The following is a 57,671-nucleotide window of genomic DNA, read 5'->3' as shown; positions in this document are numbered from 1 at the left end:
ACAACGAGGTGTCCTACTGGACCCAGAAGCACTTCGAGGTCGCGCCGTACTGGTCCTACACCAACCACCTGGTCGGCCTGGACTACCTGATCATCAACAGCGACGTGCTCGCCTCCATGTCCGAGGAGGACCGGGCCGCCTTCGACGAGGAGTGGACCGCCGCCTACGAGGAGCACACCCAGCTGTGGGACGAGGCCACGCAGGACGCCATCGAGCAGGCCACGGCCGGTGGCGCCACCTTCAGCGAGGTCGACGAGGAGGCCTTCGCCGAGCCGCTGCTCGCCCTGGCCGACCAGTTCATCAACAATGACGTCCAGCAGGCGCTCTACGACGCCGCACGGGCAGCCGCTGAGTGATCCGCTGCGGCCGGGGAGGTGCACCGAGCTCTGCACGGTGCGCCTCCCCGGCCGCGCTGCGCCCGGCCGTCGCGCCGGCAGCCGGCGAACGGCCCGCAACACAAATCGTCGGCGAAACCCTACGCTGTGCCCCACGCGGCGCACACCGTCGCCCCTGAGCGGAGGAACACATGAGTAACAAGGACGTGGGAGGCTCGGGCGGCGACCCGTCTGCCCCCGAGCAGGGGGCCACCGGCAACGGCGGTCGCCCCACAGGAGGGCCGATCGTCGCCGGCCTCGAGGCTGTCCGGAGGTTCATCGACAAGGTCCTCATCATCATCTGCGTGGTCCTCTTCACGGCGCTCGTCGTCGTGGTGTCCTGGCAGGTCTTCTCCCGGCTGGTCCTGCCGACGCCCGCCACGTGGACGGTGGAGGTCGCGCGCTACACCTTCGTGGTGCTCGCACTCCTGAGTGCGGCACTGGTGTTCTCCCAGCGCGGGCACATCGCCGTCGAGGTCCTCGTCAACAAGTTCAACGAGAAGCTGCAGCTCGTCGTCGGCGTCTTCGTCGAGGCGACGATCATGTTCTTCGCCGTGTACGTCCTGATCTACGGCGGCTACGAGGTCGCGACGACCGCGTGGAACCTCGACGTGTCGACCATGCCGGTCAGTGTCGGGCAGATCTACCTCGTCCTGCCGGTCGCGGGCGTGCTGATCACGTTCTTCTCCATCTGCCACGTGGTCGGGATGTTCGCCGGCACGGAGGAGGCCATGCCCGAGATCGACGAGAACCTTCAAGGAATCTGAGGCCGCCATGGAACCCGTGACTCTCGCAATCATCATCTTCCTGGCCGGCATCGTCATCGGCATCGCCCTGGGTGTGCCGGTGGCCGTCTCGATGGGCCTGCCCGCCGCTCTCGCCATCGTCGTCCTGTCCGGCTGGGAGGGCGCCGCCCTCACGTCCGCGCAGCGGATCGTCGCAGGCACGAACTCGTTCCCGCTCCTGGCGATCCCGTTCTTCATCCTCGCCGGCGGCCTGATGAACACCGGCGGCATCGCGCAGAGACTCATCGACCTGGCGCTGGTCGTCGCCGGGCGGCTCCCCGCCTCCCTCGCCCAGACCACCGTCGTCGCCAACGCCATGTTCGGGACGGTCTCGGGTGCGTCCGTCGCGTCCGCCGCCGCCGTCGGCTCGGTGCTGTCGCCGTCGATGCGCAGGGGCGGGTACGACATGAACTTCGCCGCCGGCGTCAACGCGGCCGCGTCCCCGACCGGCATGCTGCTCCCGCCGAGCAACACGTTCATCGTCTACTCGCTCGTCTCGAGCACCTCGATCGCCGCGCTCTTCATGGCCGGCGTCGGGCCGGGGCTCCTCTGGGCGCTCGTCTGCCTCATCATGGTCGCGATCTACGCCCGCAAGCACCCCGAGCTCAAGAGCGGGGAGCGGCCGACCCTCCGGCAGGCCACGATCGTCTTCCTGCGCGCCATCCCGGCGCTGTTCATGATCGTCGTCGTCATCGGCGGCATCCTCGCCGGGTACTTCACGGCCACGGAGTCTGCGGTCGTCGCGGTGCTCTACTCCCTGGTCCTCGGGCTGATCCAGCGGACCCTGAAGCCGCGTGACCTCCCTGGGATCACCCGGGAGGCGGCCGAGACGACGGCGATCGTCATGCTGCTCATCGGGGTCTCGAGCATCCTCGCGTACCTGCTGGCCTACGCGCGGCTCCCCGACCTGATCGCCGACACGATGCTGGGGATCACGGACAACGAGTTCCTGATCATCATCATGATCATGATCGTCCTGCTCCTTGCCGGTACGGTCATGGACCCGACGCCCGCCATCCTGATCTTCACGCCGATCTTCCTGCCCGTCGTCGTCGAGCTGGGCTACAGCCCGATCCACTTCGGCACGATGATGGTGTTCAACATGTGCCTCGGGAACATCTCGCCGCCGGTGGGCAACAACCTGTTCGTGGCGGCGCGCGTCGCGAACGTGCGCATCGAGCCGATGATCGCCAGGGTCATGCCCTTCTTCTGGGCACTGTGCATCGCCCTGTTCGTCGTCGCCTTCGTCCCGCAGCTGTCCCTGTGGCTGCCGGAGGTCACCGGGCTGATCGCCACCCCCTGACGGGACCGACCATCCGGGCAAGGCCGGCGTCGCAGCTGCGGCGCCGGCCTTCACCGTCGGTCTCGACGGCCGATCGCGCTGGGCGTCTCGTCGTCGCCCACGACGGCGACCGCGGGCGTCGCCCCCACGACGGCGCGTCGTCGCCCACGACGGCCGGCTCTCCGGGGCGCAGCACCGCCCGGCTACCAGGGTGGGCGCCGCACGGCCCTAGGGTGGGCACAGACCAGAGAAACGGGGAGTGATGGCGGCACCGGCGGAGCAGTCCGACGAGCGGGTCAGCGCGCGCGTGGCCGCCGAGGCCTGGGAGTCGCTCTTCCGGGCCCAGGTCAACCTGATGCGTCGCTTCGAGGCCGCCGGGGACTTCGCGCCGATCCGGTCGCGCGAGTACGACGTGCTCTTCACCCTCAGCCGGGCACCCGAGCAGCGCCTGCGGCTGCGCGACCTCAACGAGCACGTCCTCCTCTCCCAGCCGAGCCTGAGCCGGATGGTCGAGCGGCTCGAGGGGCGCGGGCTGGTACGGCGCGACCCGGCCACGGACGACGCCCGTGGCCTGGTCGTCGTCCTCACGGCCGAGGGGCTCGCCCTGCAGCGCCACGTGGCCAGGCAGCACGTGCGCAGCATCAGGCGCCACGTCGGCGGGGCGCTCAACGAGGAGGAGCTGCGCACCCTGACGGAGCTGACCGGCCGGCTGCGCGCCTACCGGCCCTGACGTCGCTCGGACCTGCGGCCCGCGATCGGGCTCTGTGGCGGCGGCCGTGCCGAGTAGCGGCGGGCACGGTGCGTGGTGCGCGGCGCGGTCATCGCGCGTGGCGGCGGTCATGCCACGCGGCGGCGGGCAAGGCCGGGCACCGTGCGTGGCACGGTCATGGTGCGTGGCGGCGGCCGGCCCGGGAGCGGGCCGGCCGCGGCCGTCGGCGCAGCGGGACTCAGACGTCCTCGGTGCTCGCCCGCAGCATCCACGCCTGCTTCTCCAGGCCGATGGCGATGCCCGTGAGCAGGTCGGTGCTGAGGTGGTCCTTCTCGTCGAGTGCGTCGAGGTGGCCCTTGATGCGGTCGGACGCCGTCTGCAGACGCTCCTCGAACTGGCGCACGACCTTGTCCGTCGCCAGCCGCCCGCCCTCGAGCGCATCGAGGCCCGAGGTCTCCGCCACCGTCGCGGCCCGCGCGTCGGGTGCGCCTCCGATGGCGACGAGACGCTCGGCGACCTCGTCGGACGCGGCACGCACCTGGGCGATGATCTCGTCCAGCTGGAGGTGCACGGAGCGGAAGTGCGGGCCGTGGATGTTCCAGTGCGCCTGCTTGCCCTGCAGCGCCAGGTCGACGAGGTCGACGAGCGCCTCCTGCAGGCTCGTCTCCTGGATCTTGAGCGGCTTGTTCGGCATGTCGGTCCTCTCCGGCCTCTGTGGCCGACGTCGGGTACGGCGTTCGTCGTCACTGTAGGTCGGGGGCCCGCGGACCGCCTGCGATAGCCTGTACCCATGACGGCCGTGGTGCTCCTTACCCAGCCGCGCTGACACCAGCGGGCGCCCGCTCTCACCGGGCGCCGCACCAGCGCGGCTCGCCTCCCTGCCCGGGAGGTTTTCTTCTGTCAGGAGCAGCCACCCCCCAGGGACGAGGAACGCACCCATGAGCAAGCACGACGAGGCCACCGCTGCCGGCGGCGCGAGCACGGCGACCGACGAGACCGGCCACCGCTACACCGCGGAGCTGGCGAACGAGATCGAGCGACGATGGCAGGACCGCTGGTCCGAGGCCGGGACCTTCCACGCCGACAACCCCTCCGGCGACCTGTCCGGCGACGTGCCGGCCGAGAAGTTCTACCTGCTCGACATGTTCCCGTACCCGTCGGGCAAGGGGCTGCACGTGGGGCACCCGCTGGGTTACATCGCGACCGACGTCGTCGGGCGCTACCAGCGGATGAAGGGCAAGAACGTCCTGCACGCCCTGGGCTACGACGCGTTCGGACTGCCGGCCGAGCAGTACGCCGTCCAGACCGGGCAGCACCCTCGGATCACCACCGAGGAGAACATCGCGAACATGCGCAGCCAGCTGCGCCGGCTGGGCCTGGCGCACGACGAGCGGCGCACCTTCGCCACCACCGACCCCGAGTTCGTGCGGTGGACGCAGTGGATCTTCCTGCAGATCTTCAACTCCTTCTACGACGACGCCGCGCCCCGACCCGACGGCGGCCTGGGCCGTGCCCGCCCGATCGCCGAGCTCGAGGCAGAGCTGGCCGCCGGCACCCGTGCCACCCCGGACGGGCGTCCGTGGTCGGAGCTGGACCCCGACGAGCGGCGTCAGGTGGTCGACGACCACCGGCTGGCCTACATCTCCGACGCGCCGGTGAACTGGTGCCCCGGGCTGGGCACCGTGCTCGCGAACGAGGAGGTCACCGCCGAGGGCCGGTCCGAGCGCGGCAACTACCCGGTCTTCAAGCGAAACCTGCGCCAGTGGATGCTGCGCATCACCGCGTACGCGGACCGGCTGGTGGACGACCTGGACACCATCGACTGGCCCGAGAAGGTCCGCTCGATGCAGCGGAACTGGATCGGCCGGTCCACGGGCGCGCACGTCGACTTCACCGTCCCGGGCACCGACGGGCCGCTGACCGTCTTCACCACCCGCCCGGACACCCTGTTCGGCGCGACCTTCATGGTCGTCTCCCCGGAGCACCCGCTGCTGGCGGACGGCGCCGTGCCGCAGGCGTGGCCCGCGGGCACCAAGGACGCCTGGACCGGTGGCGCCGCCACCCCCGCCGAGGCGGTGCACACCTACCAGCAGGCCGCCGCAGCGAAGTCGGACGCCGAGCGGCAGGACGCCGAGCGCACCAAGACCGGAGTCTTCACCGGGATCTACGCGACCAGCCCGGTCGACGGCGCCCAGGTGCCGGTCTTCGTCGCCGACTACGTGCTCATGGGCTACGGCACCGGCGCGATCATGGCGGTGCCCGGCGGCGACCAGCGCGACTACGAGTTCGCGCAGGCCTACGACCTGCCGGTGGTCTACACGGTCGCCCCGCCCGAGGGCTTCGCCCGCGACGCGGCATACGTCGGCGACGGCGTCGTCGTGAACTCCGCGGGCAAGGACCTGTCGCTGGACGGGCTGGACGTCGCCACCGCCAAGACCACGATGATCGACTGGTTGGAGGACCGTGGCGTCGGGCGCGGCGCCACCACCTACCGGCTGCGTGACTGGCTGTTCTCCCGCCAGCGGTACTGGGGCGAGCCTTTCCCCGTGGTCTACGACGCCGCCGGGCGCACCCACGCGCTGCCCGCGTCGATGCTGCCGGTCGACCTCCCCGAGGTACCCGACTACTCGCCGCGCACCTTCGAGCCGGACGACGCGTCGTCGTCCCCGGAACCGCCGCTGGGCCGGGTGCCCGAGTGGGTGGAGGTCGAGCTGGACCTGGGCGACGGGGTGCAGACGTACTACCGCGACACCAACACCATGCCCAACTGGGCCGGGTCGTCCTGGTACGAGCTGCGCTACCTGGACCCGCACAACCACGACGCGCTGGTCGACCCCGAGGTGGAGCAGTACTGGATGGGCCCGCGCGAGGGCCGGCCCTCCGGCGGCGCGGACCTGTACGTCGGCGGCGTCGAGCACGCCGTGCTCCACCTGCTCTACGCCCGCTTCTGGCACAAGGTCCTGTACGACCTGGGGTACATCTCCTCCGCCGAGCCGTTCCACAAGCTGTTCAACCAGGGCTACATCCAGGCGTACGCCTACGCCGACGCCCGCGGCCAGTACGTCCCCGCCGACGAGGTGGAGGAGTCGGCGGGCGCCGACGACCGTGACCCGTCGGGGGCCACCTACACCTGGCGCGGCCAGGAGGTCTTCCGCGAGTACGGGAAGATGGGCAAGTCGCTGCGGAACATCGTCACCCCCGACGACATGTACGCCACCTACGGCGCGGACACCTTCCGGGTCTACGAGATGTCCATGGGACCGCTGGACGTCTCCCGTCCCTGGGACACGCGCGCCGTCGTCGGCTCGCAGCGGTTCCTCCAGCGACTGTGGCGCAACGTCGTCGACGAGCGCACCGGCGAGACGACGGTGGTGGACGCCCCGGCCGACGAGACGACCCGCCGCCTGGTGGCCCGGACCGCCGACGAGGTCGAGACCGAGATGTCGGGCATGCGGGTGAACACCGCGATCGCCCGCATGATCGTGCTCAACAACCACCTCACGTCCCTCGCCGAGGTGCCGCGCGAGGCCATCGAGCCGCTGGTGCTCATGGTCGCACCCGTCGCCCCGCACGTCGCCGAGGAGCTGTGGGCGCGGCTCGGGCACACCGGTTCCCTGGCCCGTGAGCCATTCCCGACGGCGGACCCGGCCCTCCTGGTCGAGGAGACCGTGACCTGCGTGGTCCAGGTGGCGGGCAAGGTCCGCGACCGGCTCGAGGTCCCGGCCGACATCGCCGAGGACGCCCTGCGTGAGCAGGCCCTCGCCTCGGACGCCGTCCGGCGGGTGCTGGGCGAGAAGGGCGTGCGCACGGTGATCGTGCGCGCCCCCAGGCTGGTCAACATCGTCCCGGAGAAGTAGGCGAGCCGGTCCTGACGACCCGGCGTCACGCAACCGGCGCGACGTCGGGGTGGCGACCGAGGACGTCTGCGCGACGCCGGGCGGTCGCCTCTTCGGCCGCGGGCGGTCGTGTCCGCGGCGACGGGCGGTCTTGTCCGCGACGCACGGCGGTCGCGTCCGTGGACACCTCCGCGGCGCCGGGCACGGATGCGTCACCCTGGGCGGAGAAGCCTTCAGGACCAGGAGTGAACGTATGGAGACGCAGCCCGTCACGCGCACCGGCGTCGAGCGCAGCACCCTCGACGGCGAGCCGACCTGGGTGCTCACGCACCCGCACGGCGCCCGTGTGGTGGTCGCGGAGACCGGGGCGACGGTGCTGTCGTGGCAGGCGCCGGGTCGCGACGGCGACCTCGTGGAGCTCCTCGACGGCTACACGTCAGCGGCCGAGCTCGCCGGGCGTGACGGGTACCGCAACGCCGTCCTCGTCCCCTGGTCGAACCGGGTGCGCGACGCCGGCTACACCTTCGCGGGCACGCACCACGACCTCGCGCCCGGCGCCGGCTCCGGCCGCGAGGCGCTGCACGGGCTCCTGACCGGCGCCCGGTTCGTCCGTGCGCAGGCAAGTGTGCGCGACTCGACCCTGGCGCTGCGGCTGGTCGCCACGATCGAGCCAGGGCAGTACCCGGGCTACCCCTTCTCGCTCGACGTCTCGGTCACGTACGCGCTCGGGGTCGGCTCGGAGGGCGAGGCGCGCCTCGGCCTCCAGCTGGAGGCCACCAACACCGGCGAGGTCGCCGCGCCGGTCGCGCTGGGCTGGCACCCCTACCTGCGGTTGCCCGGGCACAACGCCGTCGACGAGCTCGAGCTGACCGTTCCCGCCCGCTCGAGGGTGCTGACCGACGACCGCCTCGTCCCGCTGGCCGGCGAGCAGGCCCTAGCCGGCGTGTCCGCACCGGTTCGCCTGTCGCCCGTGGGGGAGACGGTTCTGGACCAGGCCTTCACGGACCTCGTGCCCGACGACGACGGCGTGGTCGCGACGGTCCTGCGGTCTGCGCGAACCGGCGAGAGCCTGACCGTGGAGCAGGAGCCGTTCCAGGCGCAGGTGGTGCACGTCTTCACCGGCGACAGCCTGAGGCGCGGCCCCCGGGCCTCGCTCGCCGTCGAGCCCTGCCAGCTCGTCGCCGACGCCCTGAACCGGCCGGACTGCGCCGAGCAGCTCGCACTGGCCCCGGGGGAGCAGCGCCAGCTCGTCAGCGACATCGTGTACCGGCGGGGCTGAGCGTCGGCCGGGAGCTGCTGCTCCTAGCGGCGGCGTCGGGTGCCGAAGATCGAGCGGGTGATCTCCCGGCCGAGCTGGGTGCCCGCCGATCTCAGGAAGCTGTCGAAGGCGCTGGCGCGTTCCTTCCGCGCTCGTTCGGCGGCGGCGCGCGCCCTCTTCTCCTCGCGCTCGATCTCTGCCTGGATCTTCCTCAGCTCACGCTCGCGCTCCTCGGCTGCCCGCACCGCCTCCTTCTCCTGCTGACGCGCCTGCTTCTCGGCCTCCGCCCGGGTGGCCGCTGCCTGCGCGGCGGCCTCCTGCTGGGCCACCCGTGCGGTGAGGAGCTCGTACGCGGACTCGGCGTCCACCGCCTCGGCGTAGCGGGCTCGCAGCGCTGAGCCGGCGACCGTCTGCGCCATCGCCGCAGCCGGCGCGGGCCGCATGGCGGAGCGCGGCGCCCGCATCCGCGTGGCGGCCACCGGGGTGGGAACTCCGTCCTCCGACAGCACCGTGACCACCGCCTCGCCGGTGCCCAGCGAGGTGAGCACCTCCTCCAGGTCGTAGGGCGAGGTGGGAAAGGTCCGGGCGGTGTCACGCAGGGCGTCCGCGTCCTTGGGGGTGAAGGCGCGCAGCGCGTGCTGCACGCGCGCACCCAGCTGCGCGAGGACGTCCGCCGGGACGTCCGACGGTGTCTGGGTGACGAAGACGATGCCGACGCCCTTGGACCGGATGAGGCGCACGGTCTGGACCACCTGCTCGAGGAACTCGTCGGAGGCGTCGGCGAACAGCAGGTGCGCCTCGTCGAAGAAGAAGACCAGCTCGGGCCTCTCCGGGTCGCCCACCTCGGGGAGCGAGCCGAACAGGTCCGCGAGCAGCCACATGACGAACGTCGAGAACAGCGCCGGACGGTCCTGCAGGTCCGGCAGCTGCAGGGCGGAGACGATGCCGCGTCCGTCGTCGGCCGTGCGCAGGAGGTCGGCGGTCTCGAAGGCGGGCTCGCCGAAGAAGACGTCGGCGCCCTGCGCCTGCAGGGCGGAGAGCTCCCGCAGGATCACCCCGGCGGTGGCCGTCGAGATTCCACCGATCTCCCTGAGCTCCGGCTTGCCGTCCTCGCTGGTGAGGTATGCGACGGTCGATCGCAGGTCCTTCAGGTCGAGCAGCGCGAGACCCTGTGCGTCGGCCCAGTGGAAGATCAGCTGCAGGCTCGACTCCTGCGTCTCGTTCAGCCCGAGAACCTTGCTCAGCAGCAGCGGGCCGAAGTCCGTGACGGTGGTGCGGACTGGTACACCGGTCCCGACACCGCCCAGGGAGAGCAGCTCGACCGGGAACGAGGTCGGTGACCAGTCCTGACCGATGCCACGCGTCCGCTCGAGCAGCTTCTCACCGCCCTCGCCGCCCTCGACCATGCCGGAGAGGTCGCCCTTGATGTCGGTGAGGAAGACCGGCACGCCTGCCGTCGAGAGGCCCTCCGCGAGGAGCTGCAGGGTGCGGGTCTTGCCGGTGCCGGTGGCCCCGGCCACCAGGCCGTGCCGGTTCAGCATCGCCAGCGGCAGGGCCACCTGTGCGGCCGGCTGGGGCTCGCCGTCCACGAGGAGCGCGCCGAGGGGCACGACCGGGCCGTCGAAGCTGTAGCCCGCGGCGACCTCCTCCGCGTAGCCGTCCAGCGGGGCGGCGGTCGTAGGGTCGGTCGCCGCAGCCTGCGGGGGAGCGGTGCGGTCTGTCGCCGCAGCCTGCGGGGCAGCGGTGCGGTCTGTCGCCGCAGGCTGCGGGGCAGGTGCAGCTGCCAGTGCCGCGTCCAGCGCGGCCTGGGCCGCCACGGCCCTCGCCTGCGCGGCGTCGGCGGCAGCCTGTGCTGCCTCGGCCCTGAGACGGGCGAGCTCGGCGGTGTCGGTGCGTTCGTCGGCCATGGCGCGATCGTAGGTCCCCGCCCGTGCCGACGGTGCGACCTAAGGTGGGTGGCATGGCAGCAGCTGAGGTCGCCGTCGTCACCGACTCCACCGCCAGCCTCCCTGCCGAGGTCGCCGCCGGTCTCGGGATCACCGTGGTGCCGCTGCACGTGGTGGTCGACGGCGTCGACCGCCTCGACGACGCCGTCGGTTCGACAGATCTGGCGGCGCGGATGGCGGCCGGGCGTACCGTCGTCACCACCTCGCAGCCGTCGACCGCCGAGCTCGCCGCCGCGATGCGCGCCGCCTCGCAGGACGGCCGTCGTGCGGTGGTCGCCGTGCACCTCTCGGCCGAGCTCTCCGGAACCGTCGCCGGCGCACGGCGGGCCGCCGAGCAGCTCGCCGCCGAGGGGATCGAGGTGCACGTCGTCGACTCGCGCACCGTCGCCGGCGGCACCGGTCTGACCGCCGTCGCTGCTGCCGAGGCCGCGGCCGCCGGGCGGACCGCCCCGCAGGTCGTCGCCGTCGCTCGGGAGACCGCCGCGAAGTCCACGGTCCTCTTCGCGGTGCCGGACCTGGCCACCCTGCAGCGGGGCGGGCGCATGGGGACCGGCGCCGCCTTCGTCGGGGCGGCCCTCGGGATCCGTCCCGTGCTCGGGATCGCCGACGGCCGCATCGTCGTCGTCGAGACCGTACGCGGCCTCGCCCGGGCCCGGCGTCGCGTGCTCGAGCGCGCGGTCCAGGCGGCCGGCGGTCCCCGCGCCCGGGTGCCGCACCCGCCGGCGGTCCGGGTCCGCCTCGCGGTGCACCACTTCGGCGACCACGACGCGGCGCTCGCGCTGCAGGAGGACCTGGCCGAGGGGTTGGCCAGCACCGGTGCCCTCGTGGCGGGGGCGCTGCGCAGCGAGCTGACGGCTGTCGTCGGTGCCCACGCCGGTCCGCGCGTCGTCGGCGTCGTCGTCGCACCGGCAGGCTGAGCACGAATCTGCCTGCGTCGGCCGGCGCCCGTCCACAGCAGCGCGTAGAGCGCCCACGCGCCACCGCCGTCCACAGCAGCACGCTGAGCGCCCACAGGTCCGCCCTCCGCCACCGCCCTTCCACAGCAGCGTGCCTGAGCGCCCCCACAGGTCCGCCCTGCGCCACCGCCGTCCACAGCGGCGCGCCCGACGGCCGCCGGCCAGGCGGCGGGGTGCCTAACGTCCCGGCGTGGAGAGTCGGCGACGGGACCGCGGGGCACGCCTGCGTGCTCTGACCACCGCCGCGTACACCGCGACCGCAGGCCACCTGGAGATCGAGCCGGAGGAGGACGACGCTCGCGGCGTCCGTCGCTGGGCGCCGACGGTCCGGTCGGTGGTCGTGTCCGGCGTCGTGGTCATGGTCCTTGCCGCCGTCCTCACGGCCTGGGCACTGGCGCACCGGCCGGGCGAACCTGTGCCCTTGCCGCCGCCGGGCGCGGCCGGAACCAACGAGCCGACGTCGGAAGCGCCACCTGGGACCGCGGCGCGACCGGGGACCGCGGCGCCACCTGGGACCGCGGCGCCACCTGGGACCGCGGCGCCGCCCGAGAGCGGGCCCGTACCCGACGGCCAAGGCTCCGAGCCGGGCGGTGGCGGGCCGACGCCCGGGACCGTGATCGTGCACGTCGTCGGGGCGGTCGCCGCACCCGGTGTCGTCGAGCTGCCCGCCGGTTCGCGCGTGACCGACGCGGTCACCGCGGCGGGCAGCGCGACCGACGATGCGGATCTCGCGGCTCTGAACCTCGCACGGTTGGTGCTCGACGGCGAGCAGGTCTACGTGCCGCGCGCCGGCGAGGAGGTGCCCGGCGGCTCGGCAGGGCCGGCACCGCCGGGCACGACCGTGCCGGGCCCTGCGGAGGGGGACGCCGCCGGTCCTGTCGACCTGAACACCGCCACGGCGACCGAGCTCGACACGCTCCCCGGCGTCGGTCCGTCGATCGCCCAGCGCATCCTCGACTGGCGCGACCTCAACGGACCGTTCCGGACCGTCGACGACCTCGACGAGGTGTCCGGGATCGGGCCGGCCACGCTCGAGCGACTGCGCCCCCTGGTGACCGTGTGAGCGGGCGGCCCGGGGATCGGCGCCCGCGCCCGCCCGGCCGACGGCCAAGCCCGGGGGAGGGCGGCGGACCGGACGCCCGGCCACCGCCCGCCCCCGTCGACGCCCGGCTGGTGCCGGCCGCCCTGACCGCCTGGGCCGCGACGTTCCTCGGGGTCGCCCGCACGCCCTCCCAGCTCACGATGGCCGCCCTCGTCGTCGCCGTGCTCCTGCTGGCCCCGGCGCGGCTGCTTCTCAGGGAGCGGGCCGCAGGCCCCCGTCCGGGACGGCCCGGCGCACGGCACCGCGACGCCGCCCGGCGTCCGCCCACCGCCGCGTCCCTGCTGGCCGGCGCGGTGCTCGTGGCCGTCCTGGTGTCGACAGCTGCCCAGGTCCAGGTGCGCCAGAGCGGCCTGCTCGGCGAGCTCACGGAGCGCGGCGCGAGCGCCGTCGTCACCGGGCGGGTCGCCACCGAGCCGCGCGCTCTCGAGGCCGGGGCCGAGTGGGACTCGAGCGAGCGGTACCGCCTCGAGCTCGACGTCGAGGAGGTCGCCGGACGTGGGGAGCGCTCGGACGCCCGTGCCGGCGTGGTGCTCCTCGGCCCGGCCGGTTGGGGCGAGGTCCGGCTGGGGGAGCAGGTGAGCGTCCGCGGGAACCTCGTGGCCACCGAACCCGGTGACGACGCGCTCGCGCTCGTCGTCACCACCAACGCCCCCGACGTGGTCGGCGTCCCGCCCTGGCACCTGCGCGTGGTCAACCTGCTGCGCGGTGCCCTCCGGGAGGCGACGGCGGACCTCTCCCCGCAGGCGCAGGGCCTGGTCCCCGGCATCGCCGTCGGGGACGACCGTGCGCTGCCGGCCCCGCTTGTGGAGGACATGCGCATCACCGCGCTCACCCACCTGACGGCCGTGTCCGGAGCCCACGTGGCCATCCTGCTGGGGTGCGTCCTCGGAGCCCTCGTGTGGCTGCCGCGCCGGTGGCGCAGCGTGGCCGGGGCGGTGGCGCTGCTGGCCTTCGTCGGGCTGGTGCGACCGGAGGCGAGCGTGCTGCGCTCGGCGGTGATGGGCGCCGTCGTCCTGGCCGCGCTCCTGCTGGGACGCCCGGCCCGGGCGCTGCCCGCCCTGTCGGCGGCGGTGGTGCTGCTCCTCCTGGTGGATCCGTGGCTCGCCCGCTCCTACGGCTTCGCCCTCTCGGTGCTCGCCACCGCAGGGCTCGTGCTCCTGGCGCGGCCCTGGGCCCGGTGGCTCAGCCGTCTGGTGCCCCGTTGGCTGGCGACGGCGCTGGCCGTGCCCGCAGCCGCTCAGGCCACCTGCGCACCCGTGGTCGTGCTCCTCACGCCCGCGCTCTCGCTGTACGCGGTGCCCGCGAACGTCCTCGCCGCCGTCGCAGTGCCGCCGGCGACGGTCCTCGGGGTCGGTGCGACAGTGCTCGCACCCCTCTGGCCGGGCGCGGCGCACGCCCTCGCGGTCGGCGCCTCGGTCTGCACCGCGTGGATCGCGCTGGTCGCGCGGTTCTTCGCCGGCCTCCCGGGGGCGCAGCTCCCATGGCCCGGCGGTCTCACCGGGGTGCTCTGCCTGGCCGTGGCCACCGTGCTCGCGGTGCTCCTGCTCGCCCGGGCCGGGCCGCGGCGGCCGGGCGCTGCGCTCGGGGTCCTCGCGCTGCTCGGTCTGGTCCTGCTGCTGCCCTGGCCGCGCGCGGCGCTCGTCGCCCGGCTCCCCGACGGCTGGCCACCGGAGGGCTGGGTCGCGATCCAGTGCGACGTCGGGCAGGGCGGCGCGTTCCTCGTTCGTTCCGGTCCGTCGGCCGCGGTGATGGTCGACGTCGGGCCGGCCGACGGCGACGCCGCGGGGTGCCTCACCGCCGCCGACGTCCACCGGGTCGACCTGCTCGTGCTCACCCACGGCCACGTGGACCACGTGGGCGGGCTCGCCGAGGTGCTCGGCGCCGTCGAGGTGCGGGCCGCGGTGCTCGGGCCCGGTGCCGAGCCGGCGACGACGGTGGCCGCCGTCCGCGACCAGCTCGCCGACGCCGGTGTACCGCTCGGGCGCCCGCTCGCCGGCGGGGCGGACGCCACCGGCACGGCGGGCTCGGTGGCGTGGGAGGTGCTGTGGCCCGACGCGGCGGCGGTCGAGCGGCTGCCCGCCGCGGAGGCCGTCAACGACCTCTCGCTCGTTGTCCGGCTCAGCTCGCCGCGGCTGCTGGCGGTGGCGCTCGGGGACGTCGAGCTCGCCGGGCAGTCTGGGCTGGTCCGGGAGATGCGCACCCGCGGCCTCCGCGGCACGGACGTCACGGTGATGTCCCACCACGGCTCGGCCCGCCAGGACCCCGCGCTGGCTGCGCTGCTGCAGCCGCGGCTGACCCTGGTGAGCGTCGGGGAGGGCAACGACTACGGGCACCCCGCGCCGTCCGCGCTGGAGCTCTACGGCGCCGGCGGCGGCCTCGTCCTCCGCACGGACCTCTGCGGCGCGGTCGCCGTGGTGGGCGCCGCCGCGCCGAGGGACGGGCTGGCCGTGGTCGCCCGGTGCCCACGCTGAGGCCCGGTGCGACCGGGTGTGGGCAGGCCGTGGCAGGCTGTCCCCGTGCCACCCGCCCGCCGCCGCCCAGCCGCCACCCTGACGTGGGACACCGTCGACCTCGCCCCCGTGGTGCTGGTCCGAGGCACCGAGGGGCTGCTCGCCGACCGGGCGGTGGACCGGCTGGTCGAGCAGGCCCGAGCGGCGGACCCGCAGGTGGAGATCACGTACCTGGAGGCGGCCGCCTACGAGAACGGCGTCCTCGAGATGGTCGCGAGCCCCTCGCTCTTCGGCGAGCGTCGGTGCGTCGTCGTCCAGGGAGCCGAGGCGATGACCGACGCCTTCCTCGACGACGCCCTGAAGTACCTCGGCTCCGTCCCGGAGGACGTGTGGCTGGTCATCCGTCACAACGGCGGCGCGCGGGGGAAGAAGCTCCTCGACGCCGTTGCGGCCGCCGGGCACCCGGTCGTCGCCTGCGACGCGATCAAGCGCGACGGCGACAAGGTCGACTTCGTCCGGGCCGACTTCTCCAGGGCGCGGCGTCGTATCGACCCGGACGCCGTGCAGGCGCTCGTGGAGGCGGTCGGAGCGGATCTGCGCGAGCTCGGGGCGGCGACCAGCCAGCTGATCGCCGACACCGCCGGCACCGTGACCACCGACGTGGTGCTGCGCTACTACGGCGGCCGGGTCGAGGCGACCGGCTTCAAGGTGGCCGACGCCGCGGTGGCCGGGCACGCCGGCGAGGCGGTGGCGCTGCTGCGCCACGCCGTAGCCACCGGCACCGGCCCGGTGCCGATCGTTGCTGCCCTGGCCGTCAAGCTGCGGACCCTCGCCAAGGTGGCAGCGACCCGGGGCCGCTCCGGCGTCTCGGCCGGTGAGCTCGGTCTGGCTCCCTGGCAGATCGACAGGGCCCGCCGGGACCTCTCGGGCTGGACGCCGGAGGGCCTCGCCAGCGCCATCACCGCGGTCGCCGCCGCGGACGCGGAGGTCAAGGGACTGGGGCGCGACCCCGTGTTCGCCGTCGAGCGCGCCATCCTGCGCGTGGCTGCCGCGCACGGACGCTGACGAGACGATCGCACGCCCCGCGACGCCGGCGGCGGGGTACCCGTAGAGCGACGACCGGCGGGACGCACCGGCGCGAGGCCGCCCGCAGGGCCGGGCGCCGCTCTGGCGAGGTCCTGACGAAGAACGCCGGCGTCGGCACCCTCGTGGGGTGCCGACGCCGGCGGGGAACCGCTCGGGCGCCGAGGGGTGGTGGCGCCGCGGGCGGAGATCAGGCGTTCGCGCCGACCGGGGCGAAGGCGCCGTCGCGCACGGCCTCCATGGCCTTGGTCCACGAGACGAGCTGCTCGAGCATCGGCTCGACCGAGGCGGCGGCCGGCTCGGTCGGGGTGAACACCGAGAAGTTCTCGAAGTCGGTGAACAGCGACATCAGGACCGCGTTGCGCACGTGCGCGACCTGCATCTCGGACAGGATCCCGCGCAGGTGCTCGACCGCACGGGCGCCGCCCGCGGAGCCGTAGGAGACGAAGGCAGCGGCCTTGTTGTTCAGCTGGCCGTAGACGAAGTCCAGGGCGTTCTTCAGCGCGCCGGTGATCGAGTGGTTGTACTCGGAGACGACGAAGACGTAGCCGTCGAACTCGGCCATCTTGGCGGCCCAGGCCTGCCCCTCGGCGCCCTCCCCGGGACCGAACGACGGCGGGGTGGCCTCGTCCCAGACCGGGAGCTTGAAGTCGGCGATGTCGACGACCTCGAACTCGGCGTCCGCGCGCTGGTCGGCGATCGACTTCACCCAGTTCGCGACGTTCAGGCTCTGCCGGCCGGGACGGATGCTGCCGGTGACGATGGCGATCTTGGTCATGGTGCTCCTTCGGAGGTTTATGGGACGGGTTACGCCCGGTGACGTCCATACGAATGCATAGAGCGCCCCGGTGATTCCCGCCGGAGTACGGTTGTGAGCAAGGCCATACAAGTTGAATGTTCAATGGGCTGCGGAGTCCCGGAGGAGGGACGGGTCCGGCTGTTCACCTGTGTCGACGGCCTGGTGTCCGCGGCGATGGACGGCTCCGGTCCACCTCGGCGCCGCGGACTAGCGTGTGGCGCGTGGTCGAGCGATTCCAGGTCATCCCAGCCGCGTACCTCGTTCTGCTCCGCGAGCGGCCGGGAATGGCCGACGAGGTGCTGCTGACGCTGCGCCGTGGCACGGGGTACATGGATGAGCACTGGGCGTGTGGCGCGGCCGGGCACGTCGAGGCGGGGGAGTCGGTGCTCGCGGCGGCGGCACGTGAGGCCCACGAGGAGCTCGGCATCTCGGTGCAGGAGCACGACCTCGTGCCGGTGACCGTCATGCACCGCAGCGCTGGGAACGGCGACCCGGTCGACGAGCGCGTCGACTTCTTCTTCCGTCCCAGCCGGTGGGCAGGTGAGCCGCGCCGTCGCGAACCGCACAAGTCCGCGGCGCTGGGATGGTTCGCCCTCGACGCGCTGCCGGACCCGGTCGTCCCGCACGAGCGCGTCGTCCTCGACGCGCTACGGCACGGCACGGTGCCCGCTGTCACGGTGCTGGGCTTCTGATGAGCGACCAGGCGCCGAGCCGGACCGAACGGCTCGACCGGCTGCCCTTCACCCGCGAGCACGGCCGGCTCCTCGTCGGCTCCGGCGTCGGATGGGCGCTGGACGCGATGGACGTCGGCCTCATCTCCTTCGTCATGGCGGCCCTGGCGGTGCAGTGGGGCCTGGACGACACCCAGCTCGGCTGGATCGGGTCGATCGGGTTCGTCGGCATGGCCATCGGTGCCTCGCTCGGCGGCCTGCTCGCCGACCGCTTCGGCCGCCGGAACGTCTTCGCCGTCACCCTGCTGGTCTACGGCCTCGCCACCGGCGCCTCCGCGCTCGCCACGGGCGTCGGCGTGCTGCTCGTGCTGCGCTTCCTCGTCGGACTGGGACTCGGCTCCGAGCTGCCGGTCGCCTCCACCCTCGTCAGCGAGTACGCCCCGACCCGCATCCGCGGCCGCCTCGTGGTCATCCTCGAGGCCTTCTGGGCCGTCGGCTGGTTCGGTGCGGCCCTGATCGGCTACTTCGTCGTCGCCGGCTCGGAGAGCGGCTGGCGGTGGGCGCTAGCCCTCGGCGCGGTCCCCGCGCTCTACGCGCTGTACGTGCGCTCCTCGCTGCCCGAGTCGGTGCGCTTCCTCCAGTCGCGCGGCCGGCACGAGGAGGCGGAGGCCGCCGTGCGCGCCTTCGAGACCTCGCCGGCGGTGTTCGGCGCCGCCGCCGAAGGCTCGCGCACGTCGGACGCGCACGAGGCCGCCGCAACGGACCACAGCCCGTGGCCGGCGGCCGCGCGGCCGGACGTCGCCGCGACGGGCGGGCTGCGCGCCGTGTGGGGGCCGGCGCTGCGGACGCGGACCGCCGGGCTCTGGCTGGTGTGGTTCTTCCTCAACTTCGCCTACTACGGCGCCTTCACCTGGCTGCCCACCCTGCTGGTCGCCTCCGGGCACGACCTGGTCCATTCCTTCGGGTACACGGTGGTCATCACCGCGGCCCAGGTGCCCGGCTACGCCGTCGCCGCCTACCTGATCGAGGCGTGGGGCCGCCGGCCCACCCTGGTCACCTTCCTCGCCGGTGCCGCGGGCGCGTCCTACCTCTTCGCCGTCGCGACCACGCCGGCAGGCGTGATCACCGCCGGGTGCCTGCTGTCGTTCTTCGCCCTCGGGGCCTGGGGCGCGCTCTACGCCGTCACGCCGGAGATGTACCCGACGTCGGTGCGCGGCACCGGCTCGGGCTGGGCGGCGGGCTTCGGACGCATCGCCTCGATCCTCGCTCCGCTGTCCGTCCCCGTGCTCAACCGCGCCGGCGAGATCTGGCTCGTCTTCGCCGTCTTCGCCGTGGCGTTCGGGATCGCCGCTGCCGGGGCGCTGCTGCTCGCCGAGCGGCGCGGGCTCACCCTGGAGGAGTAGCCCCGGGCCGTCGTCGAGCTCCTCCGTGGCGGTGCGTTCACCCGCCCGACACCGCACACACCCGCCTGCGTCGCCGACCGGTCATCGTGTGCGGGCACGGTCGGGGCGTGCGAGTCGCAGTCGTCACCGAGTCCTTCCTCCCGTCCGCCAACGGTGTGACCACCTCCGTCCTGCGCGTGCTCGACCACCTGGCCGCGCACGGCCACCAGGCGGTCGTGGTGTGCCCCGGGCCGGCCCCGCAGACGTACGCCGGCTTCCCGGTCGTCGCCGTGCCGGCGTTCACCTACCGCGGGTTCCGCGCCGGGCTCCCGAGCCCGCTCCTGGCCCGGGTGCTCGAGGACCTCGCGCCCGACGTCCTGCACGCAGCGTCACCGTTCGGCCTCGGCGCGCAGGGCCTCGTCGCCGCACGACGGCGAGGGATACCCACCGTGGCGATCTTCCAGACCGACGTCGCGGGCTTCGCCGGCAAGCACGGGCTACGTGCCACCGCCCCCGCCATCTGGCAGTGGTTGCGTCGCGTCCACTCCTACGCGGACCGCACCCTCGCCCCCTCCAGCGCGTCGCTCGCCGACCTCGCGGCCGCCGGGATCACCCGGACGGCCTGGTGGGGGCGTGGCGTCGACGCCGAGACCTATCACCCGCAGCACCGCGGCACCCCGGCGGGCGCGGCGCTGCGCAGGCGTCTCCTCGACGGCGCGCCCGGGGGGACGGTCCTCGTCGGCTACGTCGGTCGCCTCGCGCCCGAGAAGGGCGTGGGACGGCTCGCCGGGCTGGCGCGCCTGCCGGGCGTGCGGCTGGTGGTCGTCGGAGACGGGCCCGAGCGCGCGGCCCTCGAGCGGGAGGTGGGTCCGGCCGGGGCCCGGATGCTCGGCCGCCTCGACGGCGCCGACCTCGCCCGCGCCTACGCCGCCCTGGACGTGTTCGTGCACACCGGCACCCACGAGACGTTCGGCCAGACGCTCCAGGAGGCCATGGCCAGCGGCCTGCCGGTCGTCGCACCGGCGGCGGGCGGGCCGCTCGACGTCGTCGCCGAGGGGGAGACCGGCTACCTGTACGCGCCGGACGACGACGCCGCCCTCGCGCAGGCGGTCAGGGTGCTGGCCGCGGACCCGGGCATGCGGGCCCGGATGGGCGAGGCAGGCCGACGCAGGGTGCTGCCGCGCTCGTGGGAGGCGCTCGGAGAGGCGCTTCTCAGGCACTACGCCGACGTGGTCGAGCACGCCGAGGCGCGCGCCTCACGACTGGTCGCCGATCTGGAACGGACGACGCCGAGTTTCTGAGCCCACGAACGACCCTGAGCGTCTGAGCGCACGAACGACGCCGAGCGTGTGAGCGCACGAACGACGCCGTGCTTCTGAGCGCACGAACACCGGCGGCGCCGCACCCCGTGGGGTACGGCGCCGCCGGTGGCTGCGCGGTCGAGCAGGTGCGCTCAGAGAGCGGCGACCTGCTTGGCCAGCTTGGACTTGCGGTTCGCGGCCTGGTTGGCGTGGATGACGCCCTTGCTCGCCGCCTTGTCGAGCTTGCGGCCGGCGGACTGCAGCGCGGTGGCCGCAGCGTCCTTGTCGCCGGCGGAGACGGCCTCACGGACCCGACGCACGTGCGTCTTCAGCTCCGACTTCACGGCCTTGTTGCGCAGCCGCGCCTTCTCGTTGGTGAGGATGCGCTTCTTCTGGGACTTGATGTTCGCCACGTATGGACACTCTCTTTGCGTTCGCCTGAGCGATCTGTCATCGGTCGTGAGGGATGTGCCGCGACCGGGACTGGGGCGTGGGGATACCCGCGTGGTTGGTCGGTGGCCGGGCCGCCACCGACCGGGCGGCAACCCAAGCAACCACCCTACCAGCCGTGGCCGTCGCTACGGCAGCCCCGCACCGACGTGACGGACCTCTCGTCGGGGTGCGTGCCGGGACCGGACGCGCCGGCTCCGAACCAGGACCGCACCGACGTCGGACGGCGGCTCCGACGGGACCGCGGTTCTCCGATGGGACCGCGGCTCTAGAACGGCGGCTCTCCGGGGGCTGGGTCACCGGTGACGGGGCGCAGGTCCGCGGCGTCTCAGCCGTGCTGGGCGCGCAGGGCGGCGGCGACCTCGTCGAAGCGCGCCCGGTCGAGCGCGCCGCCCTCGCGGCGCACGGCCGAGGGGTCGACCCACAGCAGCCGGTCCAGGCGGACCTCGCTCGGGCGGCCCCGCGCGTCCCACGCGCCCGGTCCGACGTCGATCCAGCGACGGCCGTACCGAGCCTCGTCGGCGGCGTCGACGTCGTGGTCCTTCGACGTCATCTGCGCGACGACGAGGCCGGCGCCCTCCTGCGCGAGCACGAGGACCGGACGGTCCTTGCCCTGCGTCGGGTCGTCGTCGTAGGGCACCCACGTCCAGACGACCTCACCGGGGTCGGGCTGATCGTCCCCTCGGGGGGCGTACTCGATCTGCGGCAGGCCGATGCGGGCGACGTCGTACTCGACCGTGTCCCGCGAGCCGGCCTCGACCTGCTGCTCGCCCGAGCTGACCGACCGCGAGATCGCCCCGCGACGGCCGGCGTCGGGACTGGTGCGGCGCGGGCCGCCGCGCCCGGGCACGCCGGCCGAGCGCCGACGCCGGAGCTCGCGGGCGGTCCCGGCGGCAGCTCGGCCGGCGATGTCGAGCGCGCGGCGCAGGATGCTGTTCATGGCGCGCAACGCTATCGGGGCACGTCCCCGTCCGCCCGACGGTGCGCCGGTGGATCCGGCTCGGGCCGCGCGCCCAGGACGGCGACCCGTCAGACGGCGACGCGTCAGCCGGCGAGCAGGAGCACGGCCGTGACGAGCGCGCCGACGAACGAGAGCGGGATCGCGGCCACCGTGCCGAGCAGCGCCACGATCGTGACGCGCAGGTCGTCCCGCAGGTAGGGGGCGTGGACGGTGCCGCCCGCGGCGACCCGCGCCGCACGCTGGGCGGCCTCGACGCGTGGCAGGAAGCGCGCCGTGCGCACCGCGCCCTCGGCCACGGCCGCGTTGAGGGTCTCGACCTCGTCCTGCAGCGCGCGGCGGGTGGGGTCGGAGCCGTCGGCGTCGAGCACGACCACCTCGCCGGCGCCCGGGCCCACGGAGCGGTGCAGCTCGAGGCCCTCGGTCTGGATCTGCAGGCGCTCCCGGCGCACGGCGAGCACGAGCACGGGGACCGCGAGCAAGAGCGCCAGGCCGAGCGGGATCCAGGCGGTCCACGCGGCGCCCGTCATGCCGTTGAGGACGCCGAGCAGGGCGAAGATCGCCAGGCCGGCTCCGGCTGCCGTCAGCAGCACCGCGCCCGGACGCCGCGCGACACGCACCAGCGTGGGAACGACCTGGTTGAGCATGTCGCCGGCCGCAGTCATGGAAGAAGGTTCGCACGATGCGCCGACGGCGGACGAGCGCTCCCCCCTGGGCGAACACGGGGAACACCCTCCCTGAACCACGGGAACACCGCCCCTGGGCGAACCCGTGGAACACCCGTCGTCGTCGCTCCGGCCCCCGTCGTGGGACCATGGGGCTGACTTCCGTTCCCGTGCGCCACGCGCACCGCACGTCTCCCGAGGTAGCTGAGTGTCACCCATCCCCGGCCCGGCCCAGGCCGCGCAGATCCGTCCGGCGGCGACCCCGCCGGAGCTGCTGCGCAACTTCTGCATCATCGCCCACATCGACCACGGCAAGTCGACGCTGGCGGACCGGATGCTCCAGCTCACCGGCGTGGTCGAGGCCCGGGCGATGCGTGCGCAGTACCTGGACCGGATGGACATCGAGCGTGAGCGCGGCATCACGATCAAGTCCCAGGCCGTGCGCATGCCCTGGCAGGTCCAGGAGCAGGCCTACGCGCTCAACATGATCGACACCCCGGGGCACGTCGACTTCTCCTACGAGGTGAACCGCTCGCTGGCAGCGTGCGAGGGCGCGGTGCTCCTGGTGGACGCCGCGCAAGGCATCGAGGCCCAGACCCTGGCCAACCTGTACATGGCCATGGAGAACGATCTGGCGATCATCCCCGTGCTCAACAAGATCGACCTGCCCGCCGCCCAGCCGGAGAAGTACGCCGAGGAGCTCGCCGGTCTCATCGGCGGCGACCCGGAGGACTGCCTGCGGGTGTCCGGCAAGACCGGCGAGGGCGTCCTCGAGCTCCTCGACCGCATCGTGCAGGACGTCCCGGCGCCCGTTGGCGACGCCGACGCACCCTCCCGGGCGATGATCTTCGACTCCGTCTACGACACCTACCGCGGCGTGGTCACGTACGTCCGGGTGATCGACGGACAGCTCACGCCGCGCGAGCGCATCCAGATGATGTCGACCCGCGCCTCGCACGAGCTCCTCGAGATCGGCGTGATCTCACCGGACCCGAAGCCGTCCGACGGTCTCGGCGTCGGGGAGGTCGGCTACCTCATCACCGGCGTGAAGGACGTGCGCCAGTCCAAGGTTGGAGACACGGTCACCAACCTGTCCAAGCCCGCCGAGGCGGCGCTGGGCGGCTACCGCGAGCCCAAGCCCATGGTGTTCTCCGGGCTGTACCCCGTCGACGGCTCCGACTACCCGGTGCTGCGCGACGCCCTCGACAAGCTCAAGCTCAACGACGCCGCGCTCGTGTACGAGCCGGAGACGTCGGTGGCCCTCGGCTTCGGGTTCCGCTGCGGGTTCCTCGGCCTGCTGCACCTGGAGATCGTGCGCGAGCGGCTCGAGCGCGAGTTCGACCTCTCGCTCATCTCGACGGCGCCCAACGTCTCCTACGACGTCGTCACCGAGGACGGCACCGCGATCCCGGTGACCAACCCGAGCGAGTTCCCCGAGGGCAAGATCAGCTCCATCAGCGAGCCGGTCGTCCGCTCGACGATCCTTGCGCCGAGCGAGTTCGTCGGCGCCATCATGGAGCTGTGCCAGGGTCGGCGCGGTTCCCTGCTCGGCATGGACTACCTCTCCCAGGACCGGGTGGAGCTGCGCTACACCCTCCCGCTCGCCGAGATCGTCGGGGACTTCTTCGACCAGCTCAAGTCCAAGACCCGCGGCTACGCGTCGCTGGACTACGAGCCCTCGGGCGAGCAGGAGGCCGATCTGGTGAAGGTCGACATCCTGCTCAACCACGAGCACGTCGACGCCTTCTCCGCGATCGTCCACCGGGACAAGGCGTACAGCTACGGCGTCACGATGGCCGAGAAGCTCAAGGAGCTCATCCCGCGGCAGCAGTTCGAGGTCCCCATCCAGGCCGCCATCGGCGCGCGGGTCATCGCCCGCGAGACCATCCGTGCCCTGCGCAAGGACATGCTCGCCAAGTGCTACGGCGGCGACATCAGCCGCAAGCGCAAGCTCCTGGAGAAGCAGAAGGAGGGCAAGAAGCGCATGAAGAACATCGGCCGGGTCGAGGTCCCGCAGGAGGCGTTCATCGCCGCGCTGACCTCCGACGCACCCACCGGAAAGAAGTGATGACCGCGCGCGTCACGCACGTGTGCCGGGTGGCCGACCTGCACCCCGACGCCGGCACCGTCGGGGTCACCGCCATCGACAAGCGACCCGTGAGCGGACCGGTGAAGGTGGGCACGTACGGCCTGTACGGCGACGTCCAGGCAGACCGGAAGCACCACGGCGGCCCGGAGAAGGCCGTGTACGCCTTCGCCCAGGCCGAGGCCGACCACTGGGCCGCCGAGCTCGGCGAGGACGTGCCGGCCGGCAGGTTCGGGGAGAACCTGCGCGTCGCGGGCGCCGTGGTGGAGGACGCCGAGATCGGCGAGCGGTGGCGGGTCGGACCGACGCTCGAGCTCGAGGTGACCGGGCCCCGCACGCCCTGCGCGACCTTCGGGCGGTGGCTGCACCAGGACGGCTGGGTGCGGCGGTTCAGCGAGCGGGCCCACCCCGGGGTCTACCTCCGCGTGCTCACCACCGGTGAGGTGACGGCCGGCGACGAGGTCTCCGTGACCCACCGTCCCGGGCACGGCGTGACCGTGCGCGACTGGTTCACGCGCCAGGACCCGGCCGACGCCCGCGCCCTGCTCGCGCACGAGCGAGCCACGGGCTGGACCATGGCGGACTACCTGCGCGACTACGTCGGCCGCGCCGCGGCCCGCGGGCAGTAACCGTGGCGCCCGCACTTCCCGACGGCGAGACGCCCCCCGACGACGGCGTCCTGCCAGTCTCCGCCGCCGCGGGTTCCGCCGAGCGCGACCTCGGCGTCTACCTGCACGTGCCGTTCTGCCGGGTGCGCTGCGGCTACTGCGACTTCAACACCTACACCAACGCCGAGCTCGGCGGCGGCGCGAACGCCGACAGCTACGCGGACACGGCCCTGCGCGAGATCGAGCTCGCCGCCGGCGTCCTGGCCGACCCGCGGCTCGCCGCCGCCGGCATGCCCGCGCGCGACGTCGCCACCGTCTTCGTCGGCGGCGGCACCCCCACCATGCTCCCGGTGGCGGACCTCGCGCGGATGCTCGACGGCGTCCGGTCCACCTGGGGCCTCGCGGACGGCGCGGAGGTCACCACCGAGGCGAACCCCGACTCGGTCGACGCCGCCGCCCTGGAGGCCCTCGCCGAGGCCGGCTTCACGCGGGTGTCCTTCGGCATGCAGTCCGCCGTGCCCGAGGTGCTGGCCACGCTCGACCGCACCCACGACCCAGCCCGGCTGCCGGACGTCGTGCGGTGGGCGCGGGCGGCCGGTCTCGACGTCTCGGTCGACCTCATCTACGGCACCCCGGGGGAGAGCCTCGCCGACTGGCGCAGGAGCCTGGACTCCGCCGTCGCGCTGGAGCCGGACCACGTCTCCGCCTACGCGCTCGTGGTGGAGCCGGGGACCAAGATGGGCGCGCAGGTGCGCCGGGGCGAGCTGCCCCTGCCGGACGACGACGACGCGGCGCTCAAGTACGAGCTGGCCGAGGAGGTGCTCACCGCGGCCGGCCTCGGCTGGTACGAGGTCAGCAACTTCGCGCGGGCCGACGCCCAGGACCAGGGCGGCACACCGCGGCACGCGAGCCGGCACAACCTGTCCTACTGGCGCGGGCACGACTGGTGGGGCGTGGGGCCCGGCGCGCACAGCCACGTCGGCGGGGTGCGCTGGTGGAACGTCAAGCACCCGCGCACGTACGCCTTCCGGCTCGAGCAGGGGCTCAGCCCGGCCGCCGGCCGGGAGCGGCTCGAGGACGCCACCCGCGAGCTCGAGCGGATCATGCTGGGGGTGCGGCTGGCCGAGGGGATCGAGCTGGAGCCCGGCACCGGTCGGGTGCCGGACCGGCAGCGCTCCGCCGTCGCCGATCTGATCGGCCAGGGGCTCATCGAGTTCGCCCCGGCCCGCCGCGGGCGGGTGGTTCTCACGCTGCGGGGCAGGCTGTTGGCCGACGCGGTGGTGCGTGCCCTGACCGACTGAGCGTGGCGTCGTTGACGCGCGCCGCACCCTCCGGTTGGCTGGGCTCGAGCGGCCCGTGACTACGGGCGCCGAGACCACATCGAAGAGGACGCCACGTGACGCAGAGCCCGCCGCCCTTCAACCCGGACGAACCCGCAGACGGACAGTCCCCGCAGGAGGACTCGTCCGGACAGCAGCCCCCGCGTCCGAACGGCGAGGACCCGGCGCAGGAGTCCGCCGCAGCGGAGCCGCAGCCCGGGCAGCCGCCCGCCGACGGTGAGCAGGGGTCGGCCGACGAGCAGGCGCAGCCCGGGTACGGCGAGCCGCCGACCTACGGTGCGCCGTCGGCCTACGGCCAGCAGCAGCCGGACTACGGCCAGCAGTCCGGCTACGGCCAGCAGGCCGGCTACGGCCAGCAGCAGGGGCAGGGCGGCTACGGCGAGCAGCCGACCTACGGTGCGCCGTCGACCTACGGGCAGCAGCAGCCTGGCTACGGCCAGCAGCCTGGCTACGGCCAGCAGCCTGGCTACGGCCAGCAGCCTGGCTACGGCCAGCAGGCCGGCTACGGCCAGGGTGCGTACGGTCAGCAGCAGCCGGGCCAGGGCGGCTACGGCCAGGGCGCGTACGGCCAGCCGCAGGGTCAGGGTGCCTACGGTGCGCAGCAGCCCGGCTACCAGGGCGGCTACGGTCAGCCTCCGCAGGGCCCGCCGGTCGCGCCGCCGGTGTCGGCCCAGGGCGGCTACGGCCAGCCGGGCTACGGCGCGCCGCAGCGCACCGCTTCCGTCGGCGAGGCGTTCCGCTACGCGTGGCAGGGGTTCAAGGCCAGCCCGTGGCCGTGGATCGTGGCCGGTCTCGTCCTGTTCGTCGTCGGAACCATCGGCCAGACGATCGAGCGCAACATCCGCGAGGCCAACTTCCGGGCCGGCGACTCCCTCATGGCGGTCAGCTTCGACCCGGCCGCCGAGCTGATCGGGATCATCTTCACGATCATCAACCTCATCATCGGGGCCGCCCTGGTCCACGCCGCGCTGCGGGTCCTGGACGGCAAGAGGGTCGAGCTCGGCGACTTCCTGCGGGTCCCGAACATGCTGCACGTGATCCTCGCCGGCATCCTCGTGTCCATCGCCACCACCGTCGGACTGATCCTCCTGGTGATCCCCGGACTCATCGTCATCGTCCTGAGCATCTTCTACCTGCACTTCGCGGTCGACCGGAACCTCTCGGCGATCGAGTCCATCAAGCAGAGCGTGCTCCTCGTCAAGGACCACGTCGGGACGGCGATCCTGCTGATCCTGGCCGGTATCGGCGTCGCCATCCTGGGCGCCATCGCCCTGGTCGTCGGGCTCCTGGTCGCCATGCCGCTGATCCTGATCGCCTCGGCGTTCGTCTACCGCCAGCTCTCCGGCGGACCGGTCATGGTGCCCGGCTCCAGCCACTGACTCGCGCGGCCGACGACGGGTCCGACCACGAGGTCGGGCCCGTCGTCGTGCCCTGCACGGGCAGGGCCTACTCCGGCACCGCGGTGACGAAGTCGATGAGCTCCTCCATGCGGCCGAGCAGCGCGGGGGAGAGGTCCTTGTAGTCGCGGACCTGACCGAGGATCCGCTTCCAGCCACGCGCGATGTCCGCCTGGTCGGCGTGCGGCCACCCCAGCGCCTCGAGCGTGCCGTGCTTGATGTCGGTGCCGCGCGGGACGTCGGGCCAGCGGCGCATTCCCACGCGCTCGGGGCGCACGGCCTGCCACACGTCGACGTACGGGTGACCGAGCACGAGCACGTGCGCCCCGCCTGCGCCGGCGGTGACCTTCGCGGCGATCCGCGACTCCTTGGACCCGGGCACCAGGTGGTCCACCAGCACCCCGGCGCGCCGGGTCGGACCGGGCCGGAAGTCGTTCAGGACCGACTCGAGGTTGTCGACGCCGTCGAGCATCTCGACGACGACGCCCTCGACCCGCAGGTCGTCGCCCCAGACGCGCTCGACGAGCTCGGCGTCGTGACGTCCCTCGACCCAGATGCGCGAGGCTCGGGCGACCCGGGCACGCTGCTGCGCGACCGCCAGGGACCCCGACGCCGTCAGCTTCCGGCCCCCGGCGGTGGTCGGTCCGCGGCGCGCGGGCGCGGCCACGGGCACCGTCAGGTTCACCGGCTTCCCGTCCACCCAGAAGCCGGGGCCGAGCGGGAACGTGCGGGTGCGGCCCCGGCGGTCCTCGAGGACCACCACGTGCATGCCGCCGGACTTCTCCACGCGTACCACGGCGCCGACCCACCCGGTCTGGACCTCCTCCACCACGAGGCCTGGCTCGGCGCCCTGGTCACGGGCGGTCGGGCGGTGGGCGAAGGCGCCGGTGCGGTGCGGGTCGGTGGACAGGACGTCGGAGCCGTAGCGGTCGTTCACCCTGGCAGGGTAAGCAGTGTGGGCCCCGCCACCGACGAGGCGAGGCCGTGGCGCGTAGGATTAGCACTCGGGACCTGAGAGTGCTGACCCGGGAGGAGGCCCAAGTGAGTGACGACCGTCGACTCGACGTGCTGCGCGCGATCGTGCAGGACTACGTGGCAACGCGTGAGCCCGTCGGCTCCCGCGTGCTCGTCGAGCGCCACTCCCTGGGCGTCTCGCCGGCCACGATCCGCAACGACATGGCAGCCCTCGAGGAGCACGGCTTCATCGCCCAGCCCCACACCTCGGCCGGGCGCGTGCCCACCGACAAGGGCTACCGGGCCTTCGTCGACCAGATCAGCACCATCAAGCCGCTCTCGGCCGCCGAGAAGCGGGCCATCCAGGTGCTCCTCGACGACGCGGTGGACCTCGACGACGTCGTCGAGCGCACCGTGCGCCTCCTCGCCCAGCTCACCCACCAGGTCGCCGTCGTGCAGTACCCCTCGCTGCGCCGCTCGGCCCTGCGCCACCTCGAGCTCGTCCCGCTGAGCCCTCAGCGCCTTCTCGTGGTGATCATCACCGACGCCGGCCGGGTGGAGCAGCGCACCGTCGAGACCGCCGCCGAGATCGACCCCGGCGTGGTCGCCGAGCTCCGCGCACGCCTCAACGTGGTGTGCGCCGGCCGGCGGCTGTCGATGATCACCGGGCCGCTCTCCGAGCTGCCCCAGCAGTTCCCCCCGACGCACCGCGCCCTTGTCGAGGCCGTCTCCGGCGAGCTGACGGACACCCTCCGCATGGAGTCCGAGGAGCGGATCGTCATGGCCGGCACGGCGAACCTGGCCCGGTCCGACATCGACTTCACCCGGACCATCGGCCCGGTGCTCGAGGCGCTGGAGGAGCAGGTGGTCCTGCTGAACCTCTTCTCCGAGATGGAGGACGACGCCGTCGCCGTGCGCATCGGCGCCGAGAACCACCACGAGGGCCTCGTCGAGGCGTCCATCGTGGCCAGCGCCTACGGTGGGGACAGCACGTCGGAGGGCGTCGCCCGTCTGGGTGTGCTCGGCCCCACCCGCATGGACTACCCCGGGACCATGGCGGCCGTGCGCGCCGTGGCCCGCTACCTCTCCCGCATCCTCGCCGGGTGACCCCAGATCCAGCCCCGCCCGCCCCCCACGGCGCGGCGGGGCCACGACCGCACGACGACCGACCCAGCCCCCAGCAGAGAGTGACGTGGTGAACGACTACTACGAGATCCTCGGTGTCTCCCGCCAGGCGAGCGCGGAGGAGATCAAGAAGGCCTACCGCCGGTTGGCGCGCAAGCTCCACCCGGACGTCGCGGGGCCCGAGGTGGCCGACCAGTTCAAGGACGTCACCCGCGCCTACGAGGTCCTCTCCAACCCGGAGAAGCGCCAGCTCTACGACATGGGCGGCGAGTCCGCCCTCGGCGGCGGCGGTGGCGGCGGCGCCGGGTTCGGCGGCTTCCAGGACATCTTCGAGACATTCTTCGGCGCGGCAGCCGGCGGCGCCCCGCGCGGCCCCGTCCCGCGTGGCCGCCGCGGTCAGGACGCCCTCGTCCGGCTCGACATCGACCTCTCCGAGGCGGTCTTCGGCGCGCCCAAGGAGCTGCAGGTCGAGACCGCCGTGGTGTGCGGCACGTGCCACGGCTCCTGCTGCCGCCCGGGCACCTCGCCGCGCACCTGCGACGTCTGCCACGGCCGCGGCTCCGTCCAGCGGGTGACCCGGTCGTTCCTCGGCCAGGTCATGGCCACCTCCGCCTGCGCCGCCTGCCAGGGCCACGGGACCGTCATCGACGACCCGTGCCAGGACTGCTCCGGCGAGGGCCGCGTCCGGACCCGCCGCACGATCCGCGTCGACGTCCCCGCCGGCGTCGACTCCGGCACCCGCATCCGGATGACCGGCCAGGGGGAGGTCGGCCCCGGCGGCGGCCCGGCCGGGGACCTGTACGTGGAGATCCGCGAGAAGGCCCACCCGGTGTTCGTGCGCCGCGGCGACGACCTGCACTGCACGCTCACCGTGCCGATGACCGCCGCGGCGCTGGGCACCGTGATGGTGCTCGAGACCCTCGACGGCGTCCGCGAGATCGACGTCGAGCCCGGCACCCAGCCCGAGCAGGTCTACACGCTGCGCGACCTCGGCGTGGGGCACCTGCACCGCGGCGGTCGCGGCGACCTGCACGTCCACGTCGACGTCCAGGTACCCACCCGGCTCGACGAGCGCCAGCGCGAGCTCCTCGCCGAGCTCGCCGAGCTGCGCGGCGAGGAGCAGCCCGAGCCGCGCCTGGCCGCCACCGGCTCCGGGGTCTTCTCCAAGCTCCGCGAGAAGCTGGCCGGGCGCTGACGACCCGATGAGCACGGCCGTCTTCCACGCCGGGGCCGGCGTCCTCGACGACGCCGCGCCGGGCGCGACGGTGACGCTGCGCGGGGACGAGGCCCGACACGCCGCCGTCGTGATGCGCCTGCGGGCCGGCGAGCGGGTCGACCTCGTCGACGGTGCGGGTCTGCGCGTCTCCGGCACCGTCTCGGCGGCCGCCAAGGACGAGCTCACCGTCGCCGTCGAGTCCCGCGCCCAGGAGCTGGCCCCCGCCGTGCGGCTCGTCCTCGTCCAGGCGCTGGCGAAGGGCGGGCGCGACGAGCAGGCCGTCGAGACGGCCACCGAGCTCGGCGTCGACGCCGTCGTGCCCTGGCAGGCCGCCCGCTCCGTGTCCGTGTGGTCCGGGCCGAAGCTGGAGCGTGGCCGGCAGCGCTGGTCCGCCGTCGCCCTGGCCGCCGCGAAGCAGTCCCGGCGGTCCTGGGTCCCCGCCGTCCGCGAGCCGGTCCGCACCTCGGGCCTGGCCGCGGACGTCGCCGCGACGGTCGCCGCCGGCGGAGCGGTCCTCGTCCTGCACGAGCAGGCCGCGGTCCCGCTCGCGGCGGCCCGGCTGCCCGGCCCAGGAGCCGCCGACGCCGACGCAAGCGGAGCGAGCGACGTCGTCGTGGTCGTCGGCCCCGAGGGCGGCATCACCGACGAGGAGGTCGCCGCGCTGACGGACGCCGGCGGCCAGCCGGTGCTGGTGGGGCCGCACGTCCTGCGGACCTCCACCGCGGGACCCGCCGCCCTGGCCGTGCTCGCCCAGCGGCTCGGCCGGTGGGGCTGAGGCGAACCCCCGGGCCGTGCCATATCCTGCAGACGGTGCAGCGACCGCTGCGCCGACCCGACACCGAGGAGTGACGAGGGCCGAACGGCCCGTCCCCATGTCGCAGATCCCTGCCAACGACGACGGCATGCCTGCCGGTCACGTCCAGCACCAGGTCACCGTCCCCGAGGACCTTCCCATGGTCACCCTGCTCGGTCATCGCGACGAGGTGCTCCGCGCCGTCGAGGGTGGCTTCCCCGGCGTGGACATCCACGTGCGCGGCAACGTCGTGACCCTCACGGGGCCGGCCGGCGACGTCGCCCTCGCCGAGGGCCTCGTCGAGGAGCTCGCCTCCGTGGCCGGCGCCGGCCAGCCGCTGAGCACCGACGCCGTCGAGCGCGCGATCGGCATGCTCACCACGCCCGGCCCGGAGCGGCCCGCGGAGGTGATGACCACCAACATCCTGTCCTCGCGCGGGCGCACGATCCGGCCCAAGACGGTCGGCCAGAAGCGCTACGTCGACGCGATCGACTCCTCCACCGTCGTGTTCGGGATCGGCCCGGCAGGCACCGGCAAGACCTATCTCGCGATGGCCAAGGCCGTGCACGCCCTGCAGTCCAAGCAGGTCAACCGGATCGTCCTGACGCGGCCCGCGGTCGAGGCCGGCGAGCGGCTCGGGTACCTGCCGGGCAGCCTCAACGACAAGATCGACCCGTACCTGCGACCGCTGTACGACGCCCTGCACGACATGCTCGACCCGGAGTCGATCCCCAAGCTCATGGCGGCCGGCACGATCGAGGTGGCGCCGCTGGCGTACATGCGCGGGCGCACCCTCAACGACGCCTTCATCATCCTCGACGAGGCCCAGAACACCTCGCCCGAGCAGATGAAGATGTTCCTGACGCGGCTCGGCTTCAACTCCCGCGTCGTCGTGACCGGTGACGTCACCCAGGTCGACCTGCCCACCGGCACCCGCTCCGGCCTGCGGGTGGTGCAGGAGATCCTCGACGACATCGAGGACGTCACCTTCTGCCGCCTGAGCAGCGCCGACGTCGTCCGCCACCGCCTCGTGGGGGAGATCATCGACGCCTACGAGCGCTGGGACGCCACCACCCGGCACCACGACGGCGCCCGCCGTCCGGACCGGCCCGGCCGGCGCCAGGACCGGGAGGGACGATGAGCACCGAGGTCTCGAACGAGTCCGGGTACGAGGTCGACGGCGAGGAGTTCGCCGCGCTCGCGCGCTACGTGCTCGAGGAGATGCGGGTCCACCCGCAGGCGGAGCTGTCGATCCTGTTCGTCACGACCGACGTCATGTCCGAGCTGCACGAGCGCTGGATGGACGAGCCGGGGCCCACCGACGTCCTGTCGTTCCCGATGGACGAGCTGCGGCCGGGCCGCGCCGGCGAGGAGCCCACCGAGGGCACGCTGGGCGACATCGTGCTGTGCCCCGAGGTCGCCGCCGCCCAGGCCCGCACCGCCGGTCACTCCACCATCGAGGAGCTGCTGCTGCTCACCACGCACGGCATCCTCCACCTGCTCGGCTACGACCACGCCGAGCCGGAGGAGGAGAAGGAGATGTTCGCGCTCCAGCGCCGCCTCCTCCTCACGTTCCTGGCCGGGCGGTAGGCCGGCATGGAGGGAATGATCGACCAGGTCCCCGAGTGGTGGCTGCTGGTGCTGACGCTGCTCGGCCTCGCCGTCGGCGCCACGCTCAGCGCCGGTGAGGCCGCCCTGAACCGGGTGACCCGCACCGCCGTCGCCGAGATGGCCGGCAACGGCGGCCGCAACGCCCACGCCGTCGCCCGGCTCGTCGAGCGGCGGCCCGAGGCCGTGGCCGCCGCCGGGTTCGTCCGCGTGCTCGCCGAGATGACCGCCGCCGTGTGCCTGACCCTCGCGGTGGCGGACCTGCTGCCCCGCTGGTGGCAGGTGCTGGGTGTCTCGGTCGCCTTCGCCGCCCTGCTGCTCGCGGTCGTCGGCGGGGTCAGCCCGCGCCGGCTCGGCCGTCGCAGCCCGACGGCGGTGCTCTCGCTCCTCGCACCGGTCCTCAACGCCCTCGCCACCGTGGGCGGCGCGGTCGTCCGCGGCGGCCGCGCGCTCTCGCCCCGCCCCGCGCAGACCGACGGCGAGGCCCGGGAGGAGCGGGAGGAGGACCTGCGCTCCATGGTCGACCGGGTCTCGGAGTCCGAGCAGATCGAGGAGGAGGAGCGCGAGCTGCTCCAGTCCGTCTTCGAGCTCGGCCGCACCATGGTGCGCGAGGTGATGGTCCCGCGCACCGACATGGTCACGATCGACGGCGACGAGTCGTTGGGCCGCGCGATCACGCTCTTCACCAGGTCCGGCTACTCGCGGGTGCCGGTCGTCGGCGAGTCCACCGACGACCTGCTCGGCGTCCTCTACCTCAAGGACGTCATGCGCCGCGTCCACCGCCGCTCCGACGCCGAGGGGCTCATGTGCTCCGACGTCATGCGCGAGCCGGCGTTCGTGCCCGAGACGAAGCTGGTGGACGACCTCATGCGCGAGATGCAGGCCGACAGCGTGCACATCGCCATGGTGGTCGACGAGTACGGCGGGATCGCCGGGCTCGTGACCATCGAGGACCTCCTCGAGGAGCTCGTCGGGGAGATGATTGACGAGCACGACCGCGCCGAGCCCGAGGTCGAGCACCTCGACGACGGCACGGTCCGGGTCCCCGCCCGCCTGCCCATCGACGAGCTCGGCGACCTGTTCGGGCTGGAGATCGACGACGACGACGTCGACTCGGCCGGCGGTCTGCTCGCCAAGGCGCTGGGCAAGGTGCCGCTGCCCGGCGCCGCTGTGGACGTGCTCGGCATCCACCTGGTCGCCGAGCGTGCGGAGGGCCGGCGCCGCCGGGTCTCCACCCTCCTGGCCTCACCGGCCCGGACCGCCACCGACGACGACGAGACGCAGGTGGAGCCATGAGCTTCCCGTCCGACGACGAGCTGATGGCCGGGCCGAACGCCCTCGACGACGGCCTTATCGACGCCGGCGACTGGCCGGCGGACTACCGGGCGGGGTTCGCCTGCCTGGTCGGCCGGCCCAACGCGGGCAAGTCCACGCTGACCAACGCGCTGGTCGGGCAGAAGGTCGCCATCACCTCCGGCCGGCCGCAGACCACCCGGCACACCGTGCGCGGCGTCGTTCACCGCGAGGACGGCCAGCTGGTGCTTGTCGACACGCCCGGGCTGCACCGGCCCCGCACGCTGCTCGGGCAGCGGCTCAACGACCTGGTGCGCGAGACCCTCGCCGAGGTCGACGTCATCGTGTTCTGCCTGCCCGCCGACGAGAAGGTCGGGCCGGGGGACAAGTTCATCGCCCGCGAGCTGACCCAGCAGCGCACGCCGGTCGTCGCCGTCGCCACCAAGGCCGACAAGGTCTCGCGCGAGCGGCTCGCCGAGCACCTGCTCGCCGTCTCGGCCCTGGGGGAGTGGGCGGAGATCGTGCCCGTCTCCGCGGTCAAGGACGACCAGATCGGCCTGCTCACCGACCTGCTGCTCGCGCGGATGCCGTTCGGCCCGCCCATGTACCCGCGCGGCGAGCTGACCGACGAGCCGGAGAACGTCATGATCGCCGAGCTCGTGCGTGAGGCGGCGCTCGAGGGCGTGCACCACGAGCTGCCGCACTCCCTGGCGGTGCTCGTGGACGAGGTGACCGAGCGACCCCGCGAGGAGGGTGACCAGCGCCCGCCGATGCTCGACGTGCGCGTGGACCTCTACGTCGAGCGGGACTCGCAGAAGGCGATCATCATCGGCAAGGGCGGGGCCCGGCTCCGCGACGTCGGGACCCGCGCCCGGCACGGCATCGAGGCGCTGCTCGGCGCACGGGTCTACCTCGACCTGCACGTGCGGGTCGCCAAGGACTGGCAGCGCGACCCCAAGCTGCTCGGCCGGCTCGGCTTCTGAGGTTCGAGCCGCGACGAGTGACACGTTCCGCACCGCTGAGTGGTGCGCGCTGGCGACCGCTTCGTGTCGCTCGGCGGGTCGGGTGCGGCGAGTGATGGCTGGCGGGGACTGTGCGGTACGCGGCGGCGGGCCGAGGTCGGCCGGACGAGGGCGACCGCCTACCCTGTTCCGGTGAGATACCGCAGGCTGGCCGCCAGCATCGTGCTGGTGCTCCTCCTCGGTCTCGTCGGCTCGCTCGCCGGGCCGGGATGGAACCCGCAGCCGCTCGAGCACACCCTCGTGCCGGCGACGGCGGACACCACCATCGGCGGCGACGTCCGCACCGCGCCCGTGGGCACGTACGAGGTGCAGCGGCAGGTGATCGACGTCCAGGTCGCCGACGACGTCACGATCCAGGCCACGATCGCCGCGCCGGTCGCGGCCGCCGGTCCCGACCGGCCGGGTCTGGTCTTCATGCACGGGGCCGGGACGGCGACTCACGAGAACTTCGCCGACATCACCACGGACCTGGCGAGCGCCGGCGTCGTCACGATGGTGCCCGACAAGCGCACCGACACCTACTCCACCCGCTCCCGCGACTACGCCGGCATGGCCGAGGACTACCTCGACTCGCTCGAGGTTTTGCGGCAGTGGCCCGGGGTCGACCCGGACCGGGTGGGCGTCTACGGCGAGAGCGAGGGGGCCATGTCCGCCCCGATCGCCGCGGCCGAGAGCGAGCACGTCGCCTTCGTGGTGCTGGTCTCGGCGCCCGTGCTGCCCATCCGCGAGCAGGGTGCGTTCGCCGCCGACTCCTACCTGCGTGAGGTCGGCGTGCCCGACCGCCTGCTGCGCGCCATCCCCAGACTGGTCGGCGGGAGCTTCCCGGGCGGGGGGTTCGAGTACTTCGACTTCGACGTCTCGCCGTACCAGGAGCGGATGACCCAGCCGGTGCTGATGGTCTACGGCGCCGCGGACGCCTCGATGCCGATCGTCCAGGGCGCGCAGATCCTGCGCGAGGACCTCGAGGTCGCGGGCAACGAGCAGCTCACCCTGCGCTACTACGAGGGCGCGAACCACGGCATCCGGGTCGACGGCCAGCTCGCGGACGGCTTCACCGAGGACGTCGCCCGGTGGATCCTCGGGCTGCCCGAGACCGCCGACGCGGCGCCCCAGGTCGCGGGCGCCGAGCCCGTCCAGACCTTCCGGGCCGACCCGGTGGACCATCCACGGTGGTACGCCACCGGGGACATGATCGTGGTCACGTTCATCGTCGGTCTCGGTCTGCTCGCCGCCGGCCCCGTCCTCGCCCTGGCCGGCCAGCTCCCACGCCTCTGGGGCCGCCGGCCCAGTGCTGCGGGTGCGCCGCTGGGCCGCTACACGGCGGGCCTCGGCATGGCGACCCTGGCCACCTGGATCGTCTACGTCGCCTACCTGCTCGGGGTGGCCTCGCTGGCCCTCAACTACGGTCACGACGCGTTCCTGGTCCAGGGCGGCTGGCTCGCCGTGCAGGTCGTGGGCATCCTCGCCGCCGTGATGCTGGTCCTCACGGTCGGTGCCGGATGGCGGTCGTACCGGGGGACCGGCCCGTCCCGCACAGGCGCGCTCGGCTGGGCGAGCGTCCTGTGCGTGGTGACCGGCAGCCTCGTCCTGCTGGTCGCGGCCGCGTACTGGGGCGTGTACCCGGCGGTGCTCTGATCCACCGGTGCGCCGCCTCCGGCAGGGGGAGAGAGCGCCGCCTAATCGGTCGGAGGTCGGCCGGATGGCGGGCGTCTGCGCGGCCGCCCGGCGCGCGCATGGCACCCTATGGGGGCAGACCGGCACGAGAGGGAGCAAGATCTTGACCCAGTGGGGCGTGGCCACCGACGCCGGTGGACGGCGGAGCGTCAACGAGGACGCGGCCCTTGCCGAGGCACCCGTCTTCGTCGTCGCGGACGGCATGGGCGGGCACGCGCGGGGGGAGATGGCGAGCCAGACGGTCGTCGAGGTCTTCCGCGAGCTCGCGGGCGGGCCGGCCCGCGACATCACCGCCGCGGACGTGGACGCGGCGGTCCTCGAGGCCGCCGCCCGGATCCGGCGCACCATGGCGGCCGAGACCGTGGCCGGCTGGGTGGAGACCGACGGCCGTGACCCGGTCGCCGGCACCACGGTCGCCGGCGTCATCCTCACCACCCAGGACGGTGACCCGTACTGGTTGGTGCTCAACGTGGGCGACTCGCGGGTCTACCGCTTCGCGGGGGACCGCCTCGAGCAGATCAGCGTCGACCACTCCCTCGTCCAGGAGATGGTGGACGCGGGCACGCTGGAGCCTGGCATGGCACGGACCCACCCGCGCCGCAACGTCATCACCCGTGCGATCGGAAGCGGCCGTGACTGCGCCGTCGACTTCTGGATGCTGCGGGTGCACCCGGCCGAGCGGATCCTGCTGTGCACGGACGGCCTGGTCGGAGAGCTCGAGGACGCCGAGATCGCTGAGGTCCTCGGCACCGTCGCCGACCCCGGCCAGGCCGCGCAGACGCTGCTCTGCCGCGCCGTCGACGGCGGTGCGAGCGACAACGTCACGGTGGTCGTCGTCGACGCCCCGGCCGAGGTCACCACCACCGGGACGACCGTGCGCACGGGCGGCACGCCCGCCGAGAGCGACGACGACGACACCGGGTCCACGCTGCCCGGCGGCGCGAGGAGAGGATGAGCGTGCACGAGTACCGCACAGGGAGCTGGATCGCTCTCGTCGGGGACGGCGCCGTCGCGCTGCTGCACCCCGAGGTGGGTACTGCCGCGGTCCGGGAGCTGTGGGAGCTCACCCGCAGCGGCTCCCGGCTGGGGACCTGGGTGGAGCACCTCGCCGGCGGGGGGATCCGCGCACTGCCCTCGTTCGCGATGGTCGAGGCGCACCGCGACGGGCTCAATGTGCTCGTGCGTGGTGACCTGACCGTCGACGTCGGCGGTGAGCAGGTCACCGGTGCAGGTTTCACGACATGGCGCGAGCAGGTGCTCCCGGGTGGCGCCGGCTTCACGATCACGGCGGGCGGCGCGGACGCCGGGGCCCCGCTCGCTGCCGGTGGCGCGGGTGCCGGTCGCGGCGCGGAGTGGCTCCCGGTCGTCGGCGGCATCGTCCTGGCGGACTCGCTGCGCACGCTCGTCGACGTCGCCGCGGGGGAGGACAACCACGCGGGCCTCCAGCTCGCCGACCACGCCGTCGACGCGGACGAGGAGGACCTCGAGCTCACCCTCCTGCGCACGCCTGCCCTCGCCGCTGCGATCGGCCGCCCGGCGCCGTCGTCGCCGGCGGTGAGCACGAGGGGTGTCGACGCCGCCGACGGCCCGGCGGAGGCGTCAGTGGCTGGCCCGGTCGGCGCGCCCGACGGCGGCGCGGCGGACGCGTACCAGGCAGGCCCGGCGGACGCGGACCAGACGGACTCGGCGGATGTGGACCGGCCGTCGTCGGCTGACGCGGACCTGGCGGACTCGGCAGACGCGCACCTGGCGTCGTCGGCAGACGCGGCCGTTGCGGACCCGGCACACGCGGACCTGGCGGACTCGGCAGACGTGGACCTCGCCGACCCGTCGGAAGCGGACCCGGCGGACGTGGCAGAGCAGGACCCGGCCGACGACGCCGAGTACGACCACCTGCTGTGGTCGACCGAGCAGCTCGCCGCGGAGGACGCGGAGGCCGCGGCGGAGGAGCTGGTCGCCGCGAGATCGTCCTCGGCCGCGAGCCCGGCGTCCGCGGACGAGGACGCCCAGGGTGCGGGGGCGCCGTCGGCGGGCGAGCCCGTCATCGAGCCCGCGGCCCACGGCCCCGCGACCCCGCCGGGTGGCCTCGAGGCGACCCAGGTCCCGCACGAGGACGACGACGCCTTCGCACCGCCCGCGGCGGACGCCGCCGCCTCCGGCGGACCGGTGCACCGGGTGCGGTGGGACGACGAGCCCGCAGCGGCCCCCGGTGCGGACTCCTCGGCGTCCTCCGGCCTGATCGACTCCGTGCCCTGGGCGCCGCGACCCGCGCCGGCGCCGGTGGCCGCGGCGGACCCGGGCGACCACGACGGCGAGACGGTGATGGCGGGCGACCTTCCCGCCGCTGCCGACGTACCCGCGGTCGCGACCGAGGGGGCGCCCGCGGAGGAGCCCACCCTCGAGCTGCTCATGTCCACCGGGGCACGCGTGGAGGTGACGCGCCCGGTCCTGCTCGGCAGGGCGCCCGAGGCCACCCGGTTCCGCGGCAACGCGGTGCCTCGGCTCGTCACCGTCCCGAACCCGGAGCGCGACATCTCCGGGACCCACGCCGAGATCCGACCGGCCGGGGACCACGTGGTCGTCACCGACATGAACTCCACCAATGGCACCGTGCTGAACCTGCCCGGCCAGCCCGCGTTCCGGCTCCACCCCGGCACCGGCGTGCCCGTGCCGCCCGGCGGCGTGATCGAGCTCGGCTCCGGCGTCAGCGTCACGGTCGTGCGCGCGGGGGAGGACGCGTGAGCCGTCGTCCCGCGGCCCAGCATCCCGAGCTGGCCGGGTACACGTACGAGAAGCTGCTCGGCTCGGGCGGCTTCGCGGACGTCTACCTCTACACGCAGCAGATGCCGCACCGGAAGGTGGCGGTGAAGGTCCTCACCCGGGAGGCGACCGAGGGACAGCCCCGCGAGCAGTTCGTCGCCGAGGCCAACCTCATGGCCCGCCTGTCCGGGCACTCCTCGATCGTCGCGATCTACCACGCCGCCCAGGCCCCGGACGGCCGGCCGTACCTGGTGATGCAGTACTGCCCGCTGCCCAACCTCGCCGAGCGGCTCAAGGTCCGGCCCCTCGGGGTGGCCGAGGCCGTCGGGATCGGCATCCGGCTGGCCGGTGCGGTCGAGACCGCGCACCGGGCCGGGATCGTGCACCGCGACATCAAGCCGGCCAACGTGCTCACCACCGAGTACGGGCGCCCGGCCCTGACCGACTTCGGCATCGCCGGGCTCACCAGCACCACCGTCGAGGAGACCGCCGGCGTCTCGATCCCGTGGGCGCCGCCGGAGTCCGTCGAGGGGCACCCCGCCGTCGGCGTCACCGGGGACGTGTACTCCCTCGCCGCCACGATCTACACCCTCCTCGCCGGCCGGTCGCCCTTCACCCGGCCGGGTGGTCCCAACACACGGCTCGACTACACCCGTCGGATCCGCCGTGACCCGGTGCCGCCGATCGGGCGCGGCGACGTGCCGCCCTCGCTCGAGCGCGTGCTCGCCCGCGGCATGGCCAAGACCCCCTCGCACCGGTACGGCTCGGCGCTCGACCTCGGCCGCGCCCTGCAGGTCATCGAGCAGGAGCTGCGGCTGCCGATGACCGACATCGAGGTGCCGGACACCTCGTGGATGGGTGGCGCACCCGCCCCGGCCGACGGCGCCTCCGGCGGGGACGGGGGCGACAACCGCACGGTGGTGCGGCAGGTCGTCGAGGTCGACCCGCACCGCGCGGGCAGCCCGGCGGAGCAGGAGGACCGCACGGTCGTCCGCGGCGCGACCACCGTCGCCGGTGCCCAGCGGCAGGCGTCTGCCGGCTGGGAGGAGGCGAGTCTCGGGGCCACCGAGCTCCGCGGCGGCGAGGTGGCCGAGGACGTGGAGGAGAGCGCGGGCCCGCGCCGTCGTGGTCCGCTGGTCGCCGCCGCGGTGGGTGTGCTCGTCGTCGTCGTCGGGCTCGTCCTCGGTGCGGGCGCCCTGCGCGGCGAGACGCCGCCCGAGCCCACGGCGGAGCCCGGTGCCGGGATCCCGATCCCCGAGCAGGTCCCGGCCCCGGCCGACCTGAGCGGCACCCGTTCGGAGGGCACGGTGACGTTCACCTGGGCGCCGCCGGAGGATCTCGCCGGCGAGGACGGGCTGAGCTACACCTGGCAGCGCACCGACCCCGGCGCGGACACCCAGGTCCACCCCTCCGACGAGCCGACGGCCGTCGTCGAGGCGGACGGCCAGGTGTGCGTGGCGGTCAAGGCCCGCCTGGAGAACGGCAGGACGTCGACGCAGCCGGCCGAGACCTGCGTGGAGTGAGAGGAGCAACACATGGCGATGCAGCTCGAGTTCTGCGGTGACTGGTTCACCGTCAGCGACGACGAGTCCTTCGTGATCGGCCGGGAGGGGCCGCTCGAGATCGACGACAACCCCTACCTGCACCGGCGCTTCCTCGAGGTCTCCCACCACGAGGGCCTGTGGTGGCTGGAGAACGTCGGCTCGCGGCTGTCGGCCACCATCGCCGACCCCGAGGGCAACACCCAGGCCTGGCTCGCCCCCGGTGCCCGGCTGCCCGTGGTGTACGCGCGCACCACGGTGCTCTTCACGGCCGGACCGACCACCTACGAGCTGTGCCTCGAGAACGACGACCCCACCTTCCTGCCCACCCGGCCCGCGGAGGAGCTCGAGCTGGGCGAGACCACGATCGGCCCGGTCACCCTCACCGAGAGCCAGCGGCTCCTCGTCCTCGCCCTGGCCGAGCCGGTGCTCAACGGACGCGGCTCCACCGCGACCATCCCCACCTCCGCGCAGGCCGCCGCCCGGCTCGGCTGGGCCCTGACCCGCTTCAACCGCAAGCTCGACAACGTGTGTGAGAAGCTCCACCGCTACGGCGTGCGCGGGCTGCGCGGCGCCCCCGGAAAGCTCGCCGTCAACCGCCGCGCCCGCCTGGTCGAGCACGCCGTGGCCTCGCGGCTGGTGGTGCCCGAGGAGCTGCCGATGCTCGACGAGGCGAAGGACCTCGCCGAGGTCGACTGACCCACGGGGCCGCCGCGGTGGGGAGTTCTCCCCACGACCGGGACAGGTTCCGGACGCACCCCTGCGTTACCATCGCTAGTGGTCCCGGTCGGGGACCTTCGACCCACGGCAGGGACTTTCAGGGGAGAACTGCGTGCGATTGCGGGGCAGAACGCGTCCGGAGCGCGGCCAGAGCGGCGGCACCCCCGGTGCCACCGCAACCGGCCGGACCACGGGCCGGCGCGCGGAGCGCAAGCGCCAGGCCCGTCGCCGCGTCGCCAGCGCGACCGTCCTGAGCCTCGTCGCCGGCACGGTCGTCGCGGCCGGCCTGCTCTACGACGGCGTCGCCACCGCGGACGTCGAGCTCAACGACGGCGGCGTCTGGGTCACCAACTCCTCCGAGCTGCTCGTCGGCCGGGTGAACTACCCGGTCCAGCAGCTCGACGGCTCCGTCACCGCGGCCAGCGACGACATCGACGTGCTCCAGGACGGCAGCACCGTCTTCGTCGCCGACGCCGGCACCGCCCTGCTGTCCCAGCTCGACCCCGCGACGGTCTCCACCTCCGGCGGCATCACGCTCCCCGCCGACCACGAGGTCGGCCTCGGCGGCGGCGTGCTCGGCCTCCTCGACCTCGGCTCGGGCAACCTGCACACCGCGCCGACCAACGCCGCCGGCCAGCTCGGCGACGACGAGCGCCCGCCGCAGGCGTCCCTCGGCGCCAACGCCGCGATGGCGGTGGGGGAGGACGGGACCGTCTACGGCGTCTCCACCCAGGACGCCACGGTGACCACCGTGCCCAAGGGCACCGAGCGACTCCAGGCCGAGGCGGCCGCCGAGGCCGAGGCCGGCGAGGAGGTCGAGGCCGTCGAGCTCGACGTCGCCGAGCTCGGCGTCGAGCCGGCCGTGCTCGACGGCGCCACGAACCAGGTCACCGCGGTCGGGACCGAGCCCGTGGTCCTCACCCGGACCGCCGAGGACGAGCTGTTCGTCCTGCGGCCCGGCTCGGACCCCGTCGACCTCACCGACCTCGACCTCGACGTCAGCGAGGTGCGGCTGCAGCAGGTGGGCGCGGACGCCCCGGACGTCGTCCTCGCCACAGCTGACGCCCTGGTGCGCGTCCCCCTCGGCGGCGGCGAGCCGACGGTGCTGCGCGCCCCGGGGCGTGGGAGCCCGGCCGCGCCGGTCGTCGTGGCCGGCTGCACGCACGCCGCCTGGTCGGGCGCCGCCCCCACCTACCTGCAGCAGTGCGGCGGGAGCGAGGCACAGGAGACACCGATCCCGACGACGGCCGACACCGCCGCACTCGAGTTCCGGACCAACCGTGACCTGGTGGTCCTCAACGACACCCTCACGGGGACCGTCTACCTCGTCAACGAGTCCATGACGATCGTCGAGAACTGGGACGACGTCACCCCGCCCGACGCCACGGACGAGCTCGAGGAGGAGTCCCAGCAGGACATCACCGACGAGATCCCGCTGGACCGCGAGTCCGAGAACCGTCCCCCGATCGCCGAGGACGACGACTTCGGCGTGCGTCCGGGGTCCACCACCGTGCTGGAGGTCCTCGCCAACGACACCGACCCGGACGGCGACCTGCTCGCCGTCGCGAGCTTCGAGGGCATGCCCGCCTCGGTCGGCGAGGTCCGCCCGGTCATGGGTGGCCGGGCGCTGCAGGTCCAGGTGCCCGACGGCGCCGCCGGCGGTTCAGGGGCCCTCAGCTACACCGTCGACGACGGCCGGGGCGGCGAGGCGAGCGCGACGGCCACGGTGCGGGTCGTGCCGGAGTCGCAGAACTCCGCACCCGAGCAGGTCCGGCCGATCCAGCTCACCCTGACCTCCGGGGCGACCGGCACGGTCAACGTGCTCGCCGACATGCGCGACCCCGACGGTGACGAGATGCTCGTCACCGGCGCGACCGGCAGCACCGAGGACATCGTGCGGTACACCCCGGACGGCGCCGTCACGTTCGAGGACCTGGGGATCTCCGGCGGCGTCAAGCAGGTCACCGTCACCGTCTCGGACGCGCGCGAGACGACCGACGTCGTCGTCGAGGTCGACGTCCGCGACGGCGCCTCGCTCCCGCCCGTGCCGGTCTTCGACTACGTGCGGGCCACGGTCGGCGAGGAGGTCCTGGTCGAGCCGATCGCCAACGACACCGACCCCGACGGCGAGCCGCTGCGCCTCGCGCGCGTCAACCCGACGGGGGACGCCACCGTCGATCCCGACCTCGACGCCGGTACCTTCCGGTTCAGCGCCGAGACGGCGGGGACGTACTACCTGACGTACGTGGTGGTCGACGACTCCGGCAAGGACGCCACCGGCCTGGTGCGGGTGGAGGTCGTCGAGAGCACCGACGGTCCGCCCGTCGCGGTGCGCGACACGGCGCTGCTGCCCGCCGGGGGCAGCGTCCTCGTCGACGTCCTCGGCAACGACGAGGACCCCTCCGGCCGGCTCCTCGCCGTCCAGCAGGTCTCGGTGCCCGCGGACTCCGGGCTCGTCGTCTCCGTCCTGGAGCACCGGATCCTCAAGATCAGCTCGCAGACCACCCTCACCGAGGCGACCCGGTTCGAGTACACCGTCTCCAACGGCTCCGCGACCGCCGTCGGCGAGGTCGTCGTCCTGCCCGTCGGCAGCGACGAGGCCCCGCAGCCCCCGGTCGCCGAGCCGGACACGGCGTCCGTGCGCGCCGGGGACTTCGTGACCATCCCGGTGCTGCAGAACGACTCCCACCCCTCGGGCCTGGAGTTCAAGCTCCAGAACGAGCTCGCGGAGCAGCCCGACGCCTCCCGCGGCCAGTTCTTCGTCTCGGGCGAGACGATCCGCTTCCGGGCGCCGGACCAGCCGCAGACAGTCACGGCCGTGTACGAGATCACCGACTCGGCCGGCAACTCCGGCTCGGCGCAGGTGACGGTGCACGTCAACGCGCCCAGCGAGCACAACGGCGCCCCCCAGCCCACACCGATCGAGACCCGCGCCTTCGCCGGCGAGGAGATCCGCATCCAGGTGCCGCTGTTCGGGATCGACCCCGACGGCGACTCGGTGCAGCTCCTCGGCACCGGCGCCGCGCCCCAGCTCGGCCGCATCACGGAGATCGGCCCGGGCTACTTCGACTACGAGGCGTACGGGCACGAGTCGGGGACCGACGAGTTCACCTACACCGTGCGCGACCGGCTCGGCCTCGTGGCCACGGCGCCGGTCCGCGTCGGAGTCGTCCCGCCGCCGGAGAGCAACCGTTCCCCGCAGGCCCAGGACGACGCCATCGAGGCACGCCCCGGCCGCGAGGTCACGGTCGACGTCCTCACCAACGACACCGACCCCGACGGCGACCCGCTGTACCTCGCGGACCAGGGCGACGGCGAGGCCTTCGACCCGGTCGACGGCGTCGAGATCGGCGTCGAGGACCAGCGCCTGAAGATCATCACGCCCGAGGAGACCACCACCTTCACCCTCGCGTACCGGGTGACGGACTCCCGCGGCGGTCAGGACACCGGGCTGCTCACGGTGTCGGTCTCGCCCGACGCCCCGCTCGTGCCGCCGATCGCACGCGACGACCTCGTCCAGGCCGCCGACATCATCGAGCACGACACGGTGACCGTCCCGGTGCTCGAGAACGACGACGACCTCGACGGCACCGCCGAGGCCCTGCGGGTGAGCGTGCCGGACGCCCCCGAGGGCGTGAGCGTGGTCGACAACCAGGTGCAGGCGCCCGTGCAGCCGACGCGCCAGGTCATCACCTACCAGGTGGAGGACGTCGACGGGCAGACCGCCTTCGCCTTCGTCGACGTGCCCGGCGTGGAGGACACCGGGCCGGTGCTGCGCACCGACGTCGCCGACATCGAGGTCCTGACCGGACAGACGGTCGAGATCCCGCTGGCCGACTACGTCGTTGCCCCCAGCGGCAACGACGTGCGCCTGACGGACGCCGCCTCGGTCAGCGCCACCAACTCCAACGGAGCGAGCCCCGTGGTGGACGACACGACCCTGACGTTCACCTCCGCCGACGGCTTCTCCGGCCCGGCCTCGATCACCTTCACCGTCACCGACGGCACGACGGCGCAGGACGGCCTCGCCTCCGTGCTCACGCTGCCGGTCACGGTGCTGCCTGACGGGGGCAACACGCCTCCGACGTTCGCGGGCGGCTCCGTGGAGGTGGCCCCGGCCGAGGGACCGACGACCCTGAACCTGCGCAACCTCGTGCAGGAGACCGACCCCGGCGAGTTCAACGACCTCGACTACGAGATCGAGAACCTCCCGGACGGCTTCGAGGCGTCCCTCGACGGACCCTTCCTCTCCGTGGAGGTCCCGGCGGACACCCTCGCCGGCACCGTCGGCGACATCCGGATCGCCGTGTCCGACCCGGTCAACGAGCCGGTCCTCGGCACCGTCACCGCCACGGTGGTCGAGTCCACCAGGCCGCTCGCCGGGATCACGGACCACGACCTCGGCACGGTCGACCAGGGCGACACCGTCACGGCCGACGTGCTCGCGGGTGCCTACAACCCGTTCCCGGACGAGCCCCTGCAGCTGATCGAGGCACTGCCCGAGACGGGTGACGCGGCGGTCTCTCCCGACGGGTCTCAGGTCTCGATCACTCCGGGCGCAGACTACGTCGGGCGAGTCGTCGCCCGGTACACCGTCAGAGACGCCACCGGTGACCCCCGCCGGGACGTCGACGCCCGGATCACGATGAACGTCATCGGCGTCCCGGAGAGGCCCTCCCCGCCGCGGGTCGAGGAGGTCAGCGACCGCACCGTGGTGCTGTCCTGGCAGGCCCCGGCGAACAACGGTGCCCCGATCACCGGGTACACGGTCGAGACGACCGGGTCCACCACACAGTGCGCCACGACCACCTGCACGATCAGTGGCCTGACCAACAACGTCGAGTACACCTTCACGGTGACGGCGACCAACTCCGTCGGCGACTCCGAGCCGTCCGGCCAGTCGGCCGTCGCCCGGCCCGACGTCAAGCCCGAGCGGCCGGTCCCGCCGACCCTGACCTTCGGTGACGGGCAGCTGGACGTCGCCTGGACGGCCCCGGACACCGCGGGCTCGCCCATCGAGTCGTACGACCTGATGATCTCGCCGGCCGTCGGCTCCGGGCAGGTCAACGTCAGCGGCACGAGCTACACGTGGACCGGGCTGACCAACGGTCAGGAGTACCAGGTGCAGGTGCGGGCGCGGAACGCTGCGCCCGACCCGTCGGAGTGGTCGGGCTGGTCCGCCGGCGAGATCCCGGCCGGCGTGCCCGACGCTCCCGCCGCGCCGCGGGTGCAGCGCGTGGACTCACCGGTGGCGGCACAGATCACCGGCAGCTGGGAGGCGCCGTTCGCCAACGGTGACGCCGTGTCCCAGTACGAGGTGACGATCCTGCGTGAGGGCGCCCAGTTCCGGCAGTTCACCGTCCCCGGCTCGACCACGACCTTCACCGAGGACGCACCGGCGGGGTCGAGCTACACGGCGACCGTACGGGCCATGAACAAGGCAGGTTGGGGTGAGACGAGCCAGGCTTCCGCGCCGGTGCGCAGCTTCGTCAAGCCTTCGGCACCTGGAACGCCGAGCGCGTCCGCGAACGGGAAGAACGGCCAGGTGGAGCTGGCGTTCAGCAACGCCCAGCCCAACGGTGACCCGATCAAGCAGTACCAGGTAAGCGTCAACGGCGGCGGCTGGCAGAACCTGCGTACCGACCGGGTGGTGACCGGCCTCAACAACGGGCAGAGCTACACCTTCCGGGTCCGGGCGATGAACACCTACGCGGGCGACCCGTCCGGTGCTTCTGCCTCGGCCGTCCCGTACGGCCCGCTGGCGAACCCTTCTATGCGCGCGAGCGGCAACGCCAAGTCCGCGACGTTCAGCTGGAACGCGCCGGACGGCAACGGCCGGGACATCACCGCCATCCAGGTCCGCTTCACGAACGACAACGGCGGCTGGGGAGGTTGGCAGAGCGTCGGCGCGAGCGGCAACCGCACCGTGGGAGACGCCTACTCGACCACCTACCGTGGCGAGATCCAGGTCACCCGGTCGGACGGCCAGGTCACGCGGGACAGTGCTCAGGCGACCTCTGGCAAGGACCCGGCGAACCCGCGGGTCGCGGTGAGCCGGACCCGTCCCGCGCAGTACCCGGACAGGTGTGTGCACCGCTCGTGCGCGCACCTGGACATGCGGTACTGGGACCTGCCCGCCGGCAACTACAAGGTCACCTTCGACACGAGCATGCCGAGAGGCACTGGTCCGTCGATCAGCGACTCCATCCACAACAAGAAGGTCCACACGATCAGGAACGGCGCCGGGACCCTCACCACCCCGATGTTCTTCGGCTACCCCGGCGAGACCATCACCGTCCTCATCGAGGGGCCGGTAACCCGCAAGGCCTCGCTCCGCTGGCCGGACGCACCACCCGGGTGAGCGAGCTCCAGCGCCTGCCTGCGCCGAACCACCGCACATCGACACGACCGAGGACACGATGACCGCCACTGCCACCAACACCGTCATGACCCAGGAGCAGGCCACCTGGTTCGCCGAGACGTTCACCCGCATCGTCGACAACGTCTCGCAGGCGGTGCTCGGCAAGCAGAACGTGGTCCGGCTCGTCGTCACCACCCTGCTCTCCGGCGGGCACGTGCTCCTCGAGGACTTCCCGGGCACCGGCAAGACCCAGCTCGCGCGGGCGCTCGGGCAGACCCTGCAGGCGAAGAGCAGCAGGATCCAGTTCACCCCGGACCTGCTGCCCTCCGACGTCACCGGCGTCTCGATCTTCGACCCGAAGACCCAGACGTTCGAGTTCCACGAGGGACCGATCTTCGCGTCGGTGGTGCTGGCGGACGAGATCAACCGGGCCTCGCCCAAGACCCAGTCCGCCCTCCTGGAGGTCATGGAGGAGGGCCGGGTCACCGTCGACGGCGTCCCGCACCCGGTCGGGCAGCCGTTCATCGTGCTCGCCACCCAGAACCCCATCGAGCAGGCCGGGACCTACCGGCTGCCCGAGGCCCAGCTCGACCGCTTCCTCATGAAGACCTCCGTCGGCTACCCCGACCACTCCGCCACGGTGCACATCCTGCAGGGCGCCTCCGTGCGCGACCGGGCCGGCACCCTCGACGCGGTCATCACCGGCCAGGCCGTCTCGGACATGGTCGACCTCGCCGACACCGTGCACGTCGACCCCGCCGTGCTGGAGTACGTCTCCCGGCTCGTGGAGGAGACCCGCCGGGCGCCCGGCGTCATCGTCGGCGTCTCCGTCCGCGGCGCGCTAGCCCTCGTCCGGGCGGCCAAGACCTGGGCCGCCGCGCACGGGCGCAACTACGTCGTGCCCGACGACGTCAAGGAGCTCGCCGAGCCCGTCCTCGCCCACCGCCTCGTCCTCGAGGCGGAGGCCGAGTTCGAGGGCGCCACCGCCGCTGACGCCCTCGCCGCCGTGCTCGCCGACGTCGTGCCCCCGGCCGTGCGCAGGGGCGCGCAGGAGCAGGCCCCGCGTCAGTGACCACCGAGCGCACCACCGGCACCACCACGACCGCCGGGCGGACCACCCTCACCCAGCGCCTGAGCACAATCCCCGGCGTCCAGGGTGCGCTGGAGCGAACCCGCGGCCAGCGCATGGCCACCGCGCGGGTGCTCCGCTGGGTCAGCGCGATCGGCTGGGGCGTCCTGCTGCTCGGCCTCGTGGCCTGGGCGGCCGGTGCGCGGCTCGGCTGGGTCGAGCTCGTCGCCGGCGGCGTCACGCTGCTCGCCGTCTTCGCCTGTGCGCTCGCCTTCACGCTCGGCCGCCAGCCCTACGAGGTGGACCTGCGGATGTCCGAGTCCCGGGTCGTCGTGGGGGAGCGGGCCATGGCTGGCGTCGTCGTGCGCAACACCGCCGCCCACCATGTGCTGCCGGCCCGCATCGAGCTGCCCGTCGGTGCCGCGGAGGTGAGCTTCGCGCTGCCCGGGCTCGCGCGGGGCGGCGAGCACGAGGAGCTCTTCGCCATACCCACCGCCCGCCGCGCCGTCATCGAGGTGGGCCCCGTCCGCTCAGTGCGCGGCGACCCGCTCGGCCTCGTGCGCCGCGCCATGACCTGGACGGACGTCCACGAGCTCTACGTCCACCCCCGCACCGTGCGCCTCGCCTCCACCGCCGCCGGGTTCCTGCACGACCTGGAGGGGCAGACGACCCGCGACATCACCAGCTCCGACCTGGCGTTCCACGCCCTGCGCGAGTACATCCCCGGCGATGACCGCCGCTACATCCACTGGCGCTCGTCGGCGCGCACCGGCACGCTCATGGTGCGCCAGTTCGAGGAGACCCGCCGCTCCCACATCGTGGTCGCGCTCAGCCGCAACGCCGCCGACTACACCGAGGACGACGAGCTGGAGATCGCGATCTCCACCGCCGGGTCCCTCGGGCTGCAGGCCATCGCGGAGGAGAAGGACCTCACCCTTCTCACCAGCCACGAGGCCCTGCCGGTCCACTCGCGCCGGCAGCTGCTGGACTCCCTCACCCGGCTCGAGCCCGGCACCGGGCCCGGCGGCGTCGTGTCCATGGCCCAGACCGTCTCCCGCGACGTCGAGCACGCCTCGATGGCGATCCTGATCTGCGGCTCCGCCGTGACCGCGCACAGCATCCGGGCCGCCGGCGCCGTGCTGCCGCTCGGGGTGCGGGCCGTGGCCGTCCGGGTCGACGCGGACGCCGAGGCCGGCGTCTCCACCGTCGGCGTGGTCACGGTCGTCACCGTCGGCGCCCTCGACGAGCTGCCCCGCGCCCTGCGGAAGGCGATGCGATGATCGCCGCGCTGAAGGACCTCCTGTCCCGCCGGTGGGTCGACGTCACGGTCCTCGCCTGCCTCGTGCTCGTGGCCCTCGTCCCGTTCGTCCCCGTGTTCGGCAGCGCACGGCTCGTGGTCGCCGCGCTCGGCGGGGTCCTCCTCGGTGCCGCGCTGGCGCTCGTCGGTGCCGTCCGGCGGTGGGGCGCCCTGACCATGCTCGCCGCGGGCGCCGTCGTCCTCGTCGTGTTCTCCTCCCTCGGCGCCCCGACGACGGCCCTGGGCGGCGTCGTGCCGACCCCCGAGACGGTCGGCGCCGTCGGGCGGGGCGTGGTGACGTCCTGGAAGGAGATCGTCACCGTCCTGCCACCGCTCGGCGCGGGCGGGGCGATGCTGACCGCGCCGTACCTGCTCGGCCTGGTGGCGACGTGCACCGCGGTGACCGTCGCGCTGCGCACCCGGCGGCCCCTCTGGGCGCTGGTGCCACCGCTGCTCGTGCTGCCCACCGCCATCCTGCTGGGCACGGCGGACGTGACCACCTCCGTCCCCGTCGGCCTCGTGGTCGCCGTCGCCGCCCTCGTCTGGGCGAGCTGGCGCACCGGGCGCATGCACGACGGACGCTGGCTCGGCGTGGGCGCCCTCGTCCTCGCCGGCCTGGTGGCCGGGACCGGCGTCGGGGTCCTCGCCCCGCCGGACGGGCGCCTCGTGCTGCGCGAGCGGATCGACCCGCCGCCCGACCTGCACGACTACGCGAGCCCGCTCGCCGGGTTCCGGGAGTACGTCAAGGACCATCGCGACGAGCCGGTCCTGACCGTGGAGGGCCTGCCGGCCGACGCCCAGGTGCGCCTGGCCGTGCTCGACGCCTACGACGGCACCACCTGGGCCGTGTCCGACGCCGCGACCTCGGGCTCTGGAGAGTTCATGCGCATCGGCGAGCGGATCGAGCCGCAGCTCGTCGACGGTCTGCACCGCACCACCGTCACGGTCGGCGAGTACGCCGGCGTGTGGGTGCCGGTCCTGGGGCGCACCTACGACGTCGACTTCACCGGCGCCGGTGCCGAGGAGCTCGCACGGAGCTTCTACTTCAACCGCGCCACCGGCACCGGGATCGCGACGGCGGCCCTCGGCGAGGGCGACACGTACCAGGTCCTCGCGGAGGTGCCGTCCCGGCCCAGCGCCACCCAGCTCGAGGGCGCGCCCCTGGCCGACGTCGCGCTGCCCGAGGCCGTGTACCCGGAGGCCGCCTCCGTCATGGCCGCCCAGCTCACCGCGGAGGCCGGCACGGACCTCGCGCGCATCACCGCGATCGAGCGCGGCCTGCAGCAGGGCTACTTCTCGCACGGGCTCGAGGGGGAGACCCCGTCGCTCCCCGGGCACGGGGCCGCCCGCATCGACGAGCTCCTCGGCGGCGAGGCGATGGTCGGCGACGAGGAGCAGTACGCGGCGGCGATGGCCCTGATCCTGCGCTCCATCGGCATCCCGTCGCGCGTCGTCATGGGCTTCGAGGCGCCCGCCGCCACGGACGGCCCCGTCGAGCTGACCGGCGACGACGTCACCGCGTGGGTCGAGGTGCCCTTCGAGGGCTACGGGTGGGTGTCGTACTACCCGACGCCGGACGAGGACCGCATCTGGCAGGAGGAGTCCCCGGTGCCGCAGAACCGGCCCCAGCCGCAGGTCCTCCAGCCCCCGCCACCCGCCCAGGAGCCGCCGGACGCGCCGCCGTCGGACCGTCAGGACGTCGAGATCGACGACGACGAGCCCGAGGAGGAGACCCAGCTGCCGGTCGCCGCGATCGTCGCGGCGGCGGTGGGCGGCCTGCTGCTGCTCCTGCTCGCGCCGCTGGCGGTCATCGTCGCGGTCAAGCTGCGACGCCGGAAGCGGCGCCGTACCCGCGGTAGCACGTCGGCGCGCGTCGCCGGCGGCTGGGCGGAGGTCATGGACGTCGCCAAGGACCTCGGTCTGGACGTCTCGCGCACCGCCACCCGCACGCAGGCCGCCGAGGAGGTGGTCGCGGCGCTGGCCCTCCCCGGCACGGACACCCGGCGGGCGCGGCGCACCGCCCCGGTGGACGCCTCGACCGCCCGGGCGACGGCGCTGGCGCAGCGGACGGACGCCGGCACCTTCGGTCCGACGCTGCCCGACGAGAACCACGTACGCGGCTACTGGACCGAGGTCGAGTCCACCCTGGGCCGGCTGCAGACCGCCGTCGGCACGCGACGCTGGTGGCGCTCGAGGGTCTCGACCCGCTCGCTGCGCCGCGCCGGCGGGCGCAAGGACGGCCGCGCACGCACCAGCACCCGGACCAAGGCCGGGCGAGGAGAGGACTAGACGTTGCGGATCAAGCTGACCCTGCTGCGCACGAGCGCCGAGCCGGTCGACCTGGCGGTCACCGTCGACGGCACCGCGACCGTCGGCGACGTCGCCCGCAACCTGCACGAGACCGACCCGATCCCGGTCTCGCTCTCCGCCGACGAGCTGGAGAACCTCACGCTGCGCCGGCACGCCCGTCCCGGGCCGGGCCCCGACGAGACCCGGCTGCTCGACCCGGACACCCCCGCCACGCAGACCGTGCGGCCGGGCACCGTGGTCTCCCTCGCCCAGGCCACCCGCCGGTTCGAGCGACGCGACCCCCAGGGCCCGCCGGTCGCCCGGCTCACCGTCGTCGAGGGACCCGACGCCGGCCGGACCGTCGACCTGCCCGAGGGCACCACCATCCTCGGCCGCGGCAAGGGCTGCGACGTGCGCCTGGCGGACCCCACGGTCTCCAAGGAGCACGCGAGGCTGACGGTCACCGACGTGGTGGAGATCGCCGACCTCCGCTCCGCGAACGGCCTGCTCATGGGCGACGGGCAGGTCCAGCGGGCCGCGCTGCTGCCCCAGGACACCGTCACCCTCGGCGACACGACGATCCGGGTCGAGCGGATCGCGGCCTCCCGGCACACCCGCCCCGACGCCGCCCTGGTCGAGTTCAACAGGTCCCCGCGCCTGGCCCCGGCCTTCGAGGGCGAGGAGACCGAGGCGCCGAAGCCGCCGGCCCCGCTGAAGCCGGCGAAGTTCCCGCTCATCATGCTGATCGTGCCGCTCATCATGGTTCCGGTGTTCCTCATGATCGGGCGCAGCCCGATCATGCTCGCCTTCATGGCGATGATGCCGCTGATGGTCGTCGGCACCTGGATCGACCGGCGGTGGACGAACAAGAAGGAGTTCCAGGCCCAGGTCGAGCAGTTCACCGCCACCCTGGCCTCGGTCCGCAAGGACCTCGACGCCCGCCGGGCCACCGAGCGCGAGATGCGCCTGGCGGAGCACCCCTCCGCCGTCGCCCTGCACGCCGCCGCCCTCGAGCTGGACCCGCTGCTGTGGACCCGCCGGCCCGAGCACGACGCCTTCCTCTCGCTCCGGCTCGGCGTCGGCACCATGCCCTCGCGCACGGAGGTGAAGCTGCCGAACCGGGGCAGCAGCACCGACGAGTACTGGGACCAGCTCACGGGCCTGCAGGCCGACTTCCTCATGGTCGACGGCGTCCCGGTCACCGCCCAGCTGCGCGAGTGCGGCGCGGTGGGCCTCGCCGGTCCGCGGCAGGTGCTGGACGACGCCGCACGGGCGGTGGTCGGCCAGCTCGTCGCCACGCACTCGCCCGCCGAGCTCGTCCTCACCGTCGCCACCTCCGCGGCCAGCGCCCGCCGGTGGGACTGGACCAAGTGGCTCCCGCACGTCGGCTCCGTGCACTCGCCCCTGGACGGCCCCCACATCGGCTCCCACCAGGCCGGGGTGCTGCAGCTCGTCTCCCGGCTCGAGGGGCTCGTCGACGAGCGCCGCGCCGCGCGCGTGGCGCGCGAGCAGCAGCACCTGCCGATCGTCGTGCTCCTGGTGGAGGACGACGCCCCCGTCGAGCGCGGCCGCCTGGTGCGCCTCGCCGAGGAGGGGCCCGCCGCCGGGGTGCACGTGATCTGGTGCGCCGGCGCGGTCGAGCGGCTGCCCGCCGTGTGCCGAACGTTCGTGTCGGTCTCCACGTCGACGGACGCCGGCGTCGCCGGCTACGTCAAGGACGGCCGCGCCGTCACGCCGATGGCCCTCGAGGTCCTCGCCGAGCCGCAGGTGGCGGCGCTGGCCACCCACCTCGCGGCGGTCACCGACGCCGGCGCCCCCGTGGACGACGCCTCCGACCTGCCCGGCCGGGTGTCCTACCTCGCGCTCGTCGGCCCAGAGACGGCCCAGGGCGCCCAGCCGATCCTCGAGCGGTGGACCGAGAACGGGTCGCTGACTCCGCGCGACGGGCGCCCGCCCCAGCGGCGCCGCCACGACGCCAACCTCCGCGCCATGATCGGCCAGGGCGCCACCGAGCCCTTCACCCTGGACCTGCGCACCCAGGGCCCGCACGCCCTGGTCGGCGGCACCACCGGCGCCGGTAAGTCCGAGTTCCTGCAGTCCTGGGTGCTGGGCATGGCCACCGCGCACAGCCCCGACCGGGTGACGTTCCTCTTCGTCGATTACAAGGGCGGCTCGGCTTTCGCGGACTGCCTCGACCTGCCGCACACCGTCGGCCTGGTCACCGACCTCTCGCCGCACCTGGTGCGCCGCGCCCTGACCTCCCTGCGCGCGGAGCTGCACCACCGCGAGCACCTGCTCAACCGCAAGGGCGCGAAGGACCTCATCACCCTCGAGCGCACCGGCGACCCCGAGGCGCCGCCGAGCCTGATCATCATCGTCGACGAGTTCGCGGCGCTGGCCACGGAGGTGCCCGAGTTCGTCGACGGCGTCGTCGACGTCGCCCAGCGGGGCCGGTCCCTGGGGCTGCACCTGGTGCTCGCGACGCAGCGCCCGGCGGGCGTCATCAAGGACAACCTCCGCGCGAACACGAACCTGCGGGTGGCCCTGCGGATGGCGGACGAGAACGACTCCACCGACGTCCTCGGTCTGCCGATGGCCGCCCACTTCGACCCCGGGACGCCCGGCCGCGGCGCCGCCCGCACCGGGCCGGGCCGCATCACCATGTTCCAGGCCGGCTACGCCGGCGGGCGCACGACCGACGCCGCCCCCACGGCCCAGGTCGACGTCGAGACCCTCGCCATGGGCGCCGGGGTGCGGTGGGAGAAGCCCGAGCGTCCCGACGAGGCGAGGGCGGCGGCCGAGAAGGACGAGGGCCCCACCGACATCGCCCGCATCGTCGCCTCGGTCCGGGCCGCAGCCGAGACCGCCGGCGTGCCCGCGCCGCGCAAGCCGTGGCTGCCCACCCTCGCCGACGTGCAGGACCTGTCCGCCCTGCGGCCGCGGAGCGACTCGGCGCTCGTGCTCGGCGTCGTCGACGACCCCGCCCACCAGCGCCAGACCGCGACGTTCTACCGCCCCGACACCGACGGCAACATCGTCTTCTACGGAGCCGGCGGGTCCGGCAAGTCCACGGCCCTGCGCACCCTCGCCATCGGCGCGGGCATCACGCCCCGCGGCGGCCCGGTGCAGGTGTACGGCCTCGACTTCTCCTCCGGCGGCCTCGCACCGCTGGAGAGCCTGCCGCACGTCGGCGCCGTCATCGACGGCGACGACGGCGAGCGGGTCCAGCGCCTGCTCGGCATGCTCCGTGACCTCGTCGAGGAACGGTCCGGACGCTACGCGGAGGCCCGCGCGAGCACCATCGAGGAGTACCGCGAGCTGACCGGCCGGCGCGACGAGGCCCGCATCCTGGTGCTGGTGGACGGGTTCGCGGCCTTCCGGTCCGAGTGGGAGACCACGATCGGCCGCTCGGCCTGGTACCAGCTCTTCCTCCAGCTGCTCGTCGACGGGCGCTCGGCGGGGGTGCACGTCGCCGTCACCGCCGACCGGCCGGGGGCGATCCCCACCTCGGTGACCGGGTCCCTGCCGCGGCGGGTGATCATGCGGCTGGCCGACGAGAACGCGTACATGCAGCTCGGCGCCCCGAAGGACGTCCTCGACGCGACGTCGGTCCCCGGCCGGGCCATCACCCCCTCGGGGCTGGAGATGCAGATCGCCGTGCTCGGCGGGACCGCCAACCTCGCCGAGCAGGTGCGTGCCATCGAGAAGCTCGGCGGCACCCTGCGCCGTGCGGGGACGCCGCAGGCGCCGCCCGTGCGGCGGCTGCCGGAGCTCGTGCCGGCCGAGGACATGCCCGCGCACGTGGAGGGCCGGCCGGTCCTCGGCGTGGCCGACGACACCCTCGAGCCCGTCGGCTTCGAGCCCGTCGGCACGTTCCTGCTCGCCGGTCCGGCCGAGTCGGGGCGCACGAACGCGCTGCGGTGGCTCACCAACTCGATCGCCACGACCGAGCCCGCCACCCGGTTCGTCTACCTGGGCGCCCGCCGCTCGGTCCTGGCGTCGCAGGACCTGTGGGAGCACACGGCGACGGGTGCCGCGGACGTGGCGGAGAAGGCGAAGGAGATCCTGCCGATGTTCGCCACCCCGCCGGAGGTGGGCGAGGTGGGCCACGTGCTCGTCGTCGAGAACCTCGCGGACTTCCTCTCCAGCCCCGCGGAGAAGCCGGTCACCGAGCTGATCCAGCACATCAAGCGCAACGAGCACCTCGTCATCGCCGACGGCGAGACGTCCACCTGGGGCTCGTCCTGGCCGCTGCTGGCCGAGGTCCGCAACGGTCGACGCGGGCTCGCGCTGCAGCCCGAGGCCGTCGAGGGCGACTCGCTCTTCCGGACCTCCTTCCCCCGGGTCCAGCGCAAGGAGTTCCCGCCCGGGCGCGGGATGTACGTGGCCAAGGGCAAGGTGCACCGGATCCAGCTCCCGCTGCTCGGATGAGGGTGGGCAGGGGAGTTCTCCCCATGCCGCGAGGATGAGCCGCGGGGTGCCCGTGCGGTAGAAACGACTCATCACCGGCG

41 protein-coding genes (1 of these 41 cut by a window edge) are annotated in these 57,671 nt (G+C 73.7%); 34 read left to right on the top strand and 7 right to left on the bottom strand.

The genetic code is table 11. The annotated features are described in order from the left end of the window. From GD748_RS13060 to GD748_RS13045, 4 genes are all read left to right on the top strand, one after another. Nucleotides 1-356 carry the final stretch of a TRAP transporter substrate-binding protein gene (locus GD748_RS13060; RefSeq protein ID WP_226921296.1) on the top strand. It extends 691 nt beyond the left edge of the window, so 356 of the gene's 1,047 nt are visible here — the last part of the coding sequence; the start codon falls outside the window, past its left edge; it ends in the stop codon at nucleotides 354-356. Nucleotides 357-526: 170 nt separating this feature from the next. Further along, the gene (locus GD748_RS13055) at nucleotides 527-1,141 is read left to right on the top strand and encodes a TRAP transporter small permease (RefSeq protein ID WP_152195598.1); all 615 of its coding nucleotides are present in this window, start codon (nucleotides 527-529) and stop codon (nucleotides 1,139-1,141) included. 7 nt (nucleotides 1,142-1,148) lie between these two features. Then, nucleotides 1,149-2,462, top strand: a complete 1,314-nt coding sequence (locus tag GD748_RS13050; RefSeq protein WP_152195597.1) for a TRAP transporter large permease — start codon at nucleotides 1,149-1,151, stop codon at nucleotides 2,460-2,462. Nucleotides 2,463-2,703: 241 nt separating this feature from the next. Next, the gene (locus GD748_RS13045) at nucleotides 2,704-3,171 is read left to right on the top strand and encodes a MarR family winged helix-turn-helix transcriptional regulator (RefSeq protein ID WP_152195596.1); all 468 of its coding nucleotides are present in this window, start codon (nucleotides 2,704-2,706) and stop codon (nucleotides 3,169-3,171) included. A gap of 217 nt (nucleotides 3,172-3,388) precedes the next feature. On the opposite strand, the gene GD748_RS13040 is transcribed toward GD748_RS13045, so the two are convergent. Next, nucleotides 3,389-3,844: a Dps family protein gene (locus GD748_RS13040; protein ID WP_152195595.1), complete on the bottom strand. Its 456-nt coding sequence runs from the start codon at nucleotides 3,842-3,844 to the stop codon at nucleotides 3,389-3,391. 244 nt (nucleotides 3,845-4,088) lie between these two features. Between GD748_RS13040 and leuS the strand changes: the two genes are divergently transcribed. Then, the gene (leuS, locus tag GD748_RS13035) at nucleotides 4,089-7,007 is read left to right on the top strand and encodes a leucine--tRNA ligase (RefSeq protein WP_152195594.1); all 2,919 of its coding nucleotides are present in this window, start codon (nucleotides 4,089-4,091) and stop codon (nucleotides 7,005-7,007) included. A 232-nt stretch (nucleotides 7,008-7,239) separates the two neighbouring features. Then, nucleotides 7,240-8,265: an aldose 1-epimerase gene (locus GD748_RS13030; RefSeq protein WP_152195593.1), complete on the top strand. Its 1,026-nt coding sequence runs from the start codon at nucleotides 7,240-7,242 to the stop codon at nucleotides 8,263-8,265. Nucleotides 8,266-8,288: 23 nt separating this feature from the next. On the opposite strand, the gene GD748_RS13025 is transcribed toward GD748_RS13030, so the two are convergent. Continuing rightward, nucleotides 8,289-10,151: a helicase HerA-like domain-containing protein gene (locus GD748_RS13025; protein WP_152195592.1), complete on the bottom strand. Its 1,863-nt coding sequence runs from the start codon at nucleotides 10,149-10,151 to the stop codon at nucleotides 8,289-8,291. 53 nt (nucleotides 10,152-10,204) lie between these two features. Here GD748_RS13025 and GD748_RS13020 point away from each other — a divergent pair, with 53 nt between their 5' ends. The 4 genes from GD748_RS13020 (at nucleotide 10,205) to holA (ending at nucleotide 15,763) form a co-directional block, all read left to right on the top strand. Next, a complete protein-coding gene (locus GD748_RS13020; RefSeq protein ID WP_152195591.1) occupies nucleotides 10,205-11,107 on the top strand; it encodes a DegV family protein in 903 nt (300 codons plus the stop codon). 229 nt (nucleotides 11,108-11,336) lie between these two features. Then, entirely contained in the window at nucleotides 11,337-12,209 is an 873-nt protein-coding gene (locus tag GD748_RS13015; protein ID WP_226921294.1) for a ComEA family DNA-binding protein, read from the top strand. Nucleotides 12,210-12,319: 110 nt separating this feature from the next. Then, the gene (locus GD748_RS13010) at nucleotides 12,320-14,719 is read left to right on the top strand and encodes a ComEC/Rec2 family competence protein (protein ID WP_152195590.1); all 2,400 of its coding nucleotides are present in this window, start codon (nucleotides 12,320-12,322) and stop codon (nucleotides 14,717-14,719) included. Between the two features lie 45 nt (nucleotides 14,720-14,764). Then, nucleotides 14,765-15,763, top strand: coding sequence for a DNA polymerase III subunit delta (gene holA / locus GD748_RS13005; RefSeq protein ID WP_152195589.1), 999 nt, complete (start codon nucleotides 14,765-14,767; stop codon nucleotides 15,761-15,763). Nucleotides 15,764-15,971: 208 nt separating this feature from the next. Here the strand turns inward: holA and GD748_RS13000 are convergent, their stop codons facing one another. Continuing rightward, nucleotides 15,972-16,559: an NADPH-dependent FMN reductase gene (locus tag GD748_RS13000; RefSeq protein ID WP_152195588.1), complete on the bottom strand. Its 588-nt coding sequence runs from the start codon at nucleotides 16,557-16,559 to the stop codon at nucleotides 15,972-15,974. 242 nt (nucleotides 16,560-16,801) lie between these two features. Between GD748_RS13000 and GD748_RS12995 the strand changes: the two genes are divergently transcribed. The 3 genes from GD748_RS12995 to GD748_RS12985 all read left to right on the top strand — a co-directional run bounded on the left by GD748_RS12995 (nucleotide 16,802) and on the right by GD748_RS12985 (nucleotide 19,934). Beyond that, entirely contained in the window at nucleotides 16,802-17,272 is a 471-nt protein-coding gene (locus GD748_RS12995) for an NUDIX domain-containing protein (RefSeq protein ID WP_193312935.1), read from the top strand. Then, nucleotides 17,272-18,654 (top strand): MFS transporter, encoded by a 1,383-nt coding sequence (locus GD748_RS12990; protein ID WP_152195586.1) that lies wholly within the window; start codon nucleotides 17,272-17,274, stop codon nucleotides 18,652-18,654. Before GD748_RS12995 ends, GD748_RS12990 begins: the two co-directional genes overlap by 1 nt. 107 nt (nucleotides 18,655-18,761) lie before the next feature. Further along, a complete protein-coding gene (locus GD748_RS12985) occupies nucleotides 18,762-19,934 on the top strand; it encodes a glycosyltransferase family 4 protein (protein WP_152195585.1) in 1,173 nt (390 codons plus the stop codon). Nucleotides 19,935-20,086: 152 nt separating this feature from the next. On the opposite strand, the gene rpsT is transcribed toward GD748_RS12985, so the two are convergent. The 3 genes from rpsT to GD748_RS12970 form a co-directional block, all read right to left on the bottom strand. After that, a complete protein-coding gene (rpsT, locus tag GD748_RS12980) occupies nucleotides 20,087-20,347 on the bottom strand; it encodes a 30S ribosomal protein S20 (RefSeq protein ID WP_152195584.1) in 261 nt (86 codons plus the stop codon). 365 nt (nucleotides 20,348-20,712) lie between these two features. Continuing rightward, a complete protein-coding gene (locus GD748_RS12975; RefSeq protein WP_152195583.1) occupies nucleotides 20,713-21,324 on the bottom strand; it encodes a type II toxin-antitoxin system PemK/MazF family toxin in 612 nt (203 codons plus the stop codon). 104 nt (nucleotides 21,325-21,428) lie between these two features. Continuing rightward, complete coding sequence (locus tag GD748_RS12970; protein ID WP_152195582.1) at nucleotides 21,429-22,007, bottom strand: hypothetical protein; 579 nt, start codon at nucleotides 22,005-22,007, stop codon at nucleotides 21,429-21,431. 208 nt (nucleotides 22,008-22,215) lie between these two features. On the opposite strand from GD748_RS12970, the gene lepA reads away from it, so the two are divergent. The 4 genes from lepA to GD748_RS12950 all read left to right on the top strand — a co-directional run bounded on the left by lepA (nucleotide 22,216) and on the right by GD748_RS12950 (nucleotide 27,420). Continuing rightward, the gene (gene lepA / locus GD748_RS12965) at nucleotides 22,216-24,075 is read left to right on the top strand and encodes a translation elongation factor 4 (RefSeq protein WP_152195581.1); all 1,860 of its coding nucleotides are present in this window, start codon (nucleotides 22,216-22,218) and stop codon (nucleotides 24,073-24,075) included. Further along, nucleotides 24,075-24,722: an MOSC domain-containing protein gene (locus tag GD748_RS12960; protein ID WP_152195580.1), complete on the top strand. Its 648-nt coding sequence runs from the start codon at nucleotides 24,075-24,077 to the stop codon at nucleotides 24,720-24,722. Before lepA ends, GD748_RS12960 begins: the two co-directional genes overlap by 1 nt. Nucleotides 24,723-24,724: 2 nt before the next feature. Continuing rightward, nucleotides 24,725-26,002 (top strand): radical SAM family heme chaperone HemW, encoded by a 1,278-nt coding sequence (gene hemW / locus GD748_RS12955; protein WP_152195579.1) that lies wholly within the window; start codon nucleotides 24,725-24,727, stop codon nucleotides 26,000-26,002. A gap of 95 nt (nucleotides 26,003-26,097) precedes the next feature. After that, nucleotides 26,098-27,420, top strand: a complete 1,323-nt coding sequence (locus tag GD748_RS12950) for a hypothetical protein (RefSeq protein WP_152195578.1) — start codon at nucleotides 26,098-26,100, stop codon at nucleotides 27,418-27,420. 67 nt (nucleotides 27,421-27,487) lie between these two features. Here GD748_RS12950 and GD748_RS12945 read toward each other — a convergent pair whose 3' ends face one another. Continuing rightward, nucleotides 27,488-28,375, bottom strand: coding sequence for a DUF3097 domain-containing protein (locus GD748_RS12945; RefSeq protein ID WP_152195577.1), 888 nt, complete (start codon nucleotides 28,373-28,375; stop codon nucleotides 27,488-27,490). A gap of 104 nt (nucleotides 28,376-28,479) precedes the next feature. Here GD748_RS12945 and hrcA point away from each other — a divergent pair, with 104 nt between their 5' ends. The 17 genes from hrcA (at nucleotide 28,480) to GD748_RS12855 (ending at nucleotide 57,591) form a co-directional block, all read left to right on the top strand. Continuing rightward, nucleotides 28,480-29,499, top strand: coding sequence for a heat-inducible transcriptional repressor HrcA (gene hrcA / locus GD748_RS12940; RefSeq protein ID WP_152195576.1), 1,020 nt, complete (start codon nucleotides 28,480-28,482; stop codon nucleotides 29,497-29,499). Nucleotides 29,500-29,587: 88 nt separating this feature from the next. Next, a complete protein-coding gene (gene dnaJ, locus GD748_RS12935) occupies nucleotides 29,588-30,712 on the top strand; it encodes a molecular chaperone DnaJ (RefSeq protein WP_152195575.1) in 1,125 nt (374 codons plus the stop codon). A 7-nt stretch (nucleotides 30,713-30,719) separates the two neighbouring features. Further along, entirely contained in the window at nucleotides 30,720-31,508 is a 789-nt protein-coding gene (locus tag GD748_RS12930) for a 16S rRNA (uracil(1498)-N(3))-methyltransferase (protein WP_152195574.1), read from the top strand. Between the two features lie 97 nt (nucleotides 31,509-31,605). Further along, nucleotides 31,606-32,667, top strand: coding sequence for a PhoH family protein (locus GD748_RS12925; protein WP_152195573.1), 1,062 nt, complete (start codon nucleotides 31,606-31,608; stop codon nucleotides 32,665-32,667). After that, nucleotides 32,664-33,116: an rRNA maturation RNase YbeY gene (ybeY, locus tag GD748_RS12920; RefSeq protein WP_152195572.1), complete on the top strand. Its 453-nt coding sequence runs from the start codon at nucleotides 32,664-32,666 to the stop codon at nucleotides 33,114-33,116. The genes GD748_RS12925 and ybeY overlap by 4 nt, the downstream gene beginning before the upstream one ends. A 6-nt stretch (nucleotides 33,117-33,122) precedes the next feature. Further along, complete coding sequence (locus GD748_RS12915) at nucleotides 33,123-34,430, top strand: hemolysin family protein (RefSeq protein WP_226921292.1); 1,308 nt, start codon at nucleotides 33,123-33,125, stop codon at nucleotides 34,428-34,430. Between the two features lie 23 nt (nucleotides 34,431-34,453). Next, nucleotides 34,454-35,410 (top strand): GTPase Era, encoded by a 957-nt coding sequence (gene era / locus GD748_RS12910; RefSeq protein WP_226921345.1) that lies wholly within the window; start codon nucleotides 34,454-34,456, stop codon nucleotides 35,408-35,410. Between the two features lie 171 nt (nucleotides 35,411-35,581). Continuing rightward, nucleotides 35,582-37,084 (top strand): alpha/beta hydrolase family protein, encoded by a 1,503-nt coding sequence (locus tag GD748_RS12905; RefSeq protein WP_152195570.1) that lies wholly within the window; start codon nucleotides 35,582-35,584, stop codon nucleotides 37,082-37,084. A gap of 142 nt (nucleotides 37,085-37,226) precedes the next feature. Beyond that, a complete protein-coding gene (locus tag GD748_RS12900; RefSeq protein WP_226921290.1) occupies nucleotides 37,227-38,078 on the top strand; it encodes a PP2C family protein-serine/threonine phosphatase in 852 nt (283 codons plus the stop codon). Next, a complete protein-coding gene (locus GD748_RS12895; protein ID WP_152195568.1) occupies nucleotides 38,075-39,865 on the top strand; it encodes an FHA domain-containing protein in 1,791 nt (596 codons plus the stop codon). Before GD748_RS12900 ends, GD748_RS12895 begins: the two co-directional genes overlap by 4 nt. Then, entirely contained in the window at nucleotides 39,862-41,406 is a 1,545-nt protein-coding gene (locus GD748_RS12890) for a serine/threonine-protein kinase (RefSeq protein WP_152195567.1), read from the top strand. Before GD748_RS12895 ends, GD748_RS12890 begins: the two co-directional genes overlap by 4 nt. A gap of 12 nt (nucleotides 41,407-41,418) precedes the next feature. After that, nucleotides 41,419-42,123, top strand: a complete 705-nt coding sequence (locus tag GD748_RS12885; protein ID WP_452176689.1) for a hypothetical protein — start codon at nucleotides 41,419-41,421, stop codon at nucleotides 42,121-42,123. 133 nt (nucleotides 42,124-42,256) lie between these two features. Next, nucleotides 42,257-48,505 carry an Ig-like domain-containing protein gene (locus GD748_RS19545; RefSeq protein WP_193312934.1) on the top strand — a complete coding sequence of 2,083 codons (6,249 nt, stop codon included), beginning with the start codon at nucleotides 42,257-42,259 and terminating at the stop codon, nucleotides 48,503-48,505. A gap of 58 nt (nucleotides 48,506-48,563) precedes the next feature. Then, nucleotides 48,564-49,577, top strand: a complete 1,014-nt coding sequence (locus tag GD748_RS12870) for an AAA family ATPase (protein WP_226921287.1) — start codon at nucleotides 48,564-48,566, stop codon at nucleotides 49,575-49,577. Beyond that, entirely contained in the window at nucleotides 49,574-50,854 is a 1,281-nt protein-coding gene (locus GD748_RS12865; protein ID WP_226921286.1) for a DUF58 domain-containing protein, read from the top strand. The genes GD748_RS12870 and GD748_RS12865 overlap by 4 nt, the downstream gene beginning before the upstream one ends. After that, nucleotides 50,851-53,160: a transglutaminase family protein gene (locus GD748_RS12860; RefSeq protein ID WP_152195566.1), complete on the top strand. Its 2,310-nt coding sequence runs from the start codon at nucleotides 50,851-50,853 to the stop codon at nucleotides 53,158-53,160. The genes GD748_RS12865 and GD748_RS12860 overlap by 4 nt, the downstream gene beginning before the upstream one ends. Before the next feature lie 3 nt (nucleotides 53,161-53,163). Continuing rightward, nucleotides 53,164-57,591: an FtsK/SpoIIIE domain-containing protein gene (locus GD748_RS12855; protein WP_152195565.1), complete on the top strand. Its 4,428-nt coding sequence runs from the start codon at nucleotides 53,164-53,166 to the stop codon at nucleotides 57,589-57,591. Nucleotides 57,592-57,671 lie beyond the last annotated feature (80 nt).

Source organism: Georgenia subflava (assembly GCF_009193155.1).
GTDB classification, from domain to species: domain Bacteria; phylum Actinomycetota; class Actinomycetes; order Actinomycetales; family Actinomycetaceae; genus Georgenia; species Georgenia subflava.
This window is presented reverse-complemented; position numbering and strand designations above follow the sequence as displayed.

Coding starts and splice junctions, on each gene's coding strand:
- GD748_RS13025 (WP_152195592.1), bottom strand. CDS start 10,151: ATGGCCGACGAACGCACCGACACCGCCGAGCTCGCCCGTCTCAGGGCC.
- GD748_RS12960 (WP_152195580.1), top strand. CDS start 24,075: ATGACCGCGCGCGTCACGCACGTGTGCCGGGTGGCCGACCTGCACCCC.
- GD748_RS12970 (WP_152195582.1), bottom strand. CDS start 22,007: ATGACTGCGGCCGGCGACATGCTCAACCAGGTCGTTCCCACGCTGGTG.
- GD748_RS12895 (WP_152195568.1), top strand. CDS start 38,075: ATGAGCGTGCACGAGTACCGCACAGGGAGCTGGATCGCTCTCGTCGGG.
- GD748_RS13050 (WP_152195597.1), top strand. CDS start 1,149: ATGGAACCCGTGACTCTCGCAATCATCATCTTCCTGGCCGGCATCGTC.
- GD748_RS12990 (WP_152195586.1), top strand. CDS start 17,272: ATGAGCGACCAGGCGCCGAGCCGGACCGAACGGCTCGACCGGCTGCCC.
- GD748_RS13030 (WP_152195593.1), top strand. CDS start 7,240: ATGGAGACGCAGCCCGTCACGCGCACCGGCGTCGAGCGCAGCACCCTC.
- ybeY (WP_152195572.1), top strand. CDS start 32,664: ATGAGCACCGAGGTCTCGAACGAGTCCGGGTACGAGGTCGACGGCGAG.
- GD748_RS12870 (WP_226921287.1), top strand. CDS start 48,564: ATGACCGCCACTGCCACCAACACCGTCATGACCCAGGAGCAGGCCACC.
- GD748_RS13020 (WP_152195591.1), top strand. CDS start 10,205: ATGGCAGCAGCTGAGGTCGCCGTCGTCACCGACTCCACCGCCAGCCTC.
- GD748_RS13045 (WP_152195596.1), top strand. CDS start 2,704: ATGGCGGCACCGGCGGAGCAGTCCGACGAGCGGGTCAGCGCGCGCGTG.
- GD748_RS12925 (WP_152195573.1), top strand. CDS start 31,606: ATGTCGCAGATCCCTGCCAACGACGACGGCATGCCTGCCGGTCACGTC.
- GD748_RS12885 (WP_452176689.1), top strand. CDS start 41,419: ATGGCGATGCAGCTCGAGTTCTGCGGTGACTGGTTCACCGTCAGCGAC.
- era (WP_226921345.1), top strand. CDS start 34,454: ATGGCCGGGCCGAACGCCCTCGACGACGGCCTTATCGACGCCGGCGAC.
- GD748_RS12930 (WP_152195574.1), top strand. CDS start 30,720: ATGAGCACGGCCGTCTTCCACGCCGGGGCCGGCGTCCTCGACGACGCC.
- GD748_RS13040 (WP_152195595.1), bottom strand. CDS start 3,844: ATGCCGAACAAGCCGCTCAAGATCCAGGAGACGAGCCTGCAGGAGGCG.
- leuS (WP_152195594.1), top strand. CDS start 4,089: ATGAGCAAGCACGACGAGGCCACCGCTGCCGGCGGCGCGAGCACGGCG.
- GD748_RS12860 (WP_152195566.1), top strand. CDS start 50,851: ATGATCGCCGCGCTGAAGGACCTCCTGTCCCGCCGGTGGGTCGACGTC.
- GD748_RS12975 (WP_152195583.1), bottom strand. CDS start 21,324: ATGAACAGCATCCTGCGCCGCGCGCTCGACATCGCCGGCCGAGCTGCC.
- GD748_RS12915 (WP_226921292.1), top strand. CDS start 33,123: ATGGAGGGAATGATCGACCAGGTCCCCGAGTGGTGGCTGCTGGTGCTG.
- GD748_RS13055 (WP_152195598.1), top strand. CDS start 527: ATGAGTAACAAGGACGTGGGAGGCTCGGGCGGCGACCCGTCTGCCCCC.
- GD748_RS13000 (WP_152195588.1), bottom strand. CDS start 16,559: ATGACCAAGATCGCCATCGTCACCGGCAGCATCCGTCCCGGCCGGCAG.